Annotated in this window: 49 protein-coding genes and 1 pseudogene (1 of these 50 running past the window's edge); 30 read left to right on the top strand and 20 right to left on the bottom strand. The window is 42.8% G+C overall.

Annotation, left to right across the window (positions count from 1 at the left end; all coding sequences use genetic code 11):
* The 5 genes in view from IGK14_RS16045 to IGK14_RS16025 are tightly spaced (at most 46 nt apart) and all read left to right on the top strand, a layout consistent with a single transcriptional unit that may run on beyond the window.
* On the top strand, nucleotides 1–202 hold the end of the coding sequence (locus IGK14_RS16045; protein WP_010748877.1) for a PTS sugar transporter subunit IIA. The gene continues 296 nt to the left of window position 1, outside the view; only the last 202 of its 498 coding nucleotides appear in the window; the start codon falls outside the window, past its left edge; the stop codon is at nucleotides 200–202.
* Between the two features lie 16 nt (nucleotides 203–218).
* Nucleotides 219–533 (top strand): PTS fructose transporter subunit IIB, encoded by a 315-nt coding sequence (locus tag IGK14_RS16040; RefSeq protein ID WP_010748878.1) that lies wholly within the window; start codon nucleotides 219–221, stop codon nucleotides 531–533.
* Between the two features lie 46 nt (nucleotides 534–579).
* Nucleotides 580–1,659, top strand: coding sequence for a PTS fructose transporter subunit IIC (locus IGK14_RS16035; protein WP_010748879.1), 1,080 nt, complete (start codon nucleotides 580–582; stop codon nucleotides 1,657–1,659).
* 17 nt (nucleotides 1,660–1,676) lie between these two features.
* Nucleotides 1,677–2,531 carry a class II fructose-bisphosphate aldolase gene (locus tag IGK14_RS16030; RefSeq protein ID WP_010748880.1) on the top strand — a complete coding sequence of 285 codons (855 nt, stop codon included), beginning with the start codon at nucleotides 1,677–1,679 and terminating at the stop codon, nucleotides 2,529–2,531.
* Nucleotides 2,532–2,552: 21 nt separating this feature from the next.
* Nucleotides 2,553–3,452: a ketose-bisphosphate aldolase gene (locus IGK14_RS16025; RefSeq protein ID WP_005230365.1), complete on the top strand. Its 900-nt coding sequence runs from the start codon at nucleotides 2,553–2,555 to the stop codon at nucleotides 3,450–3,452.
* Between the two features lie 69 nt (nucleotides 3,453–3,521).
* On the opposite strand, the gene IGK14_RS16020 is transcribed toward IGK14_RS16025, so the two are convergent.
* Nucleotides 3,522–4,937, bottom strand: a complete 1,416-nt coding sequence (locus tag IGK14_RS16020; protein ID WP_438712613.1) for a helix-turn-helix domain-containing protein — start codon at nucleotides 4,935–4,937, stop codon at nucleotides 3,522–3,524.
* Between the two features lie 297 nt (nucleotides 4,938–5,234).
* Here IGK14_RS16020 and IGK14_RS16015 point away from each other — a divergent pair, with 297 nt between their 5' ends.
* Complete coding sequence (locus IGK14_RS16015; RefSeq protein ID WP_010748882.1) at nucleotides 5,235–11,429, top strand: Spy0128 family protein; 6,195 nt, start codon at nucleotides 5,235–5,237, stop codon at nucleotides 11,427–11,429.
* 81 nt (nucleotides 11,430–11,510) lie between these two features.
* Here the strand turns inward: IGK14_RS16015 and IGK14_RS16010 are convergent, their stop codons facing one another.
* On the bottom strand, nucleotides 11,511–12,182 hold the full coding sequence (locus IGK14_RS16010) for a prepilin peptidase (RefSeq protein ID WP_010748883.1): 672 nt from the start codon (nucleotides 12,180–12,182) through the stop codon (nucleotides 11,511–11,513).
* Between the two features lie 125 nt (nucleotides 12,183–12,307).
* Between IGK14_RS16010 and IGK14_RS16005 the strand changes: the two genes are divergently transcribed.
* On the top strand, nucleotides 12,308–12,796 hold the full coding sequence (locus IGK14_RS16005; RefSeq protein ID WP_005230382.1) for a Dps family protein: 489 nt from the start codon (nucleotides 12,308–12,310) through the stop codon (nucleotides 12,794–12,796).
* A gap of 41 nt (nucleotides 12,797–12,837) precedes the next feature.
* On the opposite strand, the gene argH is transcribed toward IGK14_RS16005, so the two are convergent.
* Complete coding sequence (gene argH / locus IGK14_RS16000; RefSeq protein ID WP_010748884.1) at nucleotides 12,838–14,217, bottom strand: argininosuccinate lyase; 1,380 nt, start codon at nucleotides 14,215–14,217, stop codon at nucleotides 12,838–12,840.
* A 54-nt stretch (nucleotides 14,218–14,271) separates the two neighbouring features.
* Nucleotides 14,272–15,486, bottom strand: coding sequence for an argininosuccinate synthase (locus IGK14_RS15995; RefSeq protein WP_005233014.1), 1,215 nt, complete (start codon nucleotides 15,484–15,486; stop codon nucleotides 14,272–14,274).
* 406 nt (nucleotides 15,487–15,892) lie between these two features.
* On the opposite strand from IGK14_RS15995, the gene rplM reads away from it, so the two are divergent.
* From rplM to IGK14_RS15980, 3 genes are all read left to right on the top strand, one after another.
* Nucleotides 15,893–16,339 (top strand): 50S ribosomal protein L13, encoded by a 447-nt coding sequence (gene rplM / locus IGK14_RS15990; RefSeq protein ID WP_301280258.1) that lies wholly within the window; start codon nucleotides 15,893–15,895, stop codon nucleotides 16,337–16,339.
* A gap of 15 nt (nucleotides 16,340–16,354) precedes the next feature.
* Complete coding sequence (rpsI, locus tag IGK14_RS15985) at nucleotides 16,355–16,747, top strand: 30S ribosomal protein S9 (RefSeq protein ID WP_003128901.1); 393 nt, start codon at nucleotides 16,355–16,357, stop codon at nucleotides 16,745–16,747.
* A gap of 363 nt (nucleotides 16,748–17,110) precedes the next feature.
* On the top strand, nucleotides 17,111–17,344 hold the full coding sequence (locus IGK14_RS15980) for a helix-turn-helix domain-containing protein (protein ID WP_010748885.1): 234 nt from the start codon (nucleotides 17,111–17,113) through the stop codon (nucleotides 17,342–17,344).
* On the opposite strand, the pseudogene IGK14_RS15975 reads toward IGK14_RS15980, so the two are convergent.
* Nucleotides 17,327–17,455 (bottom strand): annotated as a pseudogene (locus IGK14_RS15975) (helix-turn-helix transcriptional regulator); the annotation flags it as partial. The gene IGK14_RS15980 and the pseudogene IGK14_RS15975 sit on opposite strands and share 18 nt — an antisense overlap.
* A gap of 610 nt (nucleotides 17,456–18,065) precedes the next feature.
* Here IGK14_RS15975 and IGK14_RS15970 point away from each other — a divergent pair.
* The 12 genes from IGK14_RS15970 (at nucleotide 18,066) to IGK14_RS15915 (ending at nucleotide 33,465) form a co-directional block, all read left to right on the top strand.
* On the top strand, nucleotides 18,066–20,024 hold the full coding sequence (locus IGK14_RS15970) for an alpha-glucuronidase (protein ID WP_118214771.1): 1,959 nt from the start codon (nucleotides 18,066–18,068) through the stop codon (nucleotides 20,022–20,024).
* Between the two features lie 139 nt (nucleotides 20,025–20,163).
* Nucleotides 20,164–21,489, top strand: a complete 1,326-nt coding sequence (locus IGK14_RS15965; RefSeq protein WP_010748888.1) for an ABC transporter substrate-binding protein — start codon at nucleotides 20,164–20,166, stop codon at nucleotides 21,487–21,489.
* 91 nt (nucleotides 21,490–21,580) lie between these two features.
* Nucleotides 21,581–22,465, top strand: coding sequence for a carbohydrate ABC transporter permease (locus tag IGK14_RS15960; RefSeq protein ID WP_010748889.1), 885 nt, complete (start codon nucleotides 21,581–21,583; stop codon nucleotides 22,463–22,465).
* Nucleotides 22,466–23,341 carry a carbohydrate ABC transporter permease gene (locus IGK14_RS15955; RefSeq protein WP_010748890.1) on the top strand — a complete coding sequence of 292 codons (876 nt, stop codon included), beginning with the start codon at nucleotides 22,466–22,468 and terminating at the stop codon, nucleotides 23,339–23,341.
* Between the two features lie 9 nt (nucleotides 23,342–23,350).
* Complete coding sequence (locus tag IGK14_RS15950; protein ID WP_010748891.1) at nucleotides 23,351–24,067, top strand: hypothetical protein; 717 nt, start codon at nucleotides 23,351–23,353, stop codon at nucleotides 24,065–24,067.
* Nucleotides 24,068–24,094: 27 nt separating this feature from the next.
* On the top strand, nucleotides 24,095–25,729 hold the full coding sequence (locus IGK14_RS15945) for a glycoside hydrolase family 43 protein (protein ID WP_194186130.1): 1,635 nt from the start codon (nucleotides 24,095–24,097) through the stop codon (nucleotides 25,727–25,729).
* A gap of 612 nt (nucleotides 25,730–26,341) precedes the next feature.
* Nucleotides 26,342–27,334, top strand: a complete 993-nt coding sequence (locus tag IGK14_RS15940; RefSeq protein WP_010748893.1) for an ABC transporter permease — start codon at nucleotides 26,342–26,344, stop codon at nucleotides 27,332–27,334.
* Between the two features lie 15 nt (nucleotides 27,335–27,349).
* Entirely contained in the window at nucleotides 27,350–28,234 is an 885-nt protein-coding gene (locus IGK14_RS15935) for a carbohydrate ABC transporter permease (RefSeq protein ID WP_010748894.1), read from the top strand.
* 48 nt (nucleotides 28,235–28,282) lie between these two features.
* On the top strand, nucleotides 28,283–29,890 hold the full coding sequence (locus IGK14_RS15930) for an ABC transporter substrate-binding protein (RefSeq protein ID WP_002323465.1): 1,608 nt from the start codon (nucleotides 28,283–28,285) through the stop codon (nucleotides 29,888–29,890).
* Complete coding sequence (locus IGK14_RS15925; RefSeq protein WP_010748895.1) at nucleotides 29,891–31,375, top strand: glycoside hydrolase family 32 protein; 1,485 nt, start codon at nucleotides 29,891–29,893, stop codon at nucleotides 31,373–31,375.
* Between the two features lie 176 nt (nucleotides 31,376–31,551).
* Nucleotides 31,552–32,544 carry a LacI family DNA-binding transcriptional regulator gene (locus IGK14_RS15920; RefSeq protein ID WP_010748896.1) on the top strand — a complete coding sequence of 331 codons (993 nt, stop codon included), beginning with the start codon at nucleotides 31,552–31,554 and terminating at the stop codon, nucleotides 32,542–32,544.
* Between the two features lie 51 nt (nucleotides 32,545–32,595).
* Nucleotides 32,596–33,465: an ROK family protein gene (locus IGK14_RS15915; RefSeq protein WP_010748897.1), complete on the top strand. Its 870-nt coding sequence runs from the start codon at nucleotides 32,596–32,598 to the stop codon at nucleotides 33,463–33,465.
* Nucleotides 33,466–33,897: 432 nt separating this feature from the next.
* Here the strand turns inward: IGK14_RS15915 and IGK14_RS15910 are convergent, their stop codons facing one another.
* The 11 genes from IGK14_RS15910 to IGK14_RS15860 form a co-directional block, all read right to left on the bottom strand.
* A complete protein-coding gene (locus IGK14_RS15910; protein ID WP_010748898.1) occupies nucleotides 33,898–34,437 on the bottom strand; it encodes a DUF1697 domain-containing protein in 540 nt (179 codons plus the stop codon).
* A 274-nt stretch (nucleotides 34,438–34,711) separates the two neighbouring features.
* A complete protein-coding gene (locus IGK14_RS15905; protein WP_438712607.1) occupies nucleotides 34,712–36,103 on the bottom strand; it encodes an oxaloacetate decarboxylase subunit alpha in 1,392 nt (463 codons plus the stop codon).
* Nucleotides 36,100–36,654: a citrate lyase holo-[acyl-carrier protein] synthase gene (gene citX, locus IGK14_RS15900; protein ID WP_026008125.1), complete on the bottom strand. Its 555-nt coding sequence runs from the start codon at nucleotides 36,652–36,654 to the stop codon at nucleotides 36,100–36,102. The genes IGK14_RS15905 and citX overlap by 4 nt, the downstream gene beginning before the upstream one ends.
* Nucleotides 36,635–38,167 (bottom strand): citrate lyase subunit alpha, encoded by a 1,533-nt coding sequence (gene citF / locus IGK14_RS15895; protein ID WP_010748901.1) that lies wholly within the window; start codon nucleotides 38,165–38,167, stop codon nucleotides 36,635–36,637. The genes citX and citF overlap by 20 nt, the downstream gene beginning before the upstream one ends.
* Before the next feature lie 2 nt (nucleotides 38,168–38,169).
* Nucleotides 38,170–39,057 carry a citrate (pro-3S)-lyase subunit beta gene (gene citE / locus IGK14_RS15890; protein WP_005230463.1) on the bottom strand — a complete coding sequence of 296 codons (888 nt, stop codon included), beginning with the start codon at nucleotides 39,055–39,057 and terminating at the stop codon, nucleotides 38,170–38,172.
* A complete protein-coding gene (citD, locus tag IGK14_RS15885; protein WP_005230465.1) occupies nucleotides 39,045–39,353 on the bottom strand; it encodes a citrate lyase acyl carrier protein in 309 nt (102 codons plus the stop codon). The genes citE and citD overlap by 13 nt, the downstream gene beginning before the upstream one ends.
* A 12-nt stretch (nucleotides 39,354–39,365) precedes the next feature.
* Nucleotides 39,366–40,361, bottom strand: coding sequence for a [citrate (pro-3S)-lyase] ligase (citC, locus tag IGK14_RS15880; RefSeq protein WP_438712605.1), 996 nt, complete (start codon nucleotides 40,359–40,361; stop codon nucleotides 39,366–39,368).
* A 12-nt stretch (nucleotides 40,362–40,373) separates the two neighbouring features.
* On the bottom strand, nucleotides 40,374–40,499 hold the full coding sequence (locus tag IGK14_RS15875; protein ID WP_008381833.1) for an OadG-related small transporter subunit: 126 nt from the start codon (nucleotides 40,497–40,499) through the stop codon (nucleotides 40,374–40,376).
* Between the two features lie 24 nt (nucleotides 40,500–40,523).
* Entirely contained in the window at nucleotides 40,524–41,639 is a 1,116-nt protein-coding gene (locus IGK14_RS15870; RefSeq protein ID WP_010748903.1) for a sodium ion-translocating decarboxylase subunit beta, read from the bottom strand.
* A 23-nt stretch (nucleotides 41,640–41,662) separates the two neighbouring features.
* Nucleotides 41,663–42,076, bottom strand: coding sequence for an acetyl-CoA carboxylase biotin carboxyl carrier protein subunit (locus IGK14_RS15865; protein ID WP_010748904.1), 414 nt, complete (start codon nucleotides 42,074–42,076; stop codon nucleotides 41,663–41,665).
* Between the two features lie 9 nt (nucleotides 42,077–42,085).
* Nucleotides 42,086–42,469 carry a hypothetical protein gene (locus tag IGK14_RS15860; protein WP_034696242.1) on the bottom strand — a complete coding sequence of 128 codons (384 nt, stop codon included), beginning with the start codon at nucleotides 42,467–42,469 and terminating at the stop codon, nucleotides 42,086–42,088.
* Between the two features lie 395 nt (nucleotides 42,470–42,864).
* On the opposite strand from IGK14_RS15860, the gene IGK14_RS15855 reads away from it, so the two are divergent.
* The 3 genes from IGK14_RS15855 to citG all read left to right on the top strand — a co-directional run bounded on the left by IGK14_RS15855 (nucleotide 42,865) and on the right by citG (nucleotide 45,879).
* Nucleotides 42,865–44,211, top strand: coding sequence for a CitMHS family transporter (locus tag IGK14_RS15855; RefSeq protein ID WP_010748906.1), 1,347 nt, complete (start codon nucleotides 42,865–42,867; stop codon nucleotides 44,209–44,211).
* Nucleotides 44,212–44,327: 116 nt separating this feature from the next.
* Nucleotides 44,328–45,023, top strand: coding sequence for a GntR family transcriptional regulator (locus IGK14_RS15850; RefSeq protein WP_005230494.1), 696 nt, complete (start codon nucleotides 44,328–44,330; stop codon nucleotides 45,021–45,023).
* A complete protein-coding gene (citG, locus tag IGK14_RS15845) occupies nucleotides 45,016–45,879 on the top strand; it encodes a triphosphoribosyl-dephospho-CoA synthase CitG (protein ID WP_010748907.1) in 864 nt (287 codons plus the stop codon). The genes IGK14_RS15850 and citG overlap by 8 nt, the downstream gene beginning before the upstream one ends.
* Here citG and IGK14_RS15840 read toward each other — a convergent pair.
* On the bottom strand, nucleotides 45,856–46,572 hold the full coding sequence (locus tag IGK14_RS15840; RefSeq protein ID WP_010748908.1) for a response regulator transcription factor: 717 nt from the start codon (nucleotides 46,570–46,572) through the stop codon (nucleotides 45,856–45,858). The two genes, citG and IGK14_RS15840, sit on opposite strands and share 24 nt — an antisense overlap.
* 53 nt (nucleotides 46,573–46,625) lie before the next feature.
* On the opposite strand from IGK14_RS15840, the gene IGK14_RS15835 reads away from it, so the two are divergent.
* Entirely contained in the window at nucleotides 46,626–48,431 is a 1,806-nt protein-coding gene (locus IGK14_RS15835) for an ATP-binding protein (protein WP_010748909.1), read from the top strand.
* Nucleotides 48,432–48,446: 15 nt separating this feature from the next.
* Here IGK14_RS15835 and IGK14_RS15830 read toward each other — a convergent pair whose 3' ends face one another.
* Nucleotides 48,447–48,866 carry a phosphate-starvation-inducible PsiE family protein gene (locus IGK14_RS15830; RefSeq protein ID WP_074934197.1) on the bottom strand — a complete coding sequence of 140 codons (420 nt, stop codon included), beginning with the start codon at nucleotides 48,864–48,866 and terminating at the stop codon, nucleotides 48,447–48,449.
* A 478-nt stretch (nucleotides 48,867–49,344) separates the two neighbouring features.
* Here IGK14_RS15830 and IGK14_RS15825 point away from each other — a divergent pair, with 478 nt between their 5' ends.
* Nucleotides 49,345–50,868 carry a flavocytochrome c gene (locus IGK14_RS15825; protein WP_010748911.1) on the top strand — a complete coding sequence of 508 codons (1,524 nt, stop codon included), beginning with the start codon at nucleotides 49,345–49,347 and terminating at the stop codon, nucleotides 50,866–50,868.
* Nucleotides 50,869–51,144: 276 nt separating this feature from the next.
* Complete coding sequence (locus IGK14_RS15820; protein WP_010748912.1) at nucleotides 51,145–52,527, top strand: lytic polysaccharide monooxygenase; 1,383 nt, start codon at nucleotides 51,145–51,147, stop codon at nucleotides 52,525–52,527.
* Nucleotides 52,528–52,704: 177 nt separating this feature from the next.
* Here the strand turns inward: IGK14_RS15820 and IGK14_RS15815 are convergent, their stop codons facing one another.
* Entirely contained in the window at nucleotides 52,705–53,985 is a 1,281-nt protein-coding gene (locus tag IGK14_RS15815; protein ID WP_010748913.1) for a 2-hydroxycarboxylate transporter family protein, read from the bottom strand.
* Between the two features lie 13 nt (nucleotides 53,986–53,998).
* Nucleotides 53,999–55,660, bottom strand: a complete 1,662-nt coding sequence (locus IGK14_RS15810; protein ID WP_278014713.1) for a malolactic enzyme — start codon at nucleotides 55,658–55,660, stop codon at nucleotides 53,999–54,001.
* Between the two features lie 116 nt (nucleotides 55,661–55,776).
* Here IGK14_RS15810 and IGK14_RS15805 point away from each other — a divergent pair, with 116 nt between their 5' ends.
* Both IGK14_RS15805 and IGK14_RS15800 read left to right on the top strand, forming a co-directional pair.
* Nucleotides 55,777–56,673, top strand: a complete 897-nt coding sequence (locus tag IGK14_RS15805; protein ID WP_010748914.1) for a LysR family transcriptional regulator — start codon at nucleotides 55,777–55,779, stop codon at nucleotides 56,671–56,673.
* Between the two features lie 551 nt (nucleotides 56,674–57,224).
* Nucleotides 57,225–57,653, top strand: a complete 429-nt coding sequence (locus IGK14_RS15800) for a hypothetical protein (RefSeq protein ID WP_010748915.1) — start codon at nucleotides 57,225–57,227, stop codon at nucleotides 57,651–57,653.
* Nucleotides 57,654–57,671: the final 18 nt, after the last annotated feature.

The following is a 57,671-nucleotide window of genomic DNA, read 5'->3' as shown; positions in this document are numbered from 1 at the left end:
GGAGTCCATCGATGAAGCGCCCGTTCAAGTAATCATCTTGTTTGCAGTCAAAAATACCGATGCCAATACGATGCATATCAAGCTGCTGCAAAAAGTAGCGATGCTACTAGCGGATGAATCGTTTATTGATCGTCTCGTTGCGTCAGGGACAAAGGATCAAATGATGGCCTTGCTTGCTAAAGATCCAATGGCAGAAAACTAAGAAAGGGGGAGAAGAGATGAAAATCGTTGGTGTAGCTGCTTGTACTTCAGGCATCGCTCATACGTATATCGCTAAGCAAAAAATCGAAACAGCTGCGAAAGAACTTGGTCATGAAGTCCATATCGAAACCCAAGGAACCATCGGGACAGAAAGTGAATTGACGGAAGCAGATATTCAAGCAGCCGATGTTGTCATTATTGCGGCAGATATCAAAATCGGCGGCAGAGACCGTTTTGAAGGCAAGCGAATAGTAGAAATTCCAACTAGTATGGTGATCAAAGCGCCTAAGCGTTTGCTTGAAACGATTGAAGAAAAATTAAATCAGGGATGAATCAACGAATGTTTTAACGACTTAAATTCAAAGGGGGATGAAACAAATGATGAAACAGCTGCAGTTGAAAAAACATGCCTTAACCGCCATCTCGTATATGTTGCCGGTCGTTGTAACAGCTGGGCTTTTAATCGCTATCGGAAATCTTGCCAACGGCACGGTCATTGAAAATTACGATGCTGCCTATACGATCCCGGATGCACTGGTCTCGCTGGGGGTTTTAGGGATGGGACTGCTGGCGCCAGTGATCGCTGCCGCGATCGCCTATTCCATTGCCGATCGTCCAGGAATCGCTCCTGGTCTTTTTATGGGACTGATTGCCAATGCGATTGGTGCAGGCTTTTTAGGGGGAATGTTAGGAGGCTATCTCGCAGGTTATCTGGTCTTATTCTTAGTAAAAAACCTTAAAGTACCACGTTGGGCACAAGGTCTGATGCCAATGATGATCGTACCGGTCTTGTCGACACTGATCGTTGGTGCTTTGATGTTCTTCGTCATCGGTGTACCGATCGTGTGGGCTACTGAGGCGTTGACTACCTTCTTAACGAATCTGCAAGGCTCGGGAAATTTCTTATTTGGCGCGATTGTCGGTGGTATGGCTGCCTTTGATTTTGGCGGCCCCGTCAACAAAGTCGCCTCGCTATTTGCTGATGGGCTATTATTGGAAGGCATTCAAGAACCCGAAGCCGTGAAAATTTTAGCCTCAATGGTGCCGCCATTCGGTGTTACGATCTCTTGGGTCCTCTCTCGTCTCTTACGCCGACCCAAATATTCTACGGAAGAAGAAGACAACATCAAGATCGCTTTTCCAATGGGTCTTTGTATGATCACAGAAGGGGTGATCCCGATCGCTGCCGTTGATCCGTTTCGCGTCATTTTTTCTTGTACGGTCGGAGCAGCCGTCGGCGGTGGTCTAAGTATGATTTGGGGTGTCGGTTCACCAGTACCATCCGGTGGGGTCTTCATCATTCCTGCCATGACGGATCCACTGAAATTTACCATTGCGCTACTGATTGGTTCTGCCATTACCGGTGTTTTGCTGTTTGCCTTGAAAAAGGCACCCGTTGAAACGCCGATCGTGGAAGAGGAAGAAGACGTTGACTTTTCGTCGATTGAAATTTCTTAAGAGAAGGAGCGAAGAAAATGTATGTATCAATGAAAGAGATGCTGCAAAAAGCCAATCGAGAAAACTATGCGGTTATGGCGATCAATTGTTTTAACTTGGAAACCGCTAAAGCTGTAATCGATGCCGCGGCAGAATCACATGCACCCATTATAGTCGACTTGCTCCAAGACCATTTAAAGGCCCATCTGGATTATCGCTACTTAACCCAGCCGATCGTTCGAATGGCGGAAAATGTCAATGTGGAGGTTGCCATCAATCTGGATCATGGACAGGATATCGCCTTCGTCAAACAATGTCTCCACGAAGGGTTCTCAAGCGTTATGATGGATGCCTCTATGCATCCTTTAGAAAAAAACATCGCCATCACCAAAGAGATCGTGCAATTTGCGCAAGCCTATAATGCCAGTGTCGAAGCAGAAGTTGGGGACATGGGAGCAGTGGCTGGGGATCAGTATACCAGCGATGGGATGTATACCGATCCAGAGGAAGCCATCCATTTTATTCGAGCAACCGGGGTCGACTGTCTCGCTCTTTCTTACGGCTCCAGTCATGGGGATTATCCAGCAGGGTACCGCCCGGCATTTCGCTTTGATATCGTTCAAACCATCAAAGAAGCCACTGACCTGCCGCTGGTTTTGCATGGTGGCTCGGGAGCCGGCAGAGAAAATATCTTGCGTTCCGTGGCACTAGGAATCAATAAAATCAATGTAGGGGCTGATTTTATGAAAGCCCAAAGAAATGCCCTGCACCAACAGCTGGATGCTTATCCCGAGAGCGATTATCCGACCCTGATCCACCAAACCATCGAAGCAGGAAAAGCAGTCGTCAAAGAGTATATCGAATTATCTGGATCAAAAAACAAATCACTTTAAAAAAGAATGGAGCACACTTATATGTTGATCAATATGAAACAATTACTGACCGTTGCCAAAGAAAATCAATTTGCTGTTGGTGCCTTTAACGTCGCAGACAGCAACTTCTTACGCGTCGTTATCGAAGCAGCGGAAGAAAACGATGCACCAGCCATCATTGCGGTCCACCCCACAGAATTGGCCTTTACAAAGGATGAATTTTTCCACTATGCAGTTTCCAGAGCGAAAAACAGTTCTGTGCCAATCGTGATCCATATGGATCATGGCGACAGTCTGGCGAGTATTATGCGGGCGATCCATTGTGGGTTCAGCTCAGTGATGATCGATGGGTCGTTGCTGCCTTTTGAAGAAAATATTGCTCTGACAAAACAGATTACCGAGATTTGCCATCCGATTGGGGTATCTGTCGAAGGCGAGCTGGGAACGATCGGTAATACCGGAACCTCCGTTGAAGGGGGCGTCTCCGAAGTGATTTATACTCGTCCAGAAGATGCACAAGAATTCATTGAGAAGACAGGCATTGATACACTAGCAGTTGCGATTGGAACTGCCCATGGTATTTATCCAAAAGATATCAAACCGGAATTAAAAATGGATGTCTTGCAAGAAATCAAAGATCGTGTCGATATCCCATTGGTGTTGCATGGCGGATCGGCCAATCCCGATGAAGAAATCGCTCAGGCAGTGGCAATCGGTATCCAAAAAGTAAATATCTCCTCTGACTATAAATACGCCTTTTATAAAAAATGCCGCCAAATCTTAGCAGAAACGGAATTGTGGGATCCAAATGCCATTTACCCAGAATGTATTGAGGCAGCCAAAGCAGTGGTTACGCAAAAAATGACCCTCTTCAATGCAATTGGGAAAGCAGCTCTGTATCGCCAGCAAAACGTCCAGCCATGGCGTAGTGAACAAAATTAAACAGTAAATAAACAACAAAAAACACCCTCGAAAAATCGCTAAATTGCGGCTTTTCGAGGGTGTTTTTTGTTATTGCGCATTCTTTTCTTGTAGCTTACGAATCCCTTTTTCCTGAATCTGCTGCGCAATAAAAGCCAAGTCATTTGAAGTCAGATTGATATCCGCATAATGAAACAGATTTTTTCTACTGGAAGGTGTCAGATTGCCGATGATCAGATCATAGGTCTCATCCAGCATAGTCAGAGAAAACGAATCGAGGGGATTTAAGATCGTGATCGTTAGCTGATAGGGAATAAACTGCTGGATCTTTGTTTGGATAAATTCAGTATGATAACTATTCGTATCATAAAACAAGGCTAAGCGAAAGCCAGCATTGGCGTCGATGATTTCTTTGGCAAAATTGGGAAAAGAAGTATGAAAAATATAAATCAGATAATTGATCGTACTTGGTCGAATGATCGGTAAACTCGAATGGGTCAAAAGCTGAACGATGTCTTGGTTGACTGCTTGCTGAACAAAATCACAATTAGCAACAAAGCGGGCGAAGCGATCATCCAAAATGCAGTAAGGAACCTGCAGATTGATCCCAAGAAAATAGGAAAAGACGACGGCATCCAGCTTTTCTTCAAAATTACTTTCACGGTAGTTGTATTTTCGAAACAATTGCTTCGTCAAATGATAAAATTCTTGTTTGGTTTTGCGAAAGACAGCGGGGTCTTGCCCAATGTGCGTCGTGACATAGCCAACCATTTTTTCTACATAGGCACGGGTGTAGCCAGTAAATTCACTCAAGTCGATTTTTTCTAAAAAATACTCGATATGATCCGCATTGGTTTCAGAGGCAGCAAAACGGTCACGCTTCGTATTGATATAGATGACAAAAGCGATCTTTTTGATATCGGAAAAATAGAGATTTAAAGGCGTCGCTGCTGCCATAATATGGGCGATTTTCAAAAATTCCTGTTCTTGATTGATGTTGGCGTCGATAAATTCATATTGGTATTTCTCCAAGAAGAAAATCAGAAAAAATTGGCGAATATTCTTTTCATTGCCTTTTAACTGGATAGGTTTGGTTGTGATAAAGAAATCAAAAGGAGCCAGAATCAAGTTGATCCTCTTAATTAAACGAATAATCGATGATTTGCTTAAATTTAATTCCAGCGCCAGCATATCATAACTGGTAAAACTGGAAGAAAACAATAATTCCAGTAATTGAAACGCAGAAGAACGGTTCAAAAAGTGGCTGTAAATATCCAAACGAGTAGCAAAGGGATGTAAGTGCAAGCGAACCGCTGAAAAATCATCAAATTGTAAGTCCAGAAACGAAAATTCATTGTCAATTTCTGCGATATAGGTTTTTGCTGAGGACATGGAGATAGAAAATTTCAGTGCTAAATCGTGAAGACTGGTCCCTTGATCGTCCAATAAATACTCAATCAGCAGTAGTTTCTTTTGTGAAGTGGATGATAACAATTTCCGTAACATATTTTCCTCCAAGCCTCCTTTTGACTAAATAGTATCATGTTTTTACATGTATTCAAAAAAATTACCTGTTGAATTTTTTTGAATACATCGTCACGTGATCATTTGGGAAAATAGAAGTGTGGGATAGTAGTAACACGTTTGATGCAAGTAGCAAAGACCTAAATCGTAGAATCATGGGGAGGGGGAAAAAAGCAGTTGTTTGTTGGGATATCTTGCTCACTGTTGAACAATTTTATTCGTGGAGCACTTCCGAAATCAATTGAATAAAAAAACTTTATACAAAAGGAATGAATAATCATGAAAAAGCCATTTTCTATCTATATATGTTTGCTGGTGTTGCTTGGTTCAATTGTTTGTGAACCAACAATCATATTGGCGGAAGCACTTAACGCAACCGATAGCACGCAACGGACGACAGAAACGCTAGCAAGTAGCGAAGCAGAGAGCGAAACGATCGATTCGGAAAAAGCACCGACGGACTCATCTGGGACAGAGGAAACACAACCTACGACTACTCAATCTACAGAAGCACCAACTACCGTCCCTAGCGAGAGTCAAGAAACCCAAGCATCTTCGACATTGAATCAAAACAGTATTCAACCGCGAGCACCAGATGCTGAGAATGACACGGAAGCTTCGGCTACCGCGGAGAATCTTAGTGCCAACCTAAATGAACGGGGCGTGCAGCTATTTGATAATGTTCGGATCACTGACTTAAACGATCAACCCTTCACTGCCGAAAATCCGCCGATGTATAACGGCAACATCAAAATCAATTTTGACTGGTCGTTAGCAGACACGGAAGAAATTCGCGCAGGCGATTATTATACGTATCAATTGCCAGACTATTTTGCCATTCATAATACCGTTAGCGGCGAATTGACTCGTTCTGGCGGACAATCGATCGGAACCTTTACCTTGGATCATGATGGTACATTGACTGTCACGTTTAATGAGGCCGCACAGACATTATCCAATCGTTCGGGGACCATTGATCTGATCACGGAATTAAGTGTGAGTACTGTTACTGAAGAAGTGACGATTCATACTGGGATCTACGATGAAGATGGTCTTGAGATCATCATTACATTGCCGATTTATGAATTCGATATCATTAAGACTGGTAATGTGACTTCCAGCGGTTCAGTGGTCTGGGAAATTATTTTTAACCAAACCAGTCGTGAATTGCACGATGTGGTGATCACCGATAAGATGCCCCAAGGCTTATCTTATAGTACCTCGACGGGCTACTTGTACGATGAAGCTACCGAAGAGTGGGTTCGAACCGATGGCTTATATACCTTTAACAGCGTCAACAACACGTTTACCTTCAATCAAACCGTCAATCAACCGGTCCGCATCGTCATCAACAGTGCAGTCACCGATCCAACGGCTTCTTCTTTCAAAAACACGGCAACAATCAACGGTAGCGATTTTACCGAAAAAACCGCAGAAGCAACGGTGACCTATGATGAACAATCAGAATACAAACGGTTCAAAGGGTATGATCAAGAAACGAAACGTGCGTCATGGGAAATTTCCGTCACATTGGACAAAGACCAAGCCAAAGTTTTGGATCAGACCTATTCAGGAACGGATCCTGAAAAAGCCCTGCACTTTTTTGTGCCAGAGACTTTGGTGATCACGGACAAAGATGGTAACTCGATTCCAGCAGAAGATTGGTCCTTTGATGGGACGTACCAGCTGGACAAAGAGGGGGAAATCGTACGCTTTGGTATTACGTTTGCCAAAGCTGGTTACTACAAGATTCAATACGATACCCAGCTGTATGAATCGGTTTTAGCCGATACCCGTATTTACAACTACGCTTCGGTCCGCGACAATCAAAATACCTCGTTGACGGGCAGTGGGATCGTGACGCCAACCAAAACGATCGGTGTCGTGAAAACAGCTGGCACCAAAGATTATGAGACAAAGACTGTCGCATGGAAGATTGATGCCAATACGAATCAGCAAACAGTTAGCGACCTGATCATCGAAGACCGCTATCAATTGATTTCTGGCGCAAACAGCAGCGCACTGGCCTTGTTGGCGGATACGCTGGTAGTGACGGCGAGCGGCGTGACCGAGCCTTTGGTTCTTGATACCGACTATACGCTGGAGCTGATCAAAGAAACGAAAACACTGACGGATGGCACAACGAAGGAACTTGAGACGGGTTTTCGCATCAAGTTGCAAGGGGCGTACCAAACGACTTCGGCAATGATCACTGTTAATTTCAAAACTAGCTTTGATATCGTGCAACAGGGTACGTTACCGGGCAGCTCTACCGGACGTTTTAGTAATGCAGCGTTTGTCCATTATAAAGACGAAGCTGGCAATACGTTCACGGAAGCTTCTGAAACCAATACATGGATGGACACCAGTTGGTTAAAAAATGCCTTGAAATACGGCCTATTTATTGGTGAAGGGGAAGATGTCGCTAAAGCGATTACCGCCGTATTAGGTCGGAATCTAGGAACTATTTTTGATGAGCAGACCGCTTCGAGCGATCAAGTCTATTGGATGGGGCTATTCAATACGTACAAAGAAAAAATCAACAAAGATGCAGTCATCACTGACCAGCTGCAAGAAGGCCAAACCTTGAAAGACTTGGCGCTTTACACGGTCACAGTAACTGGGTATACGACGCAAGTCAGAGCGCTGAAAGAACAATTGGTGGAGAACGAGGATTACATCTACACCTATGATCCTGATACGAAGAAAGTTACGATCACCTTGCTGAAAGAAACGTCTGAAACACTGGCGGTCTTCTTGGCAACCGAAGCAGCTGAAGAGGTATTTACCTACAAAAATACCATCACATTGACGGACAATGACACAACCTTGACTGCCGATGGCCAAGTCGACAAGTCCGCAAAAACGGACTGGTTGATGAAAAACGGCAGCCAGAATGCCGACAACAATCGGTTGATCGATTGGGAAATCATGATCAACGCTGACAGTCGCAAAATCCACAATGCGGTAGTTACCGATACCATCAACTACAATCAGCACACCTTTTTACGCGATGCCAACGATGCCGTGATCGTAGAGGTGTATGAAGCGGTCTTAAACAATGGCACTTGGGAAAAAGGAGAAAAAGTCACCTTCACCAACGAGGACAATCCGAAAATCACCTCGGATGTGGTAGCAGGGACGCAATCGTTAGTGATCGCTTTTGAAGAAATGATTGATAAACCGTACTTTATCGTTTATCAAACACAGCTTGATCCTGGGATTTTGAACAATGAACGGGTGGCCAATAGTGTCAATTTAACGGGTAGTGAGATCGAGATTCACACAGTGACCAAAGAAATCACCATCAAATCGACAGACGGCAGCGGAACCTCTTCTGGGACGAATGGCTCCTTGACGATCGTGAAATACGATGCCGATGGCACCAAAGAACGAGGGATCGATGAAGAAGCGGTTTTCCAATTAAGCCGCAAAAATGCGCAAAATACCTATGAAGTCATCTTGTCGAATCTGGTGGTCAAAAACAATCAAATCATGGAAAACGGCAACGCCATTGATCGGATCGACAATCTGCGTTACGGCGATTATATGATCCAAGAAATCACCGCACCAGAAGGATACGAACGAGATGCGACTCAGTACACCTTCACTATCTCTGATAAAGAAGTCAATTATGTCTTTGAGCTAGCCAACAAGCGAGAAATCAAAGAAACGACCCATACTTTGAATGTCCAGAAGCTGCTTCATGGACGCGAGCTGAAAGACGGCGAATTTACTTTCTACCTGGTGGATGAAGCTGGCTCTGTGATTCTAACCCAAACCAATGACGGTAACGGACAAGTCACCTTTGACGACATCACTTACAATGAGCCTGGCGATTACCATTACACGATTCGGGAAAAAGCCGGCGATGATCCAACCATCACCTATACTGACAAAGAACTAAAGGTAACTGTGACGGTGACAGAAGAAGACAGTCAGTTGATTGCGACAGCAGTCTATGAAGGCAATCAAGTCTTTGAAAATGACTATACACCAAAAGCTGGCAGTGTCGTTTTGAATGCTGAGAAAATTTTGACGGGTCGAAGCTTGCAGGCAGAAGAATTTGACTTTGAACTAGTTGATGAAGCAGGAACTGTGCTTCAGACAAAAGCCAATGATGCCACGGGCAAGATCTACTTTGACGCTATTCCTTACGATAAAGCAGGTGAATACCGCTACACCATCCGTGAGAAAGCCGGAACTGACGACACCATCACCTACGATGCAAAAGAACTTGCGGTAGTTGTGACCGTCACGGATGAAGACGGGCAGTTGACTGCAGTAGCGGAATATGAAGGCAATCAAGTCTTCGAAAACAGCTATCAACCAAAAGCTGGTAGTGTCGTACTAAGTGCCGAGAAAGTCTTAACTGGTCGTACCTTACAAGCAAATGAATTCGATTTTGAACTAGTCGATGAAGCAGGCAATGTACTTCAGACAAAATCCAATGATGCCACGGGCAAGATCTACTTTGACGCGCTCCCTTACGAGGAAACAGGTGAGTATCACTACACCATTCGTGAGAAAGCAGGAACTGACGGCACCATCACTTACGATGCAAAAGAACTTGCGGTATTTGTGACCGTCACTGATGAAGACGGACAGCTCACGGCAGTTACCGAATACGAAGGCAATCAAGTCTTTGAAAATGACTATACGCCAAAAGCTGGCGGTGTGGTCTTGAATGTAGAGAAAGTGTTGACGGGACGCGCGTTAGAAGCCAACGAGTTTGCCTTTGAACTAGTCGATGAAGCAGGTGATGTAGTACAGACGAAAAGCAATGACGCAATTGGTCAAATCTATTTCGATGAATTGACATATGACGAAATCGGCGAATACCGCTATACGATTCGGGAAAAAGCTGGTGCAGATAGTACCGTTACCTATGATACGAAAGAAATTGGTGTTGTTGTGAGAGTCACCGATGAAGACGGGCAACTGGTGGCAACAGCAACGTATGAGGGCAATCAAGTCTTTGAAAACGACTATACGCCACAAGCAGGCAGTGTCGTACTAAGTGCCGAGAAAGTCTTGATAGGTCGTACCTTACAAGCAGATGAGTTCGCATTTGAACTAGTGGATGAAGAAGGGAACGTTCTTCAAACAAAAGCCAACGACGCCACTGGCAAGATCTACTTCGATGCTCTTGCATATGTCGAAGCGGGCGAATACCGCTATACTATCCGTGAACAAGCTGGCAACAATAGTACGATCACGTATGATGCAAAAGAACTTGCGGTAGTTGTGACCGTAACGGATGAAGATGGACAGCTCACGGCAGTTGCCGAATACGAAGGCAACCAAGTCTTTGAAAACAGCTATCAACCACAAGCAGGCAGCGTCGTACTAAGTGCTGAGAAAGTATTGATGGGCCGTACCTTGCAAGCAAATGAATTCGATTTTGAACTGGTGGATGAAGACGGAACTGTTCTTCAAACAAAAGCCAACGATGCCACGGGCAAGATCTACTTTGACGCGCTCCCTTACGAGGAAACAGGTGAGTACCACTATACCATCCGTGAGAAAGCAGGAATCGATGGCACGATTACGTACGATAGGAAAGAACTGGCGGTAGTTGTCACTGTAACGGATGAAGACGGACAGCTCACGGCAGTTGCGGAATACGAAGGCAATCAAGTCTTTGAAAACAGCTATCAACCACAAGCTGGCAGTGTCGTACTAAGTGCCGAGAAAGTCTTAACTGGTCGTACACTACAAGCAAATGAATTCGCCTTTGAACTAGTCAATGAAGAAGGCAACGTACTTCAAACAAAAGCCAATGACGCAACCGGCAAGATCTACTTCGATGCTCTCGCATATGATGAAGCAGGCGAATACCACTACACCATCCGTGAGAAAATAGACAGCGATGGCACCATCACCTACGATACAAAAGAGCTGGCGGTAGTTGTGACCGTGACGGATGAAGCTGGACAGCTCACGGCAGTTGCCGAATACGAAGGCGATCAAGTCTTCGAAAACAGCTACCAACCACAAGCAGGCAGTGTCGTACTAAGTGCGAAGAAAGTCTTGACGGGTAGAGACTTGCAAGCCAACGAATTCGCATTTGAATTAGTGGATGAAGCTGGAAAGGTTCTGCAAACCAAACACAATGACGCAAATGGAACGATTACCTTTGATGCATTGACGTATGACGATGCTGGGGAACATCGTTACACGATTCGTGAAAAAGCTGGCAACGACGCCACGATCATCTATGATGAAACCACCTATCAAGTAACGGTCACCGTCAAAGATCAAGCAGGAAAATTGGTGGCTGAAGCGGAGCAAACGGCAGAGATGGTATTCAACAATCGTGTCAAAGAAGGCAAAACACCGAAGCCGGGAACTGACAACTTACCGAAAACCAATGACACCACGACCGCTGGTTGGGTCGTCTTGGGACTGTTGTTAGTAGTAATCGCAGTAGGCATCTACCTTGATCGCAAAAAACGGACGCCGTTATCATAGGCAGGGGAAGCAACAGAGCAGAAAGAGAAAGCGGGATGAGGCCAACTTGTCCCGCTTTTTCCTGTCCCGTTTTTCTTCACTTCAAAGAAAAAAACCGTCAAAAGTATGAAACGCTAGGAAGCGAACAGTCAGCAAACCCAGACTCAAGAAGGGGACGAAGGGCAACTGCGCCAATCGTTTCTTCCAGATGCCTTGATAGCTAAAAAAAGCGAGGAGACCGAGACTGCTGGCTACTAGTAAGAGGGCCAAAAGTGTCTTTGGCGCTAGCCAAGTGCCCCAGCCTGCCAGCACTAAGAGATCGCCGCCGCCCATTTTTTCCTGCCAGACAAAAAAGACCAGTGGAACCAGCAAGCCTAAAGACAGCCATTGAAAAGAAGCGCCGCTTCTAAGCTGTGCCAGCGCTAGCAGTAGGTGGGCGGGGTACAGCAGTTGCGGGTAGACGCTATAGTCTATCAAGTCGGTCAAGCTGAGTAAAAAGGCACTGGTCAGCCAGACAAAAGCCAGGAAGCTTTCTGAAGCATGAAAGGCAACCCCGAAAAGTCCGCCATAGCATATGCAAGCGAAGACCCAATAAAGCGGGGATGAAAGCCATCTTGTAGGAAGGAGAAGAAACCAATGGTTATCCGAAACTTTGTTCACTTTCTGGTAGTGAGAACGAGAATCACTTTTTGGTAGATTCCAAAACAGGGTTTGTAAGAGCAAAAGCCAAAAGAAGCCGAGTAAAGCGCCTAAAAAAAACACGAAAATCGTCATTTTTCGTACCCCCTCATAAAGAAATACGTAAGAGAGTGAGAAATTTTCTCAAATAGATGATTTTGTTGTACTTTTTATTTGTTTCGTATTATCCTTAAAATAGATAATTTAGAGGAGGAATCGTTATGAAATTTGAACAAACAAAAGAAGTATTAAACCAACTTGTTGCTGATTTAAGCCAAATGGCTATGGTCGTTCACCAAACACACTGGTACATGCGTGGACCTGGCTTTTTGACATTGCATCCAATGATGGACGAATTCATGGATGATCTAAATGAGCAATTGGATGAAGTTTCTGAACGCTTGATTACATTAGACGGTTCACCATATTCAACTTTGCGTGAAATGGCAGAACACACTCAAATCCCTGATGAAGTCGGCAACTGGGACCGCACGATTCCAGAACGCTTAGCTACATTGGTGGAAGGCTACCGTTACTTAGCGGACTTATACCAAAAAGGGATCGAAGTGTCTGGTGAAGAAGGCGACGATCCAACCCAAGATATCTTCATCGGCTTCAAAACAGCCATCGAAAAACGTATTTGGATGATCCAAGCGCACTTAGGCGAAGCGCCATTGATCGATCCAGCGAAATCTCGCGTACGTCATTAATCAACAAAAAAACCAGCGAAGAATTTTCTTCGCTGGTTTTTTTACTTGCTTGTTAATAACGTTTTGGCGGCCTCAATTTGCTGTGCCACTTGATCAAAACCGGTGCCGCCATAGGAATGACGATTTTTGACGGCGGTGTAGGAGTCAAGTTTTTCAAAAATATCGCTGTCGATGGCAGGATGGATCGCTTGGTAGTCTTCCAAGGAAACATCTTGCAGATAGATGCCTTTGGTCAAGCACTCGCTGACGAGTTTGCCGACAATCTCATGTGCTTGTCTGAAAGGCACGCCTTTGCCAGCTAAGTAATCCGCTAATTCTGTTGCGTTGGAAAAATCCTTTTCAGTGGATTCTTGCATCCGTGCTTGATTGACCTTCATCGTTGCGATCATGCCCGTCATGATCTGCAAGCTTTTCGTGATGGTTTCGGCACTGTCAAACATACCTTCTTTGTCTTCTTGGAAATCTTTGTTGTACGCCAGCGGCAAGCCCTTCATGACCGTCAAAAGACCAAAGAGGTTCCCATAGACACGTCCTGTTTTTCCACGGATCAGCTCCGCCATGTCAGGGTTTTTCTTTTGAGGCATGATGGAACTGCCAGTGGAGAAGGTATCGGTCAGTTCCACGAATTGGTACTCGTGGCTGCACCAAAGAATCAGCTCTTCACAAAAACGAGACAGATGCATCATCAATAAAGAGGCGTTGCTTAAAAATTCCAAGATAAAATCACGATCGCTGACCGCATCTAGGCTGTTGCTGTAAATATTGCTGAACCCTAACTCTTGAGCAGTGAAGGCGCGATCGATAGGGAAGGTAGTTCCTGCCAAAGCAGCACTGCCTAAAGGCATCACATCGATGCGGCTCAAACTCTCACTGAAACGCTCTTGGTCACGCGTCAGCATACTGTAATAGGCTAAGAGGTGATGGGCAAAAGAAATCGGCTGTGCATGCTGCAGATGGGTATAACCGGGCATGATGGTGTAGATGTTGGCTTCGGCTTGTAAAACCAGCGCTTCTCGCAACTCAGCGATCAAAGTGATCACCTCTTGCACGACTTCTTTCAAATACAAATGCATATCGGTCGCCACTTGGTCATTACGACTACGGGCAGTATGCAATTTGCCTGCCACTGGTCCAATCAATTCATGCAAGAATGTCTCGATGTTTAAATGGATGTCTTCATTTTCAATCGTGAAGGTCAATTCGCCAGCGGCTAATTGCTGTTGAATCGTGGTCAAGCCGCCAATGATCGCTTCGCCATCGGTTTGACTGATGATGCCCGTATGGACCAGCATTTTGACATGGGCCAAACTGCCAAGAATGTCTTGCTTTGCTAACTTTTGATCAAACGTGATGGAAGCCCCAAAAGCATCGATCCATGCTTCATTTTTCCCATCGAAACGTCCGCCCCATAATTTTGCCATATTCTCACCTCAAAAAAAGATTACGGCTGAAGCGGCAGCTTCAGCCGTGCATACTTAAATCAATGTTTCTGTTAGTTGCTGTTGTGCTTGGATCTCAGCGTGCACTTTGCTTGGCAGTCCCCATAATTTGATGAAGCCGATGGCCGCATGCTGATCAAAGGTATCTGCAGAAGTATACGTTGCTAAGTTTTCATCGTACAAGCTGTTTTCAGATTTCCGTCCTTCACAAATGACATTGCCTTTGAACAATTTCAAACGCACGATCCCGTTGACGTAGACTTGCGTGCTTTTCAGGAAGGTAATCAAGGCTTCCGTCAATGGATTGAACCAAAGACCATCATAGATGACTTGGGCTAATTGCTGCTCGATGATTGGTTTGAAATGCGCCAATTCCCGTACAAAGACCAAATCTTCCAATTCTTTATGAGCCGTCATCAAAGCGATCGCTCCTGGACATTCATAAACTTCCCGTGATTTGATTCCCACCAGACGATTTTCGATATGGTCGATCCGACCAACGCCATGCTCGCCAGCCATTCGGTTTAGTTTCATGATCAATTCTGCTAGATTCATCGTTTCGCCATCAATGGCGGTCGGTACCCCTTGATCAAAAGTGATCTCAACGATCGTTGGTACGTCAGGAGTATCTTCTAATTCTTGCGTGATGGCGTAGGCTCCTTTTGGCGGTGTTGCCCAAGGATCTTCTAAGACGCCGCACTCACAGGCACGTCCCCACAAGTTTTGGTCGATGGAATATGGATTGTCCAAGTCAGCGGGAATCGGCACTCCTTTTTCCGCTGCATAGGCAATTTCTTCTTCTCGGGACCATTTCCATTCCCGAACCGGTGCGATGACTTTCAAGTGAGGCGCTAAAGCAGCGATCGCCACTTCAAACCGAACTTGGTCGTTGCCTTTACCAGTACAGCCGTGGGCGACGGTCGTTGCGCCAGTCGCTAATGCCAACTCCACCAATTTCTTGGCAATCAATGGACGAGACAAAGCGGAAACAAGAGGATAAGAATTTTCATAAAAAGTATTGCCTTGTAAAGCGATCAAAGCAAAATCTTGGGCGAATTCTTCGCGGGCATCGATGGCATAAGATTCAATCGCGCCAACTGCCAAAGCTTTGTCTTTAATGGATTGGGTGTCGCGACCTTCACCGATGTCTAGGCAGCAAGCCACCACATCATATCCTTGGTCCGTTAACCATTTAATTGAAACGGAGGTATCTAATCCTCCAGAATAGGCCAATATTACTTTTTCTTTCATACTTATTAACTCCTTTTCCGCGTGTTTTCAAGTGATTGAAGCTATCTTATCAGAATAAAAATAATAAATCAAGGGTAAAATTAAATATTTATACATAAAAGTGGTGATTATCAGGTTTTTATACTATTATCGATGGTTAAGGAAAAGAAGTGGATGCTCACTTTGTTAATGAAAGTTTATACATAATATTCATTATGGTATTCAGTTTTAGAAACCTGCAACAACAAGTTTCGTTTTTCAGAGAAAATGGCAGAAAACGAATGGAGAAAATTTTCAAAAAGAGGCGGAATTACGTTGACATTAGGCTTTATAGAAGGTATTATGTTATATGGTATTGTTTGCCCCACAAGAGCCCCGGAAACTCAAGTGTATGTCAAACATTCGTGAAATTGAATTGGAGGAAAAAATTGTGCGTACAACATATATGGCCAAACCAGGCGAAGTAGAACGTAAATGGTACGTAGTAGATGCAACAGATGTTCCTATGGGTCGTCTTTCAGCAGTAGTAGCATCTGTCTTACGTGGTAAAAATAAACCAACATTCACACCTCATGTGGATACAGGCGATTTCGTAATCGTCATTAATGCAGAAAAAATCAAATTAACAGGTAACAAAGCAAGCGATAAAATTTATTACCGTCACTCAAACTTCCCAGGAGGATTGAAATCAGTCTCTGCTGGAGAATTACGTGCTAAAAATTCTCGTCGTTTGATCGAAACTTCTGTAAAAGGCATGCTTCCTAAAAACACTTTAGGCCGTAAACAAGGAATGAAACTTCATGTTTATGCTGGCGCTGAACACCCACATGCTGCACAACAACCAGAAGTATTGGACATCACAAACTTAATCTAATAGGAGGGAATTTCATTGGCACAAGCTCAATATATCGGCACTGGCCGTCGTAAAAATGCAGTAGCCCGCGTACGTTTAGTACCAGGTACTGGTAAAATTACTGTTAACAAAAAAGATGTTGAAGAATACATCCCACACGCAGACTTGCGTGAAGTAATCAACCAACCATTCGGCGTTACAGAAACTAAAGGTTCATACGATGTTTTTGTAAACGTAAATGGTGGTGGATACGCTGGACAATCAGGTGCAATCCGTCACGGTATCGCACGCGCATTGTTACAAGTTGATCCTGATTTCCGTTTAGCTCTTAAACGTGCTGGCTTACTTACTCGTGACGCACGTATGGTTGAACGTAAAAAACCAGGTCTTAAGAAAGCTCGTAAAGCTTCTCAATTTTCAAAACGTTAATCTTTTTATCGAAGATTCGAGACACTCTCTTTTTGGAGAGTGTCTTTTTTCGTATCAAATGGTAAGTTTGAGTAATTTTTCATTATTAATCGGTCCTTTTTACAACCAAATAATTTGATTAATACCTCTAGCATCGATGACCATGATCGAAATTGCTCAGGTGTTATTTATAGCGCATTAATATCTTGTTGAGTAATGGTTTTAATCGGTTGATTCTTCTTTGTCAGGAATTCTTTATTTTCATTTTTCGATGTTATAAGGGTACCTTCTTCTATATTTATAAACTTCATGTCTATACGAACAACAATCTAAAATTATTGTACTATACCATGTTTATATAGACAACACGAGGAGGAAATATAAATGAACGAAAATGAAGGTGATAGAAAAGTGAAAGTGCTAATCAACGATTTATTAGCAGAACGTCAGATGTCTTTAAGAGAACTCGCAAGGTTGTCGGGAATTGAGCCATCAAATTTAAGCAATTTGGCAAATGGAAAAAGACAAAAAATTTATTTAGAACACATTGAAAGGATTGCAGATGCGTTGGACATTGATGATATCTCGAGGATATTAAAGTTGAGTAGGAATGTCTAATTTCCCTGACTCATAGCGGGAGTAAGTGGTTTGGCTGATATTCAGTAGTTTAGCAAGTTGTTCTTGATTCAAGTCTTTGTCTTCGCGTAAGTCGCGAATTCTATGATACACAAAATCACCTCATACGATAATATTAATACGGTCAAAGAGATTACAGCATAATAACAAATTGTACACATCGATTACTTTATCCATCAAAAAAACATAAATCATTTCTGTTATTAAATCATTTCCCTCAGATTTGGTCTTGCTTTCCAAAACGGGTTTCTATACAATAGAGGGGAATAGAAACCGAATAAAAAAAGGCACCCCGTATCAGAGTTGGCGCTCCAATACGAGGCCTTGAAAAGTCACGCGAACTGACTAATCAAGTTGCCATAGTCAATACCCTAAGGTATCGACCTGTTTATTGTACCTAATATTCTGTTCTTTTTCTAGTAGGAAAAGCAGATTTTCTGGGATTTTATGCAGGATGCCTTATGCTTATTTCACTATGTCAAAAGGATTGGACAGTCGTCCAATCCTTTTTTTGTGTTTCAAATGGGGAAGTTAAAATAACAGGAGATTGACGCATTCCAATTCTAAAACAGAGTGTCGGCAAGCCTCGGTTTCTATTCGTCTATCAAATAATCAAAAAGTTCTGAGGAGGGATTCACATAGAAAGTGAAGTTGCTTGGAAACTGCCGGAAGGGATTTTTTGGATAAAAGAGGGGATGAAGCAATGAGAAAGAAAGACGAGTGTTGGCTAAAAAAGCGTGTAGCAACTGATGTAGTTTCGACATATAGTTTCGAGCAGTCGGACCAATTGACGGATACGATCAAACGAGAGATGCAGTTATTATTTCCAATGTGCCGCTGTGTGGAAGAGACAAATGCAGAGTTATATTTCAAAAAGGCAACGGATGCGCTGCTTGAGGATGAAGGATTTGAGATCAGTCATGAGCACAATCAGACAGTCGTTTATGCGAACACTAGTAAAGGCTGGTTATATGGCTTCTTTGAACTTTATAAGCATGTGATTCGAACCACTGAGTTGCCAGAAAATCTAAGGTCGATTCCCAATCAAGCCATTCGTATGGTCAATCATTGGGATAATTTTGATGGGACGATCGAACGTGGCTACGCTGGAGAATCGATTTTCTATTCAAACAATCAGTTTCGGCAAGACCATGAAACGGTACGCGACTATGCGCGTTTCTTAGCTTCCATCGGAATGAATGCGGTTTCTATCAATAACGTGAATGTTCGCGGAGATGCCAAATGGTTTATTACGGAACCGTATTTGATTGAGATTAAAAAGATCGCAGATACATTCGCTGCCTATGGGATTCGGACGTTTTTAAGTATCAACTTTGCGGCACCTATATCCGTTGGAGGACTAACGACCGCCGACCCGTTAGCTGAGGAAGTTATTGCATTTTGGCAAAAAACAGCAGATACAATCTATCAGGTGATGCCGGATTTTGGTGGGTTTGTAGTCAAAGCTGATTCTGAAGGGGAACCGGGATCGTTTGTTTACGGGCGTGACCATAATGATGGTGCCAATATGCTGGCACGAGCGTTGCAACCCTACGGAGGGCTACTGATATGGCGCTGCTTTGTTTATGACTGTTTACAGGATTGGCGAGATCGTTCAATTGATCGTGCCAAAGCTGCCTACGACCACTTTATGAAATTAGACGGTACGTTTGAGGAAAATGTTATTTTACAGATCAAAAATGGACCGATTGATTTTCAAGTACGAGAACCCGTGATGCCGCTTTTTGGCGCGTTAAAATACACCAATCAAATGTTGGAATTCCAAGTAACGCAAGAGTATACCGGACAACAAAAGCACATTTGCTGCTTACTACCGATGTGGAAAGATGTGCTAGATTTTGATACGAAGCATCCACTTGAACACGCCACAGTAAAGAAGATTCTACCAGAGCAAAGTCCAAATCCTAAATACTCTGGCGTGGCAGCAGTCGTCAATGTCGGCATGGATGATAATTGGACCGGACACAAGCTAGCGCAAGCGAACCTTTTTAGCTATGGCAGATTGATTTGGAACAATGAATTAAGCACAGAAGCTATCCTTTGCGAATGGATCGATTTGTCCTTTGAGTTAGATGATTCTGCAAAAAAAAGACTACTTGCAATCCTCGCTACGTCCTATCAGACCTATGAAAATTATACTGCCCCGCTAGGTATCGGTTTTATGGTTCGTCCCAATCATCACTATGGGCCTGATGTCGATGGCTACGAATATGATAGATGGGGGACGTATCACTTTGCGGATAGAAAGGGCATTGGCGTCAATCGAACGTTAAAAGACGGCACCGGCTATGTAAGGCAGTATGCGGATGCTTGGTGTGAAACATACGAAAATGTAGAAACTTGCCCAGATGAACTTGTCTTATTTTTCCACCATCTGCCATACGACCATGTCTTACAAAGCGGCAAAACGATCATTCAACACATTTATGACACGCATTTCGAAGGCTATGAAAAAGTAGAGGAATATGTTACCGAGTGGGCTTCCTTACAGGGACAAATCGATGAAGAAAGTTATCAAAACGTCGCCGAACGATTGCAAGAACAAGTTCGTTCTGCTAGAGATTGGCGGGATCAAATCAACACGTATTTTTATCGTAAAAGCGGCATTCCAGATGCACATGGACGTCAAATTTATGCGTAGAAAGAGAATCAAGTGCTAGATTTAAAAGAAGTAATAGCACGTTTAGATCACTAAGAAAAAAGATTTCAATCAGAGGTAAAATTTTTTGTAATATAAGTTAGTTTATCCAACTTACTAAAAAGAATCAGGAGGAAGAGTGATGAAAAAATGGAAAAAACAATTGATAGTGGTAGGTTCTTTGCTTTCGATATCTTTGGTGTTGGCTGGATGCAATGCTGGGAGAAAAAAGACTGAGACAACGGGGAGTGGTGATCGAGTAGAAATCAGCTTTAGTTGGTGGGGAAATGACGATCGCCACCAGGCAACCCAAGAGATGATCGCTCATTTTGAAAAGGAGCATCCTGAAATTGCAGTCAAAGGAGAGCCGAGCGGCTTTGGCGATTTGGATCAAGCCTTCACGACGAGGTATGCTGGCAATACTTTGGCGGATATCACGACTTTACTCTACAATTGGGTGCCGCAATTCGGACAAAATGACGGGTTTTATGATCTTAATACAATCGATAGTTTGGATCTGTCCACCTATGAACCTGATTTTTTGGCATTCGGACAAGTTGATGGAAAGCAGGTTGCCGTTCCTTATGGGGAAAATACTTTAGTTATGTATTTAAACAAATCCGAATATGAAAGACATGGTATTGATGTCACTACGTTGAAGACGTGGGACGATTATGTGGAAGCCGCTAAGAAGTTACCAGAAGGGACCTTTTGTGTCGTATCCCCAACTTGGCGTTTTCCAGTAACCATTTGGTTGCAACAAAAGACTGGAACGTCTGAGTTTGATGAACAAGGAAATATGAATTGGACAGAACAAGACTATTTAGAAGCGATGACTTGGTATAAGGAAATGGCAGATGCTGGGGTCTTCGTTTCAAGACAAGATTATTTAGAAAATGTCGGCTCAGAACCGGTATCCTTAGCCACCAACAAAAAGTGGATTGAAGGACAATATGCGGGCGGTATCGATTGGAATGCCAGTATGTCTTCTAATTATGAAGCATTGAAAGAAGTAGGGGATGAAATGGTCGTCGTTGACTACCCAATCGCAGAAGGCGGCACCGAGGTGAATTTAATGTCAAAACCTTCACTCCTTTTTGCCGTTCGGAAAAATGTTGAACATCCAGAGGAAGTAGGCACATTTCTAAATGAATTTTTAAATGGCGAGGAAGCAAATAAAATTTTGGGTCTTTCCAGAGGGATTCCTGCTTCAAGCAAAGCGATCGAAACGTTGATGGAAGATGGACAATTATCAGGTGTGATGAAAGAAGGATTTGAGTACGCCCAAAGTGTCGCAAAAATCAACCAAACACCGTTCTATGAAGATGGTACCTTAACGACTATTTACACTGCAGAAATGGAAGCTGTCGAATTAGGACGAACGGATTTAGAAACAGCTGCTCGCAACGTCTACACGAAAACAAAAGAACAAGCCGAAAAGCTTGCGAAAGACTATAAATTGCAATAGGCAACTATCCGCATGCTTTATGGGAGTGAATGGCTTTTGTTTGCTTCCATGAAGTATCGTGAATCGTTGTCAAAAAGATTGGAGGGATTTTATGAAAAAGGAAAAAGTGGGCTTGATCTATGTAACCCCTTGGCTGATTGGCTTTTTACTGTTGACCGCTTGGCCGATCTTGTCCTCATTTTATTACTCACTGACCGATTATTCTTTGGCTCGTGTCGGACAGACACCTACATTTTTAGGCATTCAAAATTATGTGAATCTCTTTAAGGATCAAACGTTTCTTGATTCGATGCGGGCGACACTGATTTATACGGTGTTTACTGTGCCTTTTCAACTAGGGTTTGCATTGTTCGTTGCGTTTATTCTGAATTTCAAATTAAAAGCCATCAATTTCTATCGGACGGCGTATTATATTCCCTCGATTCTAGGGGGAAATGTGGCCGTTGGTGTGCTTTGGCGATCAATGTTTCAACCAGAAGGTTTGGTGAATATTTTTCTAGGAACCGTTGGCATCGAGCCAATCAACTGGTTATCGACACCTACAGGCGCAATGGTCGTCTTGATTCTCTTGAAAGTGTGGCAATTTGGTTCCTCAATGTTGATTTTCTTAGCTGCATTGAAGGAAATCCCCCAGGATTTGTATGAGTCCTCGAGTTTGGACGGTGCATCAAGGGTGACCCAGTTTTTCAAAATTACGATTCCTTTGATCACACCAACCATTTTTTTCAACTTAGTGATGCAACTGAACAATGCCTTTCAAGAATTTAACGGTCCTTTTATTGTCACCGGTCGTGGTCCCCTCAATGCCACGTATCTGTCCTCAATGTTTATTTATGATAAAGCATTTAAAGAATTTGATATGGGCTACGCAAGTGCGGCAAGTTGGGTGTTGTTTGCGTTGATTGTTTGTTCAACGGTTCTTCTTTTCACGAGCCAAAAACGATGGGTCTATTATTCTGATGGAGGTGGGAAATAAATGGAGGCAACCCCTGTAGCATCTGCAAAAAAGAAGCACTCGAATAAGCATGGTCAAGCACTGATTCGCTATGTTTTGTTGACGGTCGTTGCACTGATTATGCTGTATCCAATTATTTGGATGGTTGGAGCGTCCTTCAAAACGAACACAGAGATTTTCACATCAATCGGCTTCATTCCTTCAACGATTGATTTCCAAGCATATATTGATGGTTGGAACACCAAGGGCGATTATACGTTCACCTTGTATTTTATCAATACCTTTAAATACGTCATTCCAAAGATTCTTTTTACCGTTGTCTCGGCGACTCTTACAGCCTATGGATTTGCTCGGTTTGACTTTCCATTCAAGAAAATCATGTTCTCGTTGTTAATGGCAACGATGTTTTTACCTCAAGTCGTAACCAGAATCCCCTTGTATCTCTTCTGGAATCGCTTGGATCTATTAGATACGTATGTTCCGTTACTGGCCAATTCATTTTTAGGACAAGAACCCTTCTTCGTGTTCATGATGATCCAGTTTATGCGTTCAATTCCACGGGATCTCGATGAAGCAGCGATCGTTGACGGTTGTTCTTCTTTCGGTGTTCTCTGGCGTGTCCTGATTCCGTCATTAAAACCTGCACTGATTTCTTGTGTGATTTTTCAATTCGTTTGGAGTTTCAGTGATTTCTTAGGTCCATTGATTTATATCACTTCACAAGACAAATTCCCAGTATCTCTTGCGTTGCGGCTCAACGTTGATCCATCTACTAATACCCCATGGAATCAAGTGTTTGCAATGTCGGTGATCTCATTGTTGCCAGCCATCATCTTATTCTTCAGCGCGCAAAAGTATTTTGTCGAAGGTGTCACAAGTTCGGGTATCAAAGGATAGGAGGTAAGTATGAATCCTTTCTTTCACGCTATTTCTGAGTGGACCGTTGCCATTGTCCACTCAGCCTATCGGCTTTTGGTTTATCAACTGTATTTCATCCTGTCGAATAGTTTACTCCTGATGCACTTGTTTTTTCTTCGATTGACTCTGAATAATATTGTCTTCTTTTGGGTACCCCTAGTATTTTTTATTGCAAGTCTGTCCGCTCAATTCGGCTTATTTAACAACCCAGAGCATTTATCGAATAGAAAGAACTATTCTCAGTACTATCGAGAATGCTTGAAGAAAAACTGGGGATTATATTTCTTGTATTCTCTGATTATTCTCTTGATTCTCTTTGGACTGAAAATACTGATATTATATCAACGATCTGTTATGTTTTTGCCATTTGTCCTTACGAGCTGTTTTTTATTAAGCAGTATGCTCTTTGTCTTACTGATCTCAAGCGATTCCCGCGTCACTCAAATCCCATTTAAGAAGAAAATAGAATGGTCATTGCTGATAAGCTACCGTTTGCCTTCAGTCACTGTTTATAATAGTGCATTTATTGGACTGTCGATCTTTTTGATGCAGTATTTTTCTTTGGCGTATCTTTGTTTTCTTAGTGGTGCAATCAATTACGGCGTGTATCGTAATTTGATTCGACGATTTTCACTTGATTTGTTTTTTGAGGAGTGGGGCAACAAGAGCGAACGGCTTGAAATGAATACTAATCAAAAACTGTAGCTTAATTTTAAAAAAAGAGGTGTTTCTATGAAAATAAAAAATCCTGTCTTATCCGGCTTTCACCCTGATCCGTCCATCATCCGAGTAGGAGATACGTACTATCTAGCTAATTCAACGTTCGAATGGTTCCCTGGGATTCGTTTGCACGAATCAAAAGACTTGGTCCATTGGAAACTGCTGGATGCTCCTCTCGATTCAGTAGAGATGCTAGACATGAAGGGAAATCCGTCGTCTGGTGGAATATGGGCACCAGACTTATCATATGCAGACAACAAATTTTGGTTGGTGTTTACCGACGTCAAAGTTGTGGATGGGGCATTTAAGGACATGACCAACTATTTGACTACCGCAACGAACATCCATGGACCGTGGACTACACCGATTCGATTGAATGGCGTTGGCTTTGATCCCTCTCTGTTTCATGATGAGGATGGCAGAAAATACCTCGTGCAACAGACGTGGGATCATCGAGAGTATAAAAATCCTTTCAATGGCATTACACTGACCGAATTTGATGTAGAAACCATGCAGTTGAAACCAGAAACTGCTCGAATGATTTATGAAGGAACGAATGTAGGATTAGTTGAAGGGCCGCATCTATACAAAATAAATGGGCGTTACTATTTATTTGTGGCAGAAGGTGGAACTGTCTTTACCCATCAAGAAGTCGTAGCTAGATCCTCTTCACTGGAAGCTGATTCGTTCGAAACCGATCCTCATGGTCCGTTTCTAACCAATTACGATACGCCTCATTCATACTTGCAAAAGCAAGGACATGGGGCACTTGTGTCTACTCCGTCAGGCGAATGGTACTATGCATCGCTATGTGCAAGACCCTTACATCGAGAAAACGAGTCGGTGACAAATCCTCGCGGATGGTCAACTTTAGGACGTGAGACCGCCATTCAAAAAGTTGAATGGGATTCTGAAGACTGGCCAAGAATCGTTGGTGGACATGGGGGACAAACAAGCGTGGAGGCACCTAAAGATGCAGTACCTACCGAAGTTTTGAGTAGCCGCTCTCATTATGATGACTTTAGTGAGAAGCAGCTAAATAAAAACTGGCAGACCCTTCGTGTACCAATTTCAGCAGAAATGGGCAATGTAGGCGATGGGAAACTAGAAATAATTGGAAAAGGAAGCTTAACAAATCGCCATGATCTTTCAATGATCGCACGCCGTTGGCAAACCTTTTATTTTGATACAATAACAAAAGTAAAATTTGATCCATTTTCTTACCAACAAATGGCAGGACTAACCAATTATTATAATGACCAACACTGGTCCTTCATTTTTATCACTTGGAATGAAGAAAATGGAAAAGTAATTGAAGTAGCTGAAAACAATCAAGGAACCTATACGTCCTACTTAAGAGAAAATGCGATTGCCATTCCAGATGATGTGGATTTTGTCTGGTTCAAAACAAAAGTCCGCAAGCAGACCTATAGATATGCCTACTCCTTTGATGGAGAAACATGGCAAGATTTACCAATCGAATTTGATTCTGCTATTCTCTCGGATGATTATGTATTACAAACTTGCGGCGGCTTCTTCACCGGAGCATTTGTCGGACTAGCAGCGGTTGATTATGCAGGCTATGACACAAAAGCTGTGTTTTGTGAATTTGATTATCGAGAGATGGATGAGGAAGGGCGCAGTTAATTATTATATTGATCTAGAGTAAACTCATTTTTTGTGAGTTTACTCTTTTTCGCTAATTTCTTTCAGTTGGCAGATGAAAAAGTGAATACCCTTAGGTGCTACACTTTTTTTTAATTTTGATTGGCGACCTTAGTTTTCCGATATTCCCCTAAAAAGCTCATCTAACAGCTCCTAACCTTATATACATTTACATATCTAACTCTTATCTTTTCGCTTTTAGTTAGTTAAAAAGCAAAAAATAAATGTGAATCCGAGCTATTTTTAAATAATTAACCAGATAATCTTCCGATTGGAACGATTAAATAGTGAATGATTGGTAGAAAAGAGATTAGAGGATGCGAGTTGTGATAAGTAAACTCATAAAAGAAGAATGCTAGAAAAGTAGAGAAAAAATAGGATTAATGAAATAATCGAGATCCTTATTTTATAACAATTTTCGAAAACCATAAATGAATTGAAGGAAGCTTAGTGTGGGTGAAAGAATAATTACAAAAAAATATTGACTTAAAAAAATGGCTATGGTAATCTATAAACGAAAATAGTGGGAACGTTTCCAAAAAAGTGACTTCGTTAAATTTTTATTTTTTTAAACAAAATGGAAACGTTTCTAAAATGTATTGGGAGGAGATTGAATTGGAAAAGACATTGGGACCAGGTGGTGAGATAAGGGCGGTACAACGGGATAACAAAAATATCTCGAAGTGGAAAAAATTAAAGAAACAGTTGCGGCGTGATAAGTGGATGTACTTTTTGCTCTTACCCGGTATCATCATGACGTTTATCTTTAAGTATGTGCCAATGTACGGTGCTGTGATTGCATTTAAAGACTATAATCCTATGCTAGGAATTTTGGAAAGTTCTTGGGTAGGACTAGATCACTTTAGGGAATTTATCAGTTCACCAAATTTTACACTTTTGCTGAGCAACACATTAAAAATTAGCATTTATGGTTTATTGTTAGGTTTTTTTCCACCAATTATTTTAGCACTGAGCTTGAATCAAATTATCAATAAAAAAATAAAACAGAAAATCCAGTTGATTCTATATGCGCCGAATTTTATCTCAGTAGTTATTATCGTGGGGATGCTGTTTTTGTTCCTATCCGCAAATGGACCTATTAATGGGTTAGTAGAAAAGGTTACGGGGCAACCAATTATGTTCATGTCTAATCCAGCTTATTTCAGAACGATTTATATTTTATCTGGAATTTGGCAAGGAATCGGCTGGTCATCCATTCTTTACACCGCAACACTGGCGGGAGTCAGTACCGATTTATATGAGGCAGCAAATATCGATGGGGCAAATATTTTACAAAAGATTTGGCATATCGATTTGCCTGCATTGAGGCCTGTGATGGTGATCAGCTTCATCTTGGCCGCCGGCGGTATTATGAATGTAGGATATGAAAAAGCCTACTTGATGCAAACTTCAATGAACATCCCTGCCTCAGAAATCATTTCCACTTATGTATACAAAGTCGGCTTGCAATCAGGTGATTATGCCTACTCTGCTGCTGTTGGTCTGTTCAATATGATTATTAATGTCGTTTTATTACTGATTGTCAACAATATAACCAAGCGGCTAAACGATGGTCAAGGCTTGTAATGAAAGGAGAAAATTATGAATAGTGCTTTATCAAAAATCGACCGTCAAATCTTATGGTTGAATCGAGTGATTGTAACTTTTTTAGTCGTCATTACCATTGTTCCGCTGATTTATGTACTGGTAGCTTCTTTTATGGACCCAGCTACTTTGATCAATAAAGGTATAAGCTTCAATCCGAAAGATTGGACAATACAAGGATATCAACGGGTATTTGCAGATGATTCCATTTTACGCGGTTTCGTAAATTCGTTGTTTTACTCTTTTAGCTTCAGCTTATTGACTGTATTTATTACGATGATCACTGCGTATCCTTTATCTCGACCTAACTTGGCTGGGAAAAAGATTATTATGACTTTTTTTGTCATTACAATGTTCGTTGGTGGCGGCTTGATACCTACCTATTTATTGGTAAAGAACTTGGGCATGTTAGATAGTGTATGGGCGATTATCATACCAGGTGCTATAAATGTGTGGAATATTATCTTAGCGCGTACCTATTTTAGTGCTTTGCCAAAAGAACTTTCTGAAGCTGCTACTATCGATGGCGCCAATGACTTGCAAATACTGTTCAAAGTCATGCTTCCATTAGCTAAACCAATTATGTTCGTATTGTTTTTATATGCCTTTGTTGGGCAATGGAACTCATATTTTGATGCCATGATCTATATCAAAGATCCCGACTTACAGCCGTTGCAACTCGTATTAAGAAATATTTTGATCCAAAACCAACCCTCACAAGACATGGTGGGAGCCAATACAGCCATGGCAGAAATGAAACAAATTGCTGAGTTGATCAAATACGCAACGATCGTCATTTCTAGTCTGCCATTAATCATAATGTATCCTTTCTTCCAAAAATATTTTGATAAAGGTGTTTTAGTTGGTTCTGTTAAAGGATAAGTATTGTTCACTATTTGTATGAATAAAAATTATAAAGGAGATTTTAAGATGAAAGCAAAATGGATGCTGCCAATCGTTTTTACTTCCGTACTAATTTTGGGGGCTTGTGGAGGCTCAAAAGAAAAGAGTACATCAAGCCCTGATTATGAACTAGAAAATGTCTCTTTTCCATTGAAAGAAAAAGTATCTTTAAAAATGATGTCTCAAAGTGCCCCTTTGGCTCCCAATGATCCTAATGACAAATTGATTTTCCAACGATTAGAAGAAGAGACCAATCTCCATATTGATTGGACAAACTACAGTAGTGATTTTGCCGAAAAAAGAAATTTGGATATCGCTAGTGGTGATTTACCAGATGCCATCTTCAACGCCGCTGCAGGTGACTATGATTTATTAAACTGGGCGGAAAGTGGTGTTATTGTACCGATTGAAGATTTGATCGAAGATTATATGCCAAATCTGAAGAAAATTTTTGATGAAAACCCCGAATACCGACAAATGTCTACTGCACCTGATGGTCACATTTACTCTATGCCTTGGATTGAAGAATTAGGCGAAGGAAAAGAGTCGATTCATACAGTAAATGGGATGGCTTGGATCAACAAGGAGTGGTTGGATAATTTAGGTCTTGAAATGCCGCAAACCACTGATCAGTTGATGACTGTGTTGGAGGCTTTCAAGACGCAAGATCCAAATGGTAATGGTGAAGCAGATGAAATTCCTTTTAGCTTTATTAACAATGGAGGAAACGAAGACTTAAAATTTTTAATGGGGGCATTCGGTCTAGGTGATAATGATGACCACTTAGTCGTTGATAACGATGGCCAGGTACAATTTACTGCTAACAAAGAAGGGTATAAAGAAGCCATCAAATATTTCAATGAAATGAATAATAAAGGTCTTATTGATAAAGAGGCTTTCGAACAAGATTGGAATACGTATGTTGCCAAAGGGAAAGAACATAAGTATGGCGTGTACTTTACTTGGGATAAAGCAAATATCACGGGTGCAGATGATAGTTATGACGTCTTGCCAGTCTTAGCGGGACCAGATGGAACGAAACACGTTACTCGTACGAATGGCATGGGTTTCTCAAGAGATCGTTTCGTAATTACTAGTGCGAATAAAAACTTGGAACTTACAGCTAGGTGGATAGATAAAATGTATGAACCGTTACAGTCTGTCCAAAATAACTGGGGAACCTACGGTGATGAAGCACAGGCGAATATTTTTGAATTAAAGGATGGTATGTTAAAACATTTGCCTTTAGAGGGGACAGCACCGGGGGAACTAAGACAAAAAACCGAAGCTGGAGGACCATTAGCAGTTCTTGATTCTTATTACGGCACAGTCACGACTATGCCAGATGATGCGAAGTGGCGTTTAGATTTGATGCATGACACGTATTTGCCATATATTACAGAAGACAATATCTATCCACGTGTCTTTTTAGAAAAAGAAGAAACAGATCGATTAGCAAAAATCGAAACGGATATGTGGGATTACATCTATCGCAAAAGAGCAGAGTGGATCACCGGCGGTAAAATCGATGAAGAATGGGAAGAATACCTTGCTGAATTGGAACGTGTAGGTTTGGAAGAATGGATTCAAATAAAACAAACTGGCTATGATAATTTTTTGAAGGGAGCACAATAAGTGTTAGTAGAAGAAACGGCGATTTTGGATAAAGCAAATCGATTTATTGAAATGATGCGAGGAAAAGTTAACCCTCAGTATCGACAAAACTATCATTTTTCCGCACCCATCGGGTGGATAAATGACCCCAATGGGTTTATATATTACAAAGGGCATTACCATCTCTTCTATCAATACTATCCTTACGATAGTCGATGGGGGCCCATGCATTGGGGACATGCGCGCAGTAGTGATTTGGTCCATTGGGAAGATCTACCAGTAGCGTTAGCCCCAGATCAACCTTATGACAGCGGCGGGTGTTTTTCAGGAAGTGCAATTGAAAGAGACGGAAAACTATATTTATTTTATACAGGCTGTCAAGAAATTGATGGTATTAGCCATCAGCATCAATGTTTGGCGGTCTCTGAAGATGGTATTCATTTTAGCAAATACAGTGGTAATCCTGTGGTAGCAGATAAACAATTAGGTGAAAATGGGTTGATACAAGAATTTCGTGACCCTAAAGTAATTGTTCACAACGATGCTTACTATATGGTAGTAGCTACTAAATCTACACAGTCTACTGGTAGAATAGTGATGTTTCAATCATCAGACTTGTATACTTGGCACTTTTACTCTGTGTTACTAGAAGGGACTTCAGAGCAAGGAATAATGTGGGAATGTCCTGATTTATTCCATTTAGACGGACGAGATGTCTTAATCATGTCACCGATACAAATCAAGAAGAACGGACTGGAATATCATAATATCAGTTCTACCATGGCTTGTATTGGTGAGGTAGACTGGGAAACAGGTCAGATGATAGTTGATAATTTCCATGAAATGGATTTTGGAATGGATTTTTATGCACCACAAACAACAACAGATCCTAATGGCGGACGGGTGATGATTGCTTGGATGCAGATGTGGGATCGTACATTGCCTACACATGAGTTAGGCCATCTTTGGGCAGGCTCTATGAGTTTGCCCCGAGAGTTAAGAGTGAAAAAAAATCGATTGGTACAAAAACCCATCTCAACTGTATATAGTCATTTAGTTTATCAACAAGGCAGTGAAAATATCGCAGTGACTGACACATCAGTCGTATTTCGAAACGCACTGTCGGATTCTTCATATTTACATCTAGTCGCAGATTTGGAGAAAGCAGAAGTTTTTACAATTGAATTACTGCGGTCTAAGACGGATTGTCTCAAACTAGCCTATGACACTGCTACACAGGTTTTTGAATTGGATCGTCAGAAACTAGGAAGAGAGCTTACAGGGGCGGAAGAAGACCCTCTGAATGTCCGAAAAGTTGAAGTACCTTTGATTGATAATCAGCTCGTTCTTGAGATTTTTAGAGATACCTCATCAGTTGAAGTCTTTATTAATGGGTTAGAAGTTATGACGGCTACTTTCTATGAGCTGGAAAAAGCTCGAGATATCTTGTTTCATTCGATTGGAGAAAGTCGTATTCAAGCTTTTGAAACAGCGAGTGTGAAATAAATGTTTGATTGCTTAGGCGATGTATCAATTATTTAATAGGTTTTGAAGGATAATGTTTTTAGAAAAGAACAGATAGCTAGATTTCCCATGGTTTTGCTATTAGTATTTTGAAAAAATTAGTAATTTATGACAAAATTCATTATACTAAACTTGTGCAGAAATGTGAGGGATCAACTATGAAAGCAACAATGAAAGATGTCGCAAAATTAGCAGGTGTCGGAGTAGGAACTGTTTCCCGGGTATTGAATAACGGTTCTGTTAAAGCTTCTACTAGAGAAAAAGTTGAAGCAGCAATGACAGAGTTAAACTATCAGCCAGATTTTTATGCCCGGGGGTTAAAGATGAAGCATACGAACACGGTTGCTTTGATTCTACCCACTGTATGGCATCCATTTTTTGGCGAATTTGCCTACCATGTAGAAACAGCATTAGAAAGACAAAACTACAAGCTTTATTTGTGTAACTCCAGTGGGAATAGTGAAAAAGAACAAGAATATATCCAGATGGTCAGTCAAAATAAAGTAGACGGCATCATTGGAATTACTTATTCAGATATCGATGAATACATTTCGAGTAATCTGCCTTTTGTTAGTATTGACCGTTATTTCACTGAAGAGGTGATTTATGTGACCGCTGACAATGCGGCCGGTGGACGTTTGGCTGCAAATGAACTTTATCGCCGAGGATGTCAGAATGTAGCATATATCGGTGGGTACCAAGAAACACCGAATGAAACGAAGAGTCGTCGAAAATATTTTGAGATTGAGTGCCGTCAATTGGGGATTTCCTATAAAGCGTTAGATATGTTAGAACCTTTAGACCATCTCTCAGAACGTGTAACAAATTTTTTGTTAGAGAATCCCGATATCGATGGTATTTTTACGATCAACGATCCAATGGCATTAGCTGTCATTGATATGCTTGAAAAAATAGGGAAAAACGTACCAGAGGATGTCCAAGTTATCGGATTTGATGGTCAAAAGATGACAGAAGGAGATCCTTATCTAGTCTCAACGATTGCCCAACCTACAAAGCAAATGGCGGAAGTGGCAGTGGCAAAATTAATTGCTGTCATTAATGGAGAGACAGTAGAAAAACGTACCGTATTGCCGATTAAATTTGGCGAAGGTGGCACAACGAAACCTTTAGTGAGAAACGATTTTGCTTAGTGCAAATACGTTTCTTTTTTTGAAAATGAGTGAATGAAAGGTGTAGATAAAATGTTATATGGTGGAATAGAAGCTGGTGGAACAAAGTTTGTCTGTGGGATTGGTAATGAACAATTACAAGTGATAGAACGGAAAAGCTTTCCAACCACAACACCAGAAGAAACGATGAAGCAAGTGTTTGATTTCTTTGATAAGTACAAAGGAAATATCGCATCAATTGGTGTAGGAGCATTTGGGCCTATTGATATTCAAATCGAATCAAGAACTTACGGATATATCACCAACACTCCGAAGGTAGCTTGGCAAAATTATCATTTTGTAGGAGCTTTGGAAAACGCCTTGTCGGTTCCCATCTATTGGACTACCGATGTAAATGCTGCTTGTTATGGAGAATATATGGCAGGTTATGGAAAAGGTAAAAATAGTGTTCTGTATTACACCGTTGGTACTGGTGTTGGTGGTGGTGCTGTAGTCGATGGAAAAATAGTCGCAGGTTTCAGTCATCCTGAAATGGGACATATGCTCTTACAACGTCATAATGAAGATCAATTTGAAGGGATCTGTCCTTTTCATCATGATTGTTTGGAAGGGTTAGCCTCAGGACCCGCGATTGAAAAACGCTTTGGAAGAAAAGCCCAAACCATTTCATTTGATCATCCTTATTGGGCGATTGAGGCAGATTATCTTGCTCAGTGTGTGTATAACACAACTTTACTATATGCACCGGAAGTAATAATTTTAGGTGGGGGTGTAATGAAACAGCCACAACTACTCGAGTTGATTCGCCAAGCGTTTAAAGAAAAAATGGGTTCCTATGTGGATACCCCTACTCTCGAAGAATACCTACTAACTCCAATGCTTGCTGACGATGCAGGTTTGATCGGCTGCTTAGCTTTAGCAATAAAGAAGTTGGAACAATAGCAGCATGTTAAAGAACGTGTGAGAGAGTTTTTATAGCAGTTAGGATAGATAAAAAGGTTAACTAAAATGTGAGCTAGAAAAAAGGATGGCTAATAATAGATGTTCATATGTATCTTTTTCGTAATCGAATGTTGCGAATAAGAATTTTTTCTTTCGTTCTATACTATTGTCTAGTTGCCTCAAATTGCTTCTTAATGCTTGGGTTTTGTTTTATCATAGATATTCAGTATAGAAATACACGATGTGAAAATCTATTATTCTTCTCGGTAGTTTATTGCTTCTAGTTGGGATGATTGCGTAGAAACTTAACGTCAGTTAAAGCGCGTCACGAATAGTAGTAACGAGAACTAATGAGACATTAGAATGTTATAAGAAACCCGTCAGAAGAGTCTGCCTGACGGGTTTTATAATTATTAGAAGGCTTGCTATTCCTCACAGCTCCGCAATCTTCCGTACGGTATTGATGGTCCGAATCGTAATCTGTTTACCGACGCTGGTGCCGGCTGTTTTTTTCCACCAATTGGTTTTTTGATAGTCTTTGCGGATGTAGGACCAGAAGACGACGTCTTTGTAAGGGAAAACCTGTTCAAGGTCGGCATTTGGAGCCCCGAGTTTTTCAGATAACACCTCGTAGGTCAGTGAAGGCATCAAAAAGATCAGGTTGTCATAGATGGTTTTATCTTCCGTTCCTGACCAGTCAGGTATATGGGTCAAGCGTTCCTGCAGCTCTGTTTGGCGAATGATATAAATAGCGATATCAAAGGAAAAGTCGTGTTTGACCATTGCTTTAATCATTTCGGCAAGGGCTTGTGGATCATACCCTTCACTGGAAAAAATCACATTGCCGCTATTCAAATAAGTGACCACATCTCTAAACCCTAGTTCTTCAAAACCGGCTTTCAATTCTTTCATAGAAATTTTGTTCTTTCCACCGACATTGATGCCTCTTAATAAAGCGATGTATCGTTGCATGGCTAGACCCTCCTTTAAAACGCTTCTTTTAGCTGATTATAGAATGGATGGAGCGGAAGCACAATCCTGGCTTCTCAGCTACCCAAAATACGTGAGCGAGAAGCGATTAATGCAAGCTTATTGGTGGAGTGGCTGTGGCGTACGTATTTTTGCACTGCTGATTAGTAAAAACGAAGAAACAGCCTATAGATGGTAATACCCCTCACAAATTTGCTAAAGCAAGCGAATTTGTGAGGGGCACTTAAAGTTGTTTTCTCTATTTCTGGTTTCATTGTTAATCCACCGCAATCTTCACAGACACTGTCTGTACGGGGACATCATAAAAGGGATCTTCTCGTCGGCCTAAAAAGTCTTGGGCTTGCTGAGGGAAGAGGGCGTACATCAGCACGTCTTCTTCGCTTTTGGCATACTCAGCGATTTCTTCCTTGAAGGCTGGCAATTGCGGTGCCAGTAGATCAGCTGGTCTGACAGTGATCACTTCAGCATCTCCGATAATTGTTTCTTTGATTTCGTCGCTGATGGGTGCTGGCGATTGTCCATAAAGTCCTTTGACGTAATCTTTGATCTCACTTGGGACAAGTTTGTAGCGTTCTCCTGAAATCACATTCATCAAGGCTTGAGTGCCGACCATTTGCGACAATGGGGTCACTAGCGGTGGATAGCCCAAGTCCGCTCTGACTTTTGGTACTTCTGCTAGGACTTCTTCATACTTGTCTTGCAATCCTTGTTCCGTCAATTGGCTGAGTAGGTTCGACAACATGCCGCCAGGTACTTGATAGATCAAGGTTTTGGGTTCGATGTCTTTGACTTTTGGATTCAGCAGCCCTTCTTCACGGAAACGATCACGAACGGGATTGAAATGTTCTGCAATCTCAGCGACTTTCTGCAAATCAAGTCCAGTAGCAAAGCCGCAATCTTCTAAGGCGATCGCCACAGATTCGGTCGCTGGCTGACTGGTGCCGCCAGCAAAAGAGGAGATGGCAGTATCAATGATGTCTGCGCCAGCTTCCGCAACTTTCAAGTAAGTCATCTCAGCAATGCCGCTGGTGGCATGGGTATGGACTTCCAGCGGCAGATCGACCGCGTCTTTGATTCGGCTGACCAACTCGTAGCCGGTTTGCGGCGTCAAAACGCCTGCCATATCTTTGATACAGATAGAATCTGCGCCGAGGTCTGCCATTTTGTTGGCAAGGTCAACGAAGTAATCCACGGTATGGATCTGGCTAGTAGTATAAGAGATCGCCGTTTGACAGTGTCCACCGGCTGCTTTTGTGGCACGGATGGCAGTTTCCAAATTGCGGACATCATTTAAAGCATCAAACAAACGAAGAATGTCGATGCCGTTTTCGGCCGATTTGGTCACAAAGTCAGCAACGACGTCATCGGCATAGTTTTTGTAGCCTAAGAGATTTTGTCCCCGTAAGAGCATTTGCAGTTTGGTCTTTTTCACTTCTTTGCGGATTGCGCGCAATCTTTCCCATGGGTCTTCATTTAAAAAACGCAGGCAAGCATCGAAGGTCGCGCCGCCCCACATTTCAAGGGCATGATAGCCTGCTTGATCCATGGTTTTTAAAATCGGCAGCATATCGCTGGTAGGCATTCGCGTGGCGATCAGACTTTGTTGGCCGTCCCGCAAGACGGTTTCGGTAAATTGGATTTTTTTCATTCTTTCACTCTTTCCTGAATGATTTTACGGATCTGCTGCTGCATGTCTGCTACGCTATGGGTTCTAGAACGGCCACAAACTTTGGCGTCTTGTTCACAGATGTAGCAGCTTCTTGCAGGCAGTCCAATTTCGGTGCGGCTGATAGGTAAAAGCTGGTCTTGGGTTTTGGTTAAGACATCCAGATCCACCAACCGGCCGTAAGGATGATTGGTCTCAATCTGAACCATCATTCGTTTTAGTTCATAAGGATCTGTGGGCAGTACGAGATAATATTCTGGTCCGGTCTCCAAACTGCGGTAGAGGTTTGCCAGTGGAATTAGTTCCTTGACGACCTCTTCGATTTCCGTAATGAGTTCTTCAAAAACTGCGGTCAATGGGGCAGAATTTTTCACGGGACCAGGAATATTCATGGTGGCAACAAGTAATGCCGCTTTTTCATCTGCAGCGAGAAGCTCCCGTTGAAGGGAGCTTCTATTTTCTCGCGCCTGCAGCATGTCGGTTAGCGTCACAGGGGTTCCTGAAAATAGGGCATCAGACATTTTTGACCACATCAATGATCGTGCCATCGCGGTATTCGATCAAAGCGACGGTTTTTTCCCCGTACTTGATTGGTTCGGGTTGACCCACGATACTGTAGGCTTTTTCTTTTAGCTCTTCAATGGTGTATTGGGGAATATCCAATGCTTCAAAATGGCTGATCAGGTCTTTGCGAGCAGGATTGATGGCGATCCCGATTTCTGTGACAACGACATCAATGCTGGCGCCTGGCGTGACGATCGTGTTGACGGTATCGACGATCGTTGGGATCCGTCCCCGCACGAGAGGAGCGATCACTAAGCTCATTTTGCACGCCATACTGGTATCTGAGTGGCCGCCAGAAGCACCGCGGATCACACCGTCAGAACCGGTGATGACATTGATGTTGAAATTCGTGTCGACTTCCAATGCGGAAAGAATGGCGGTATCCAATTGATTGATAAACGCCCCTTTGCTTAACGGTGAGGCATACATATTGGCATCGATCTCGTAATGATTGGCGTTTTTCCCTAGCGATTGTGCGGAAGGATGATCGAAGTCTTGGACATCGATCAGTTTTTCCACTAATCCTTCTTCTAACAGTTCCACCATGGCATTGGTAATGCCGCCAAGGGCAAAGCTAGCTTTGATCTCATCTTTGATCATTGCTTCGCGTAAAAAACGAGAAACAGCTAATGCGGCACCACCTGTTCCAGTTTGGAAGGAGAAGCCTTGTTGGTAATAAGGCGAGCTGGTGATGACCTTGGCTGCATACTCAGCAATCAGCAATTCTTTTGGATTTTTGGTAAAGCGGGTCGCGCCTTTTGCGATCCCTGCAGGATCACCGATGGCGTCGACTTCCACGACATAATCGACATCCGTTTGGGGAATGCTGATTGGGGTATTTGGAAACGGCACAAGGGTGTCGGTGATGATCACGACTTGGTCGGCGTATTTTGCATCGACCATCGCATAGCCCAATGAGCCGCAGGTTGCTTTTCCTACAGTACCATTAGCATTGCCATACGCATCTGAGCTAGGCGCTCCTAAGAAAGCGACATCGATGTGGATATCGCCGGCGGCAATCGCACGAGCCCGACCGCCATGAGAACGGATAATGACTGGGGCATCCATAATGCCTTCGGAGATTGCGGCACCGACTTTGTCCCGCAGACCGCTGGAGGTGATATTGGTCACGACCCCAGATTTGATATGTCCGATCAATGGTTCATGGACATTGGCGATGGAACTAGGGGCAATCGCAAGATTCTTGATGCCCATTTTTGCGATCTCGTCCAAAACGAGATTCATGATAAAGTCCCCTTCGCGAAAATGATGGTGGAAGGAGATCGTCATGCCGTCCGTTAGCCCTGTTTTTTCAATGGCTTCACGAATACTGCCCACGACCTTGCTCTTGCCTGGCAGGACTGGCTCGATCTTGCGACTCGCTTCTTTGTAGGCATGGATATTGGCTGTTTCATTTTCAAAGACCCCGTATTGGTTGGCATAGCATTCAGGGATGTCTTTTCCTGCTTTGTTTAACACCATAATTACACTTCCTCCTCGGTAATCAATTTCGCTGCTTTGGCAAGGGCGATCACGCGTTCCGCTCGCTCAACGATTGGTTTATCGACCATTTTGCCATTCAAGGAGATAACACCAGAGCCTTTGCTTTCGGCTTCGCGAATGGCCCAGATCACTTCTTTGGCCTGTTGGATCTCGGCTTTTGAAGGCGCATAGATCCCATTGACTAGGGGAATCTGCCGTGGATTGATCACTGATTTTCCGTCAAAACCAAGTTGCTTGATGCGAGTCGTTTCAGCAATAAAGCCATCTGTGTCATTGATATCAGAAAAGACGGTATCGATAGCGGCGATCCCCGCAGCTCTAGCTGCATGCAAGATCATACTGCGGGCAAACAACAATTCTTGCCCATCTGGGTAGCGACGGGTTTTCATATTGGTGACATAATCTTCTGCCCCTAAAGCGATCCCGATCAAACGATCGGAAGCTGTAGCGATGTCTCGGGCATTTAAAACGCCTTCGGCAGACTCGATGGCAGCCATCATTTTGGTGGTTCCTACAGGCAGATCGTTTTCTTCTTCTACTTGTGTGATCACAGCGGCAACGTCAATGATGTCTTGGGCGGTTTCGGTTTTCGGTAGACGAATGACGTTGACCCCCGCTAGGACCATCGCTTCGATATCAAGGGCACCCACCGTGTCGAGGCCGTTGATGCGTACGACGGTTTCGATGGCAGAATAGTCAAAGGTTTTTAAGGCAAAATGCACCAGTGTCCGAGCGGAGTCTTTTTCATTCAAGGAGACCGCATCTTCTAAATCAAACATAACGGAATCGGCGCCATACAATGGTGCATCCCGTAGCATGGCAGCATTGGCTCCTGGTACAAACATCATCGTTCTTCTTAAACGTTCCATGTGTCGATCTCCTTCCAAGCATACTGTTCTTGTTCGGCGGCCCGATGAACGGCGGTCAGAGTTCGGGCTTTGATGGTACAGTCCAATGCGCCTTTATCGGTGGCAGTGATTTTGGCCTGTGTCACGCCTAGATGGTTCAGCGTCTCAAGGATGACGGCGCGAATTTGTTTGCCGAATTGTTTTTCGACACTGCTATCGAGGGTCAGCTCGATGGTTTGGGTTGTGGTAGGCTCGATCGCGATTAAGATATCACTGGATTCAACAGAGCCAGCAACCGCACTTTTTTTGATTTCCACTTATTATCACCTCTAAATATAGTTATGCTGCATTAAAAATGAGAACGTTGTTTCTGGTAAAAATTGCTGCAAGGAAAGTAAATCTTTTTCTGCAATCGCTTTCCGGACTTTTGTAGCCGAAACGGTTGATTGGTTGATCTTCAGACGGTCGATCACGATCAGTTCAAGCTCGGGTGAAAAAACGGCAGCCATTGCCTCGTTGTAGAGTTGGGTCACGGGCGAGTAAGGCTCTGAGCCTACAAAACGCGTAGTGATCGTCAACAGCGGGGCAATTTTTTCTTTGAAGAGGGTTGCATCAAAGGCGGCTTGTTTTTTGGCGATCGCCTCAGGTGCTTGCTCTTTCAAGAAATAACTGGGAAAGACCGCCGAAGAGACGAGATAGTTGTTGGTCGTCAGCACCGTTACATTTGGCAGATGAGCCATACCATCCGTCACCATCTGCAGCCGTTCGCTGGCAGAAAATTGCGAGCGGTCTTCTGATAAAACGAACACATAAACCTGTTCTTTTTGACTCGCAGCCGTTTCGACTAAGTACAAATGTCCTTTAGTAAAAGGATTAGCGTTCATGACGATCGCGCCGTTGTTTTGTCCAATTCGCTGCCGTTGCAGCTGTTGGGCATAGCTTTCAAAAGAAGGAACGCCTTGTTCCATGAACAAGATGTCTTGTGCTGCCAGCACTTCACGAAACCCGAGGGATTCAAAAAACAGGCGGTTTTTCGGTGCTGTATAGACGAAGGACTTGGTGAAGCCTTCGTCTTTGATATGATCGCTAAGGTGCGAAATCAATTGCGTCAACAGCTGTTCGGAGCGTCTTTTTTCACAGACCACTACATACTTGATGATATTGGTATAGCAAGAAGCAGTAGCAATCAAGGTTTGCTGGTCAAAAATGCCAACGGTATAGGCTACCTCTTCACCGACGGCTAAGCCAGCACGGGTGATCAATTTTTGCCATTGCAAAAAGACTTCTGGATCTTTTTGCAGCCAGATTCTTTTCAGGGTATACATACAATGCCTTCTTTATTTTTTTACTGGGAAGAGCTTCGACAAAAGCAAGGATGCGAAGTAGATGATCAGGATCACGACAAAGACGCCGCCCCAACCGAATAACAACAATTCAAATGAAGTCAGTAAATCTTGACTCATAGTTTTCCTCTCCTTTCTAGTGACCTAAGCAATCAGTGCCAGCAGTAAGCCACCGGCGATGACCGAAGCAATCTGTCCTGAAACGTTGGCACCGGCTGCATGCATCAAAATAAAGTTTTGCGGATCTTCATCTGTCGCCATTTTTTGGATGACCCGACTAGACATTGGAAACGCAGAGATACCAGCGGCACCGATCATTGGATTGATTTTTTCTTTACGGAACAAGTTCAGCACTTTCGCAAACAACACGCCGCCGACCGAGTCCATCACGAAGGCAACCAGCCCTAAACCAATAACCATCAATGTATCGACTTGTAAGAATTCTTCATATTGCATTTTCACAGAAATTGATAAACCTAGGAGGATACTAATGATATTCACTAGTTCATTTTGAGCAGTGATGGACAAACGATCCAAGACACCACATTCCCGCAAGAGATTCCCGAACATCAAAAATCCAACCAGTGGCAATGAAACAGGCGCAATCAACCCTGCTACGATCGAGATCACGATCGGGAACAAAATTTTGGCCGTTTGCGAAACTTCGCCGGCACGATACGACATACGAATTTTTCGTTCATGCTTGGTCGTCACTGCTTTGATGGCAACCGGTTGAATGATCGGTACTAGCGCCATGTAAGAGTAAGCTGCTACCATGATCGCACCCATATATTTCGAGTTCAGCGTATTTGCGACAAAAATCGAAGTCGGACCGTCAGCAGCGCCGATGATCCCGATGGAAGCTGCGTCGTTTAAATCAAAACCAAGCAACACGGCAACGATGATCGTAAAGAAGATCCCGAATTGCGCAGCAGCGCCAAACAACAAAAGAAATGGATTTTGCAGCAAGGGACCAAAATCGATCATCGCGCCAATCCCGATAAACAAAAGCAAGGGGAACAATTCAGTTGAGATCCCCATATCAAACAATACTTGGAACGGGCCAGCTTCTCCGCCAGCACTTAACACACCTGAGTTCGGGAAGTTCACTAACAACGTGCCCAATCCCATGGGTACTAATAAGGTCGGTTCATATTCTTTCTTGATCCCCAAATACATTAATAGACCACCGATGAACATCATAACGATCCGTCCCGGCTCCGATCCTAACCCGACTACACCTTCAATTAACGTTTCCACTACGTCACTTCCTTTTCAATAAATTAGCCGATCGTAATCAGCAGTTCTCCTGGGTTGACCATGTCGCCCGCATTGACTGCAATCGCAACCACGGTTCCTGCTTTTGGTGCCACGATCTCATTTTCCATCTTCATGGCTTCTAAAATCATCAACGACTGATTTTCTTGTACAGTATCACCTACATTGACCAAGAGACGTAAAATCGTTCCCGGCATCGGAGAATGAATCGGCTCGCCATCAGCAGGAAGCGTAGCTGGCGCTGGCTGCGGTGCTACTTCTGGTTCTGGTGTGCTGACTGCCTCTGGTTGAGCAGGTACCGCTGCGGGAGCCGGTGTTGGCACTGCTGGGGCAGGAGTGGTAGGTTGCGGCGCACCGATTTCTTCCATTTCGACAAGGTATTCTTGCCCATCGATCGCTATTTTAAATTTACGTAACATGTTTTTCCCTCACTTGTTTTCATTTTTTTTGGCTATTTTTTTGATTGTGAACTGAGAATCAGGCAGCTCTCCTGCGGCAATACTGGCAGCAATCAGGGCGACTCGCCTAAAATCAGGATTACGCTTCTCAATTCTTCGAATGACAAACTGACTTTCAGGGTAACATTCAGCCCCTAGTGCGGCGGCTATCAGACTGACTAATGGATAATCTTCTGCAGGCGCTGGCTGATAGCTCGACACTTCTTGCCAATCAGACGCGGGTGGATCCGTTATCATTTCCTGTGGCTTCAAAGGGGAGCTGACAGCCGCATCAGGTTCATCATGCGTTTTTTTGAACAATCTTTTAATAAGATTCATGGGTTTCTCCTTTCTCAATGATTCGTTCCCTTTCATTATAGAAACTCCCGTTCAATCAGCGAGATTTATTTCGGCTAAAAATTGTTTTTTCAGTGTTCCTTTTTTTAAAAAAGAGCGAAAAACCGAGATAAACGTTGATTTATCAAGGTTTTTATTGCGTTAATATTCTGTTAAGAACTTTTTAAACGAAAAATAAGATTTGAAAAGAGAAATTGTTTTTTTGCTGTTCTTTTTTTAAACGGGTCTTTTTTTCTATTTCTTGATTGTTTATTCTTAGACGTGTAAAGCATTCAATAACATTATTTCCTTTAATAAAAGAAAAAGATTCACAAACTAGTGACGCTTGTCGCTAACAAATTACGGGCCTGTAATTTTTTTAAAATGTTTTTTGATAACGCTTACACATTTCGATGCATGAAAGGAAGAAGAAAATGTTCTTAACGATTTTATCCTATGCTATGATTATTGTCTTCATGTTCGTCATCATGAAGAAAAAAATGTCACCCTTTACATCCTTAGTAATTATCCCATTACTATTTACCCTCGTTGCGATGGTTGCTGGTGTTTCAGAAAAAGGCAATATCGGTGATTTTGTCCTTGAGGGAATCTCCACCACAGCCAACACAGGGATCATGTTGCTGTTTGCGATTTTGTACTTTTCGATTATGTTGGATGCGGGATTGTTTGATCCAATCACGAAAAAAATGATTTATTTTGCTAAAGGCGATCCGATGAAAGTCTTGATGGCAACGGCAGTCGTTGCCGCTGCAGTCTCTTTGAACGGTGATGGAACGACCACGACCTTGATCTGTTGTTCTGCGTTTATTCCCATCTATAAGAAGTTGAATATGAAAATGATGAACCTTGGTGTCTTGATCATTTTGCAAAATACCATCATGAACTTGTTGCCATGGGGCGGACCAACTGCTCGGGCAATGGCCGTGCTGGAAGTCGATGCGGATATTCTTTCTTATCTGCTGCCAGGAATGATCTTGTCTTTGCTCTATGTGGTTTTCTTTGTGGCTCGCAGAATGGGGATCCAAGAACGGAAACGTTTAGGGGTTACCGAGCTGACGAATGATGAGATTTTAGAAATGACAACTGTGACTGATCCTGATACATTAGCGATCCGCCGTCCGAAAAACTTTGTCTTCAACGGTATCTTAACAATCGTCTTGATTGGCTGGTTAGTAGCAAGCTCCTTTATCTCTAGTATCGCTTTACCGCCAATCTTGTTATTCCTTGTAGGTACGTGTATTGCATTGATGGTCAACTACCCAATCTTGAAAGACCAGTCGTCACGGATCGGTGCCAACGGCGGCGACGCTGTGCAAGTCGTAATTTTAGTTTTTGCAGCAGGCGTCTTCATGGGCTTGTTCCAAGGCTCAGGGATGGCAACGGCTTTGGCGAATAGCTTCACGCAAATCATCCCTAAACAATTGGCTGGTTTCTGGGGATTAGTCATTGCCCTGATTTCTGCACCTGGGACCTTCTTTATTTCCAATGACGGATTTTACTTTGGGGTCCTGCCAGTCTTAGCAGAAGCAGGTCGTTCGTATGGTTTTACCAATATGCAGATGGCCTTGGCGTCCTTAATGGGCCAAGCGTTCCACTTGTTAAGTCCATTGGTTGCCTTCATCTACTTGCTGTTGCGCTTGACGGGCTTAGATATGGGGCAATGGCAAAAAGAAGCGGCGAAATACGCACTGGGGATTTTCGTGATCTTCGTCGTTACGATCGTGCTATTAGGTCACATGCCGTTTTATATTCCACAGTAATTTCATACAGAAACTATCGAGCAGGCTGCCATTTTGCTCGGTAGTTTTCCTTGTTTATCGATAAACTTATTTTTTTCCAAAAATCTCATTTGTTTTTAGTATGATAGGAGTAAATCATGAATCCAATTATTGATGCAGTAAATAAAAATCTGGATCTGACCAAAAATAAACCATTAAAAGATTTGATCTATGAAGCATTCAAAAAAACCATCATTTTAGGAGATATTCCCGCAGGCTCTCGCATCAATGAGAAAGAATTTTCCGATACGCTAAATATCAGCCGAACCCCGATTCGTTACGCCATGACTCAGCTCGTGGCTGAAAAACTGGTGGAGCATGTGCCAAAAATCGGCATCGTCGTAAAAGGGATCAGTATCAAAGATGCTTATGAGATTTACGATATCCGCAAATCATTGGATACGTTAGCGACCATCAAAGCGATGGACTTGATGACTGAGGAAGATTTCCAGGAGATGCGCTGCTTGTTAGAACATGGCGAACAGCTGAATCGTGAGGATGATGTGGATGGGGTCTTGAAAAACTTTTCGGACTTCAATGCGTTTATTTACGAAAAAAGTCAAATGCTGCGGTTAAAAAGTATCGTGCTAGATCTGCAAGCGTACCTCGTGTATTTTCGTGACATTGCGATTCGCTCTTCTAGAAGAAGGGATGCGGCATTGGCGGAACATTGGCTGATTTATCGCGGCATGAGAACCAATGACACGGAACAGATCACGTTGTTGACCCATGAACATTTGGATCACTCCCTGCAATTTATTCTTGCTGAAATGGAGCGAAGAAAAATTGACTGATTCCCGTCTTTTTATCGCCAGCAGCTATGCAGTCAATGCGCTGCATTATGAGGTAGCGTTAGCACCCAAGCCTGGTTTAGTAGATCCTTGCTCCTCTGGTGCGCATCAGGACATGAATGTGTTTACCTTTATCAACAGTATCACTTGTTTGGCGCCTTTTTTTCAGCGCTATAGCCAAGCGGGCTTTGCCCATACAGGCTCGCTGATCCAGCTGTTTGACCAGTTACGTGGGATCGGTCAAGAAGCAGAAACAGCGATGCTTCGGGCAACCAAAGGCATCAATACCCACAAAGGGGCGAACTTTTCCTTTGCAGTTTTGTTGGGGGCGACAGGAGTCTATTATCAACAAAATGGCAAGGCGGAGCTGATGGCTGAAGATACCAATCAGATCCTGCAGCTTGCCGCTGATATCTGCCAGCATTTGGTCAAGCAAGACCTGCAGCAAATCACCCACAAAGACCAATTGTCTTATGGGGAAAAAAATTATTTGACCTACGGCACGATGGGGATTCGTGGAGAAGCTGCAGCTGGGTATCCAACGGTCAAAAAACTGCTGGAGTACTTGCGGCAGCAACCGCAAAAAACCTCCGTTTCCTTGTTGCGCGGGTTAGTCTATCTAATGAGTGAAACCGAAGACAGCAACCTCGTCCATCGAGGAGGTTACGAGGCGATGAAGACGGTACAGCAGGAGATGCAAAAAATTCACCAAGCCAATCTGTCAGATACAGACTTGCTTCGTGAATTAACGATCTATGATCAAGTATTGATTGCACGCCATTTGAGTCCCGGCGGCTCGGCGGATCTTTTAGCCTTGGCGCTTTATTTCTTGCAGCTAGAAGGCGTCTCCTTCTGGTAAAAAGGTATAGCCGATCCCCCAAACGGTTTTTAAAAAGCGGGCGTGCTTCGGCTCATCTTCAATTTTGTTTCGCAGATGATTGATAAAAACCATCACGGTATTGGCATCGAATTGGCCATCTTGCCAGACATTGCTGTAAATCTGTTCTTTCGAGAACACTTGATCTGGATTTTCCATGAAAAAGCGCATCAGCATGATTTCTTTTGAAGACAACTTGATGGGCTGATCATTTTTGAAAAACTGATAGCGTTTTTGGTCAAAACGAAACATGCCGCTGCACAGATCGCCTTCCGGTTTGGCGATCCCTTTTTCTCGCAGCACGTTGCGGCGATCAAGAATCGAAACGATTTGTGCTTTTAAGAGTGCCGGTGAAAAAGGCTTCGTAATGTAGTGATCGGCGCCAATCTCATAGCCGTTGATCATGTCTTTTTCGTCACTTTTTCCGCTCAAAAAAACGATCGGCACCGTGGGGTTTTCTTCCCGAATCAGTTGTGCCAAATGATAGCCGTCATTTTCATGCTCTAAACTGATATCCAGTAAAAAAAGATCAAAGCTGACACGAAAGTTGATCGCAATCGTTTTTTCAACGGAATCGGTCTGGTAGATCAAAATACCCGTCGACTGTAAAGATTTCCAAATCAGCCGCCGAATGGCAGGGTCATCATCAACGATTAAAATTTTTTCATCTCGCAAAATATCCGCCTCCTGTATCAATAGTATTATAGTAAATATGAAAGGGGTTTACAATGAAACCGCCATCAAAGTTTTGGCTGTATTTAAGTGTGGTCGCTACCTTATTCATTACACTGATTGGACTTATTTTTACCTTTACAAGTTATAAAAGCGCACAAAGACAAGCTGAAACCGTCGGGTTGCGGCAGTTGGAAACGGTCAATCAAGCGGCGATCAAGCTGATCAGCCGCAGTATCGAATCGTACCACATGGCTCTTACCAATTATGCCGATGACCACCTCGAAGGCGCCGCCTTGGCTGATTTGCAGCGCCCCTTAACGTTACCAGTGATCAATTCTGCGAACAATGCCATGGTCGGATTGTTTTTGATCGACCAACAAGGTCAGGTCATCGCCCAAAATACCGCAACGGCGGTCAATAAACCAGAAGACCCGCCGGTGCAAGAATTGTTATTCAAAGACCCATCCTTAGACAAAGTATTGGCAGGACGGCAGGTACAAAATGGGCAAGTCTATTTTGATGGCAAGCAGGCCTATCTAAATGTGTATCAGTCCTTAACCCTTGACGACAAAGAAGCGATTCTTGTGATGCCTTTGAATCTACAGCGCATGTACCATCATGAATTTACCACCGATCGCAATGTCTCCGGCTATACGATGGTCAAAAACGCCGAGATGCGGATCGTTATGCACCCATCGGACGAACAAATTGGTTTTTCCATCGTTGAAAGCCGCAAAAAAGAATTTCCAGAGCTGGATTTCACCGATCTTGAGCGCTTGGAGCAAGAACAAATCGACAATGAAGCAGGCACCTCCGTCTATTATTCTTATTGGTGGAACGAAGAAACACTGCAAAAAGTGCTGAAATTGGCTGCTTATCAATGGATCACCATCGGCGACAGTCGGCTGATCGTCGCTAGCAATGCCGATTTTTTGGAGCAAAGCGGTCTCTTTTTACAAGACAACTTAATTTTGATCGGCCTACTAGGTTTGTTGTTTGTCATTATGATTTTATTGACGATCCTGATCAAAAACTACATGAAACGCAATCAAGCCTATGTCGAAAACCAAGCATTGAAAGAACGACAACGGCTGTTAAAAGAAAAGCACGAGATCGAAAAAAACATTTTGCAAGAATCAAAACTGGAAACCATTGGCTTATTAACGACCTCGATCGTCCATGACCTAAACAACTTTTTGACGCCCATGATTGGTCATCTACAATTACTGATCGAGGAAAACCAACACGATGAAGTCTTGGTGGAGGACTTGCAAGAAGTCTGCAAAGCAGCAGAAAAAGGCAAAGAGTTATCTAGCAATGTGCTGCGTTTTTCGAAACTCGAAAGTGCCGATAAAACTGTGCAGTCGATCGCTACTACCTTGACAGAAGCCATCGATACTATGCGTGCGCTGCTGCCAAAAGCCTTTTCCCTTACGTATGATATCCAAGAAGTAGGATATGCCGTCTACGAGAAGATCGATCTGCAAGTCATCATTTACAATTTGTTGATGAATGTGTACCAAGCAAATGCCGATTGCAGCATTCGCTTGAGCCGCACTTCGACAGAAAGCGCCACCTTTCTGTTTCGTAAGCAAGCTTTCTCCGCGCAACAGGAGTTTGCTTTGATCGAAATCGCCGACAACGGTCCCGGCATACCAGAAGCGATCCAAGAAAAAATCTTTACCCGCTTTTTCACGACCAAGAGTGCCACTGGCGGTACTGGTCTAGGACTCTTCACTGTCTCTTCGATCGTGGAAAAAAACGATTGGCTGATTGATGTTACAAGTACACCTAAAGGAACCACCTTTTATATTGGTATCCCTCTAACTGATCCCGAAAAAGCCGCTGAAACCAACTGATCCAATGGGATGGTTTCAGTGGTCTTTTTCCTGGGTATGTTGGAAGGCATTGATTTTTTGCAGGACTAGCAAGACGAGTACCAAAACAAAGATCGCTAAAGCAAAAAATAGGGCATCGTTCGCCATACCTTGCGTCAACAATAACTCGCGCAAAATCGCAGTAATGCTGATCAGAATCAAGTAACGGACGGGAATGTGATGTCCATCCTTCATATACCGCAGCAACATCAAAATGATTTCTAATAAAATGAATAACGTGGCAATTTCTTCAATCAAAAAGGACAGGTGAGGCGCTTCACTTAAGGGAAAGAGCGTCGTGCTGATCATAAAAATCGCTTTTCCCATAAAAATCAAGACGACAACGACTAAGATCGCCAACATGCTATCAATGCAAATACTGATCACTCGCTCGAACATTCGGGTCAATTTTTCCATTCGCCACTCCATTTCTGCTTTTTCTTTTATTATACAAAAGAAGGCGTAGGACAAAGGGAAAAGAACAGAGAAAGAACAATCGCGGCCATATCTTTTTGACCGCAAGCTTAACGGTCCTTCTATGGGCATGTCTTTTGTGATAGCTTTCAATAGCAGAAAGTAGCGAGGAAAATATAATATCTTTTTTTGGTAAAATTAGAATAAGATGAGAATGGATAGTTAAAATATACACAAATTATTACGAGACACTTAGTTTCTTTTTTTGTTACAATGGTTAAATAAAATAGAACACTGTTGAAATGTTGCTTAAACAATGTTTTTATCGCTATCGAATAGAAAAATAGTCCGATCGCAAGATGTTTATCATTGTTAATAAAGTAACAAGTTGGGCGGAGTTCGCAAGAAAAATGCTGCTTTTCTTATCGTATATGACGGGGATCAATGAGGAGAAAAGAGCAAGAAAAACGGAGGGAAACAAATGAAAAAAAGTGGATGGTCAAAATGGGTGATTGGGGCAGCCTCATTATTGTTGCTTAGTGCATGTGGCGCCGATGGCGGAACAAAAGCCAGCAGCAGTGCGGCAAGCTCTTCTTCAGAAAGTGAAGTCACTTCAGGTGCTTCCCAACAAGAGTATACCGATCCAGCAGAGTTAAAAGATCAATATGATATCGTCATCGTTGGTGCTGGCGGTGCAGGGATGGCAGCAGCCTTGTCGGCTAAAGATGCTGGAATGAATCCAGTCATTTTAGAAAAAATGCCGATCGCAGGCGGAAATACCTTGAAATCTTCTGGCGGAATGAACGCATCAGAAACCAAGTTCCAAGAAGCCCAAGGCATTGAAGATTCCAATGAACTATTTTTTGAAGATACCCTAAAAGGTGGTAAAGGAACCAACGATCAAGAATTGCTGCATTATTTAGTGGACAACTCTGCTTCAGCAATTGATTGGTTGGATTCAATGGGGATCACTTTAGACAATATCAGCTATAGCGGTGGTGCCAGTGTAAAACGGATCCATCGTCCTCACGACGGTTCAGCAGTCGGTACGTACTTGGTGGATGGTTTGTTGAGAAACATTCATGAGCAAGAAATTCCTTTATTTGTAAATGCTGATGTGACAAAAATCAATGAAACAGACGGAAAAGTCACTGGCGTCAACGTAAAAATCAATGGCGAAGAAAAAGAAATCGCTGGTGATGCGGTCGTTGTTACTACGGGTGGTTTTGGCTCAAACAAAGAACTGATCGAAAAATACCGTCCAGATCTGAAAGGCTATGTCAGCACGACTTCTGAAGGAAGTACAGGCGATGGTATCAAGATGATCGAAGAATTAGGCGGCGCAACGGTTGATATGGACCAAATCCAAGTCCATCCAACAGTAGTTCAAGATACAGGCATGTTGATCAGTGAAACCGTTCGTGGAGAAGGCGCCATCTTGGTGAACCAACAAGGAGAACGTTTCTACAATGAATTAGAAACCCGCGACAATGTTTCAGCTGCTATCACGGATCTGCCAGAAAGCTATGCCTACTTGATTTTTGACAATGCGTTAGCAGGTAGAGCCAAACAAGTCGATTACTACAAAGAACAAGGCGTAGTGGTAGAAGCCGACACCATCGAAGCCTTAGCTGAAAAAATCGATGTCGATCCAGCAACCTTGAAGAAAACCTTAGATACATGGAACCAAGCAGTGGCAGACAAAGCCGACAAAGATTTCGGTCGTGAAACGGCGATGGACTATGATCTGACGGAAGGGCCATTCTATGCGATTCAAATCGCACCTGGGATCCACCATACAATGGGCGGCGTCAAAATCAATACGAAGACCCAAGTATTGAAAGAAGATGGCACACCAATCACTGGCTTGTATGCAGCAGGTGAAGTGACCGGCGGTATCCACGGACAAAATCGAATCGGCGGCAATGCTGTAGCCGACATTATGGTCTTTGGTCGCCAAGCAGGCGCGCAATCCTCTGACTATGTGAAAGAAAACGGGAAATAAGCGGCTGCTTTTTCCTAAAAAAGATCGTATATAAAAAAAGAAACTTGGAACGAATCCTCTTAAGCGATTAGGAGGAGAATCGTTTCAAGTTTTTTGTATTTCTCACTGAAAGGACGGGAAACTAGTCATTATAATCTTATAATGATTTGATAATTTATAATTCACATATAAACAAAATGTTTTTGTCAGTAGGATTTGCTTTTCAATGAATCGGAATCAAGGAATAAACGGATAGGATTGGTTTATTCGATGATAAAAAATTTTAGGAGGCAGAGTATGAAAAACGCATTGGTAAAATGGTCGGTCGGGGTGGCAATCTTACTTGGAGGGACCTTGTTCTTCACGGGGAAACAAGTATTTGCTCATGGTTATGTGGAATCACCGGTCAGTCGGGGCTATCAAGGGTCTTTGGATCGCAATACGTTAGGGTGGAGCGCTGCGTTTGAGAAATATGGCAATGTCATTTCAAACCCACAATCATTGGAAACCAAAAAAGGCTTTCCAGAAGTAGGACCAGTAGATGGTCGCATCGCTTCAGCAGATGGTGGACTCGGGCAAATCGGGGATTTTGTTCTTGATGAACAAGGAACCAATCGTTGGACCAAACAAGACATCAATCAAGGACCATTGCGGGTCAATTGGCATTATACAGCGCCGCATAAGACCACAAAATGGCATTACTATATCACGAAACCAGGATGGGATCAAAACGCGCCACTTTCAAGAGATAGCTTGGAATTGATCGCTACTGTGAATCACGATGGTTCGGCTGCCAGCAATAGTCCAAGCCATACCATTACCATTCCAGAAAATCGTCTCGGTTACCATGTCATTTTAGCGGTCTGGGATGTTGCCGATACGCCAAATGCCTTTTATAACGTGATTGACGTTAACGTTTCTGGTTCAACGGTCATTCCCGAAAAACCAGCAGCACCAGCAAATGTTCGTTCAGAACGAGTGACTAGCAGCACGGTGGCTTTAGCATGGAACGGTCAAACCGATGCGAAAGAATACAACGTGTATCGTGATGGTGCCTTAGTGGCAACCACTACTGAGCCAACCTTTACCGACACGCAATTAAAAGCCAACACAACCTATAGCTATCAAGTAGAAGCAGTCGGCTTTACGGCGTTAGTTTCAGAAAAAAGTGCTGCAGTGAAAGTGACTACCTCAGCAGACAATCAAGTCGAAACCCCTTCGACACCAGGCAACCTACACCAAATGAGCGTGACAGACAGCAGCGTGTCCTTAATGTGGCAAGCATCGACTCATACAAATGGGATCGCTGGATATGACGTTTACCGCAATGGCATCAAAATCGCTACAGCCACAGGAACAACCTATGAAGACACGAATCTAGCAGCGGACACGACCTACAATTACCAAATCAAAGCAATCAGTAAAACGGGCGAACAATCCGCTTTTAGTAACCAGCTGAGCGTGAAAACCAATGCCAATGAAGAAACGGAAACACCTGGAGGCGGGGAGTCAGAATACCGTGTGTGGAAACTAGGTACTTTCTCTGCACCAGAAGTGTATACAAGTGGTGAAATCGTGAGCCATAAAGGCAGCAACTATATCGTGATCAACACCCACTCAAATTACGGGGACACCACTTGGTCTCCTGATCAAGCATCAACCTTGTTTCAGAAGCTGTAACCCTTGAATGAATCAGTAAAGCAAGAGCAGTGCGGAGGCACTGCTCTTTTTGGCTCTTTTATGAGTGAATGGCTGAATCTTTGTTCGATTCGTGCGTCCAATTGGACGAAATCGTTTGAGGAGTGCAAAGAGTGCTGCTATGCATCATGCGTAGCAGCACCTGTTTTTTGTTCTTGATCAAGAATAGAAGAAACGGATCAAGATCCCACCTAAAATCAGCACGATCGCACCGCATAAACGGTTGGCCATTTGGGCAAAAGCAATCATTTCCATTCTATCAGAGGCAGACAATACAGCGATATTGCCTGTTCCCCCCATGGAGTTGTTGATCATACCAGCGCCAATTGCGGTTTCAACGGGGTACATCCCCAATACCATCCCGAAGAACCAGCTGGCAGCCCCCATAGATACGACACTGGTTAGGCAAAGCACGACAAATTGCCAAGTAAAGGCAGAGGCCAATGTTGACAGATCAATCAATGCCAAACCAATCCCCGCCAAGACCGCGTGGGTCAAATTCGTCATCACAACATTGTTGAACATCACCACAGAATCTTCGAGTTTCTTAGGGACAATGTTCAAGGCTTTTAGAATAAAGACAATCACGATCATAAAGGCATACTCGTGAATTTTAGGGAAAAAGTCGCTTAAAATCGCACCAACGACCAACAGTGAGAAGGAAAAGAGCATCCCGACCCCGATTTGTTGGGCATCAAGTGTTATTTTTGGTTTTTCTAATTCTTCTTTGGTGGCATTGATCAGTGTGCCATGGCCATTGTATTTGGTTTTAGCAAAGGCCTTTGCGATAAATAAAGCACCAATAATGGCAAGAATATTCCCGAAAGTAACAGCTGGTGCTAATTGAGAAAAGATGGCGGCTTGATTACCGTTTGCCAAGCCATCAGCATAAATTTGTGAAAGTGGGGTGATTCCCGCACCCATCCCACCAGACATCATTGGTAGAGACACATACATCACCGAATCAGCAAAGCCATTGCCTAGCAGCATACCGACAAGGCCGACGGAGAAAAAGCCTACTGCCATGGTGATCAAAGCAACAGGAATGAATTTCGTAGAAGCTTTCACCAACAAATTGCGGTTCATACCTAAAATCGAGCCGCAAATCAAAGCGGCAATATAGAAATCAAGAAAGCCAAAACCGCCCCCCATGAAGTCACTGACCGCGTCAATGACTTTCGTGGGTACGAGATGGAAGGAGGCTAAAAGAGTGGCACCAAGCAGGGTAAAAACTGACCCACCGCCAAGATAAGAATTCATGATCGGGAGTTTTTCCCCAATGAAATACAGCAGGTGTCCTAAGGCAACCAGTAAAATGGTAATCCCAACCATATTTAATGGCAACTTGTCTAAGGCAATCGCACTGAATATGACAACCATGAAAAAGAGATACAAGGGAAGACTAATTCCCGAAATCGTCATCGTTTTTAATTTATTCATTTTTCAGACCTTCCTAGTATGTTGGATACCATTTAAGATTTTGGACAGCTTTTGCCATATCGGTTTCTTGCGCTTGGGCTAACCCTTGTTCTTTGGCTTTGTTGGCAACTGCTTCAGCCACTTTGATAGAAACGTCCGCAACGTATTCAAATGGTGGAAGAACAGGTGCACCAGGTTGGCTCAAATCAACCAAACCACTTAATGAGTGAGCAGCGGCACCAATCATTTCGTCGGTCAAGAGAGAGGCTTCTGAAGCCAACATACCTAACCCTAGACCAGGATAGATCAAGGCGTTGTTTGCTTGACCGATTTGGTAGTCGACCCCTTTGTATTGGATCGTTCCTGAAGGGACACCGGTTGCCACAAAGGCTTTTCCATCAGACCATTCGATTACTTGTTCAGCCGTTGCTTCTAATTTTTTGGTTGGATTCGAGATAGGGAAAATCACTGGACGAGCTGTGTTTTCACACATCGCTTCCACAACTTCTTTGGTAAAGGCACCGGCATTGGTTGAAGTACCGACCAAAATCGTTGGTTTTGCGACTTTAATGACATTGATCAATTGCGTCATATCGCCAGCATTGGCAAAGTCAGCCCGTTTTTTGGCAAATGGTTTTTGTGCAGGAGTCAAATCGGACATATCATCGAACAAAAGCCCTTGTTTGTCAACCATAAAGAAATGATTGTAGGCTTCTTCTTCTGAAAGACCTTCGCTGACCATTTCGGCATGGACACGGCTGGCAATCCCGGCACCAGCGGAACCACCGCCATAACATAAGTAGACTTGATCCGTTAATTTTTCACCTGTAATATCTAATGCGCCGAAGATACCGCCCAGCACAACGATTCCCGTTCCTTGGATATCATCATTGAAAGTTGGAATCGATTGTTTGTATTTGTCCAAAATCGTTGCAGCATTTGAACGGCCAAAGTCTTCCCAATGCAAGTAAAGTTTAGGGAACAATGATTCTGCCGTTTGAACAAATTGATCGATGAATTGGTAGTAGGCATCACCGTAGACACGTTCTTGACGATTGCCTAGATACAAATGATCCTCTAACAATTCTTTACGGTTGGTCCCAGCATCGATCACGATTGGTAAAACAGAAGCAGGGTCGATCCCAGCAGCTGCTGTATAAATCATCAATTTACCGACAGAAATATCGACACCTTGGACACCCCAGTCACCAATCCCAAGAATCCCTTCAGCATCTGTGGCTACGATCAAGCGAATGTCCCGATCGCCAGCGGCATTTTTCAACGTTTCTTCGATGTTTTCTGGATGATTGATATCTAAGTATGCTGCATATTGAGGATCAACGAATAGGCGGCTATAATTTTCAATGGTGTCAGCAATCGTTGGATCGTAGACGATCGGATTGAATTCAACGATATGTTGGTTGAACAAATAGTAGAACAATGTCCGATTGGTATTAAAGATCTCCATTAAAAAGTGACGTTTTTCAATGTCGGATTCTTTGGTGACATATTGTAAATAGGCTTGTTCTGCTTGTTCTTCGATCGTTTGTACGTGAGGGGGCAATAAACCGATCAACCCTAGTTCTTTTCGTTCTTCTTGCGTAAACGCGGTTCCTTTGTTTAAAAATGGGTTATTTAAAATGTCATGTGCTTTCATTATGTTCCTCCAATGGATATATTTTGAGTACTCGTTCATTTCCATTAGCTACTTTAATCCTCGGACAGAATTATAGTCAACTATCGGTGGTATAATAAAAATTATTTATAACAAAACCGATGCGAGCTTGAATCGGCTAAGGGAGAAATCAGACGATGAACATACGAGATTTAGAATACTTTAACGCTTTGGCAGAGATGCTTTCTTTTACGCAAGTGGCGCATAAATTTGCTGTCAGTCAACCAACCGTCAGCTACGCTATCAAACGCTTGGAAGAGCATTATGGCTGTGATTTGATCGCTCGAGAAGCCTCTCATCGCTCCATCTCATTGACGACAGAGGGGGAAATTTTGAAGGCTCATGCACAGTATATCTTAGATGAATTTGTGACCTTGGACCGAGCCATCGACCATGCTAAAAACAACCGGACCCACATCGGTTTGCCACCGATCATTCGTTCCAAAGTCTTTTCAAAACTCTTAGATGAGAAAGAGATCATCCGCTTTATTTCGAAATTTCACTTGGTATCTGGGGGATCCAATGAATTGCTTTCAAAACTATTATCGGGAAAAATCGATTTTAGCTTGCTGGGCAGTGTCAATCCCCTCGTCCACCCGAATCTGCAGGTGAAGTTGCTGCACCAGCAAGAGTTTTTTATCTTTGTGTCAAAAGAAAACCCATTGGCAGGAAAAAAGGAAATCTCATTCGAGGAAGCTGCCGAATATCCCTTTATCCTATTGGAAAAAGGCTATACCCACATGCGTGCCTTTCAGAATTTAAGTGAGAAATCAAAGAAGAAGCCAGAAGTCCCCTTTTATTTTTCAGACGTCCAGACGATTGGCCAGCTGGTCAGTTCCAATATCGGCATTACCTTGATGACGGAATTTCCCGTGTTTCAAGAAATGGAAGGCTTAGTGAAAATACCATTGGTCCCTGAAGATAAGGAAATCTTTTATATTCAATATGCCTATTTAAAGAGTGCGATGTTGAATCAAGAAGTCCAGAAGTTGATTAGGATCTTGGATGAGCTGTCTTGGGAGGATGAAGGGTGAGGAATGGGGATTTCTTGATGTAAGGGCAGAGAAAAAATGGACGTTTGGGGAGGGGTAACCGTCCTAACTTGGAGAAGTATTTGGTTCACTAATGGTGTTTCAGAATCAGGGAGAACTACTACCAGTATCAAAAGAGGACTTTGGTTTGACACTTATTATTATACATGGAGTTACAGAGTTTGGTAAGAAATCTAATACTACTTTATTCCTTCTATTGCAAACAGAAGGAATTTTTCTTTTTTAGAAAAAATGATCGTCTTGTCTACAAATACGACAGATAAAAAAATAGAAACCCTGAAAACAATTTTTGCTCAAGATACCATAATTTCAGCTGTTAGACATATCATAAAGTTAAGCACTGAAAGAAACTATAGAATTTAGCTGAATTTATATATAATGCTATTTTTAAACCGAATCGTTTCATAAATAGTGTGTTTTATAAATTTATTGAATAAACTTATTTGTATTTTGTTATTGACTTTTAATGTTTTTTATATGATATCGTTTTATTATGAAATAATGAATAAAATATAATGTGCAAGGAGGAAATAATGGAAATGATTAGTGTTGCTAAAAAAAGTATCAAAGGATTATTTTTAGTTGGTGTTGTATCATTAGGTATTATTGCGTATCAACCCAATTCCGCTGTAGCGTCAGAAGCTACGTCTGAGTTTTCTGGTGGCTGGATAGAAGGAGAAGGGGAGTTTGGAAACAAACCAACAAATGCAAACTCTTTAGTTTCAGCAAGAGCAAAAGATTTCTATCATAATAGTGGGAACAAGAATGTTACTACCCGACAAAAAACTGGATGGGCTGAGACTTACTGGCGTAATGTTTACCACTATTCTCGTGTGCAGCTAAAAGCCCCTATACTTAAAGATGTACGTGTAGATTCGGGAAGAAAATACGGGCAAGCTTATTCATATGCTGAAGCAACAGGGGTTCGAGATCTAGTAACTTATACTTACTGGGGAAGCTGATTGCTAAAAAAATCTAAT

It is taken from the genome of Enterococcus sp. DIV0970a (genome assembly GCF_051711265.1).
GTDB lineage: Bacteria > Bacillota > Bacilli > Lactobacillales > Enterococcaceae > Enterococcus_D > Enterococcus_D casseliflavus.
Note: the sequence above shows the minus strand (reverse complement) of the source record. Positions and strands in the feature narration are given on the sequence as shown.

Coding starts and splice junctions, on each gene's coding strand:
- IGK14_RS15980 (WP_010748885.1), top strand. CDS start 17,111: ATGAACGAAAATGAAGGTGATAGAAAAGTGAAAGTGCTAATCAACGAT.
- IGK14_RS15905 (WP_438712607.1), bottom strand. CDS start 36,103: ATGAAAAAAATCCAATTTACCGAAACCGTCTTGCGGGACGGCCAACAA.
- IGK14_RS15830 (WP_074934197.1), bottom strand. CDS start 48,866: ATGGAAAAATTGACCCGAATGTTCGAGCGAGTGATCAGTATTTGCATT.
- IGK14_RS15820 (WP_010748912.1), top strand. CDS start 51,145: ATGAAAAACGCATTGGTAAAATGGTCGGTCGGGGTGGCAATCTTACTT.
- IGK14_RS15810 (WP_278014713.1), bottom strand. CDS start 55,660: ATGAACGAGTACTCAAAATATATCCATTGGAGGAACATAATGAAAGCA.
- IGK14_RS15865 (WP_010748904.1), bottom strand. CDS start 42,076: ATGTTACGTAAATTTAAAATAGCGATCGATGGGCAAGAATACCTTGTC.
- IGK14_RS15850 (WP_005230494.1), top strand. CDS start 44,328: ATGAATCCAATTATTGATGCAGTAAATAAAAATCTGGATCTGACCAAA.
- IGK14_RS15940 (WP_010748893.1), top strand. CDS start 26,342: ATGTATTGGGAGGAGATTGAATTGGAAAAGACATTGGGACCAGGTGGT.
- IGK14_RS15945 (WP_194186130.1), top strand. CDS start 24,095: ATGAAAATAAAAAATCCTGTCTTATCCGGCTTTCACCCTGATCCGTCC.
- IGK14_RS15935 (WP_010748894.1), top strand. CDS start 27,350: ATGAATAGTGCTTTATCAAAAATCGACCGTCAAATCTTATGGTTGAAT.
- citX (WP_026008125.1), bottom strand. CDS start 36,654: ATGTGGTCAAAAATGTCTGATGCCCTATTTTCAGGAACCCCTGTGACG.
- IGK14_RS15855 (WP_010748906.1), top strand. CDS start 42,865: ATGTTCTTAACGATTTTATCCTATGCTATGATTATTGTCTTCATGTTC.
- IGK14_RS15920 (WP_010748896.1), top strand. CDS start 31,552: ATGAAAGCAACAATGAAAGATGTCGCAAAATTAGCAGGTGTCGGAGTA.
- IGK14_RS16005 (WP_005230382.1), top strand. CDS start 12,308: ATGAAATTTGAACAAACAAAAGAAGTATTAAACCAACTTGTTGCTGAT.
- IGK14_RS15915 (WP_010748897.1), top strand. CDS start 32,596: ATGTTATATGGTGGAATAGAAGCTGGTGGAACAAAGTTTGTCTGTGGG.
- IGK14_RS16040 (WP_010748878.1), top strand. CDS start 219: ATGAAAATCGTTGGTGTAGCTGCTTGTACTTCAGGCATCGCTCATACG.
- IGK14_RS15910 (WP_010748898.1), bottom strand. CDS start 34,437: ATGCAACGATACATCGCTTTATTAAGAGGCATCAATGTCGGTGGAAAG.
- IGK14_RS15970 (WP_118214771.1), top strand. CDS start 18,066: ATGAGAAAGAAAGACGAGTGTTGGCTAAAAAAGCGTGTAGCAACTGAT.
- IGK14_RS15875 (WP_008381833.1), bottom strand. CDS start 40,499: ATGAGTCAAGATTTACTGACTTCATTTGAATTGTTGTTATTCGGTTGG.
- citE (WP_005230463.1), bottom strand. CDS start 39,057: ATGGAACGTTTAAGAAGAACGATGATGTTTGTACCAGGAGCCAATGCT.
- IGK14_RS15930 (WP_002323465.1), top strand. CDS start 28,283: ATGAAAGCAAAATGGATGCTGCCAATCGTTTTTACTTCCGTACTAATT.
- citF (WP_010748901.1), bottom strand. CDS start 38,167: ATGGTGTTAAACAAAGCAGGAAAAGACATCCCTGAATGCTATGCCAAC.
- citC (WP_438712605.1), bottom strand. CDS start 40,361: ATGTATACCCTGAAAAGAATCTGGCTGCAAAAAGATCCAGAAGTCTTT.
- IGK14_RS15860 (WP_034696242.1), bottom strand. CDS start 42,469: ATGAAAGGGAACGAATCATTGAGAAAGGAGAAACCCATGAATCTTATT.
- IGK14_RS15960 (WP_010748889.1), top strand. CDS start 21,581: ATGAAAAAGGAAAAAGTGGGCTTGATCTATGTAACCCCTTGGCTGATT.
- argH (WP_010748884.1), bottom strand. CDS start 14,217: ATGGCAAAATTATGGGGCGGACGTTTCGATGGGAAAAATGAAGCATGG.
- IGK14_RS15825 (WP_010748911.1), top strand. CDS start 49,345: ATGAAAAAAAGTGGATGGTCAAAATGGGTGATTGGGGCAGCCTCATTA.
- IGK14_RS15950 (WP_010748891.1), top strand. CDS start 23,351: ATGAATCCTTTCTTTCACGCTATTTCTGAGTGGACCGTTGCCATTGTC.
- IGK14_RS16035 (WP_010748879.1), top strand. CDS start 580: ATGATGAAACAGCTGCAGTTGAAAAAACATGCCTTAACCGCCATCTCG.
- IGK14_RS15815 (WP_010748913.1), bottom strand. CDS start 53,985: ATGAATAAATTAAAAACGATGACGATTTCGGGAATTAGTCTTCCCTTG.
- IGK14_RS16020 (WP_438712613.1), bottom strand. CDS start 4,937: ATGTTACGGAAATTGTTATCATCCACTTCACAAAAGAAACTACTGCTG.
- IGK14_RS15995 (WP_005233014.1), bottom strand. CDS start 15,486: ATGAAAGAAAAAGTAATATTGGCCTATTCTGGAGGATTAGATACCTCC.
- IGK14_RS16025 (WP_005230365.1), top strand. CDS start 2,553: ATGTTGATCAATATGAAACAATTACTGACCGTTGCCAAAGAAAATCAA.
- IGK14_RS15835 (WP_010748909.1), top strand. CDS start 46,626: ATGAAACCGCCATCAAAGTTTTGGCTGTATTTAAGTGTGGTCGCTACC.
- IGK14_RS15965 (WP_010748888.1), top strand. CDS start 20,164: ATGAAAAAATGGAAAAAACAATTGATAGTGGTAGGTTCTTTGCTTTCG.
- IGK14_RS16015 (WP_010748882.1), top strand. CDS start 5,235: ATGAAAAAGCCATTTTCTATCTATATATGTTTGCTGGTGTTGCTTGGT.
- IGK14_RS16030 (WP_010748880.1), top strand. CDS start 1,677: ATGTATGTATCAATGAAAGAGATGCTGCAAAAAGCCAATCGAGAAAAC.
- IGK14_RS15800 (WP_010748915.1), top strand. CDS start 57,225: ATGGAAATGATTAGTGTTGCTAAAAAAAGTATCAAAGGATTATTTTTA.
- IGK14_RS15805 (WP_010748914.1), top strand. CDS start 55,777: ATGAACATACGAGATTTAGAATACTTTAACGCTTTGGCAGAGATGCTT.
- IGK14_RS15955 (WP_010748890.1), top strand. CDS start 22,466: ATGGAGGCAACCCCTGTAGCATCTGCAAAAAAGAAGCACTCGAATAAG.
- IGK14_RS16010 (WP_010748883.1), bottom strand. CDS start 12,182: ATGACGATTTTCGTGTTTTTTTTAGGCGCTTTACTCGGCTTCTTTTGG.